The following is a 54,958-nucleotide window of genomic DNA, read 5'->3' as shown; positions in this document are numbered from 1 at the left end:
CGCAGCATGACCGGCGCCTCCGCCGTGCAGCTCGTCCTCGTCGCCTAGGCGGTCGCGGCCGGGCCGTCCTCGTCCTCGGACGGGGGCGCGGAGGAGGTGCGCGCCCGCTCCTCGGACGCGTGCGCGGTCTCGGGCCCGGTCGCGCGGGCCTGCTCGTCGGCGCGGGTGACCGCCTCCGCGAGCTCGTCGGCGACGAGGTACCCGGGAGAGACGGCCTCGGCCCGGTAGGCCGCCCGGCCGACCATGTGCGCCGAGACGGGCACGGTCAGCAGCTGGAAGCCGATCACCAGCACGATGGTCCCCGCGGCGGCGAAGCCGGGGTTCCGGATGGCGACCGCGAGCATCACGCAGATCAGTCCGAGCACCTGCGGCTTCGTGCCCGCGTGCATCCGGGAGAGCAGGTCGTCGAACCGCATCAGGCCGATCGCGGCCAGCAGCGAGAGCAGGGCGCCGACCAGCAGCAGCACAGCGGTGAGCACGTCGAAGAACAGGTCCATGTCAGTCCTCCTCGCGGTTGGCCATGAACTTGGCGACGCTGATCGATCCGAAGACGGCGAACAGCGCGAGCCCGAGCGCGACGGGCAGGGTCCGCGCGTGGTGGTTGACCGCCATCTCGGCGCCGATCCCGCAGATGATCGTCGCGACGAGCACGTCGGCCGCGACGACCCGATCGAGCACGGACGGACCGCGGAGGATCCGCACGAGCGCGAGCAGGCAGGCGGCGCCGAAGACCGGCACCAGGATCCAGATCAGCCAGTCGATCACCGGACCACCCCCGATCCGGCCTCGATCGGCCGATTCACGCGCTGCACGTCCTCGCGGGAGCCGATGGCCCGGACGATGCGCGCTTCCGTCCGGAGGACCGTCCGGCGCACCTCGTCGATCCGCTCGCCCTCGTCGTGGGTCACGCCGAGCACGTGCAGGTAGAGGACGTTCAGCTGCGGGTCCACGTCGATCACCAGGGAGCCGGGGACGAGCGAGACGGCCTCCGTCGTCCAGACGAGCATCCCCTCGGAGCGGCTGCGCAGGTGCACGGCGACGATGGCGTTGTGGACCGGGACGGGCAGGGTCAGGATCTGCCAGGACACCCGCACCGAGGCCACCGCGATGTCGGCCAGCAGGCGCAGGAGGAAGAGGAGCACGAACCACGGGTTGATGCGGTTCGAGAACTCGACCGGCGGCAGGTAGAACACCCGGGTGATCAGCAGGGCGACCAGGAAGCCGGTGACGATCGACAGCACCGAGACGTCGTCCCAGAGCAGCACCCAGATCCCGACGAGGGTCACGAACATCGCGACGCGGTTCCAGATGTCGACGCGGCGGCGGGGGCTCATCGCGGCCCCTCCTCTCCGAAGGACGAGTCGCGGTAGACGGTCGCGATGTAGGTCGCGGGGTCGGCGACCGCGCTCGCCGCTCGCTCGCTCGCGTCGTAGAGGGGACCGGCGCCGACGGTCAGCACGACGCCGACGACGACCATCCCCGCGGTGGCGAGCACCATCATCGGCGGCGAGTGGCGGGTGCGGATGCTGCCCGTGTCGTGGGGGTCCTCCTGCAGCTGGTCGATCAGGGGCGACTCGTAGCCGGGCACCTCCTCCTGCCGGCGCCAGAAGACCATGTTCCAGACGCGCGCGACGGCGTAGAGGGTCAGGAGCGAGGTGACGGCCCCGGCGGCGATGACGGCCCAGATCAGCCACGACGGCTGGTCGACGGCCGCCTCCGTGCCGGCGACGAAGAGCCCCACCTTGCCGAGGAAGCCGGTGAACGGCGGGATCCCGCCGAGGTTCATCGCGGGGATGAAGTAGAGCAGCGCCAGCAGCGGCGAGGCCTTGAGCAGCCCGCCGAGGCGCAGGATCGAGGTGGTACCGCCGACGCGCTCGATCAGGCCGGTCGCGAGGAAGAGCGTCGTCTGCACCGTGATGTGGTGGATGACGTAGAAGATCGTCGCCGCGTAGCCGGCCGGGGTGCCCACGGCGATCCCGAAGACCATGTAGCCGATGTGCGAGACCAGCGTGAAGGACAGCATCCGCTTGATGTCGGCCTGCGCGACCGCACCGAGGATGCCGACGATCAGCGTCAGCAGCGCCACCACCAGCAGCACTTCGCTCAGCCTCCCGCCGGGGAAGAGCAGGGTCTCGGTGCGGATCAGCGCGTACACGCCGACCTTGGTGAGGAGTCCGGCGAAGACGGCGGTGACCGGCGCCGGAGCCGTGGGGTACGAGTCCGGGAGCCAGAACGACAGGGGGAACACGGCCGCCTTGATGCCGAAACCGAGCAGCAGCACCACGTGGAGCACCAGCTGCACGTCGGCGGGGAGCTCGGCGATGCGGATCGAGAGCTGCGCCATGTTGACCGTGCCGGTGGCGCCGTAGAGCAGGCCGATGGCCGAGAGGAAGAACACGCTCGAGACCAGGCTGACGACCACGTAGGTCGTGCCGGCGCGGATCCGCGGCGCGGTGCCGCCCAGGGTGATCAGCACGTAGCTCGCGGCCAGCAGGATCTCGAAGCCGACGTAGAGGTTGAAGAGGTCGCCCGCGACGAAGGCGTTGAGGATGCCCGCCGAGAGGATCAGGTAGGTCGGGTGGAAGATCGTGACCGGCGTCTCGCGGTTGCCGTCGACGAGGCCCTGGCCGACCGAGAACAGCAGGACGCCCAGCAGGGTGATCGAGGTGATCACGAGCATCAGCGCGGCGAGCGGATCGACGACCAGCACGATGCCCCACGGCGGCTCCCAGCCGCCCACGTAGACGGCGCTGCCGCCTCCGTCGCCGGTGAGGACCAGCACGAGCATCACCGAGGAGATCACCAGAACGCTCGAGAGCGTCACGATGTTCACGGTGATCTGCGCGCGCCGGTGGCGTCCGAGGATCAGCGCGACGGCCGCTCCCAGGAGGGGCAGGGTGACGACGAGCGGGATCAGGGCGTTCATCGGTCCTCCTTCCTGTCGTCGGTCATGGCGCTCTCCCCGTGCTTGGCGGCGGTGCCCTCGTCGCTGGACTCGAGCAGGACGTCGAGCGCCCGGTCGTCGGCGGTGGTCTGGGCCGAGATGCCCGCCGCGTCCTCGCGGACGGAGGCGTCGGTCTCGTCGTCCTCCACCTGGTCGGCGTTGGCGAGGCGCCAGCGCCGGTAGATCATCGCGAGGAGGAAGGCGGACACCCCGAAGGTGATCACGATCGCGGTGAGGATCAGCGCCTGCGGCAGCGGGTCGGCCATCTCGGCGGCGATCTGCTCGTAGGAGCGCCCGTCGTCGGTGACGAACGGCGCGATGCCCGAGCGGCCGGCCATCAGCAGGATGAGGATGTTGGTCGCGTTCCCGACGAGCAGGAACCCGATCAGGATGCGGGTGAGGCTGCGCTCGAGCATCTGGTAGACGCCCGCCGCGTACATCACCGCCATCACGACGACGAGGACGAGGGTGATGCTCATGCGCCGTCCCCCCTGCCCGGTCCGCCGACGACCGTGGAGCCGGTGGGGAGCGAGGTCTCGAGCCCGTCGACCGTGCCCTGGCCGGGGCCGGGGGTGCTGTCCGTCGAGTGCGTGACGCCGTCGCCCGAGGGGGAGCCCTGCTCGGCCTCCTCGCCGTGGCGGTCGACCTCGCCGCCGAGGCTGCGGAGGATGTCGAGGGCGAGGCCGATCACGATCAGGTACACCCCGATGTCGAAGAGGGTGGACGTGCCCAGGTGGAGCTCGCCCAGCACCGGCACCTCGAGGTCGAGCCAGCTCGACTCGAGGACCTCGAGGCCGAAGGCGAGGGAGGAGACGGCGGTGCCGACGGCGAAGAAGAGGCCGAGTCCGAGGACCTTGCCCGCGTCGATCGGCGCGGCCTCGCCGAGCTCGAAGCGGCCGCCGGCGAGGTAGCGCGCGACGAGGGCGAGACCGGCGAGCAGGCCGCCCGCGAAGCCTCCGCCCGGGGTGTTGTGTCCGGTGAAGAGCAGGTAGACCGACACGATCATCGCGGGGTGGAAGAGCAGGCGCACCAGCACCTCGAGCACGATCGAGCGGTTCTCCGGCCGGAGCGTGCGCCCGGCGACGAGCCAGGAGCCGCGGTCGCCGTCGCGCTCGGCGTCGGCGGAGGAGGCGGTCAGGTCCATCGCGCGCTCGCGGCGGTCGTCGGCGCTCTGCGACTCGAGGCGGGGCGCGCCTCCGGCCCGGCTGGAGAGGAAGATCAGGCTCGCGACGCCGGTGGCGACCACGACGAGGACCGAGATCTCGCCCATCGTGTCCCAGGCGCGGATGTCGACGAGCAGGACGTTGACGATGTTGCGGCCCTTGCCCTCCTCGTAGGCGAGGCGGGGCAGCTCGGCCGAGATCGGCGTCGCGGTCCGGGCGCCGAGGGCGATGGTGGCGGCGAGGGCCATGACCGCTCCGACCGCGATGCCGATGACGGCGCGCAGGCGCTTGCGCATCGGCTGGTGCTTCGCGGCGATGCGGGTCGGGAGGCGGCGCAGCACCAGGACGAAGACCACGAGGGTCACCGTCTCGATCAGCGCCTGGGTGAGGGCGAGGTCCGGTGCGCCCTGCAGGGCGAAGAGGGCCACCATCCCGTAGCCGGTGGCGCCGGCCAGCAGCACGGCGGCGACGCGGTTGCGGGCGATCGCGCACAGCACCGCCGCGAGGATCATCACGGCCGCGACCGCGAGCTGGCCCGGGCTGTCCCAGAAGACGAGATCGCCCGGCCAGGTGCGGTTGAGGGCGGCCGCACCGCCGACGCCGAGGACGAAGACCGCGAAGATCACCGTCAGGTAGCGGGGGAGCGAGCCGCGCTGGACGGACTCGGTGACCGTGCTGGCGACTCGGTCGAGCCAGCGGACGGTGGCCCAGTAGCCCTCGGCCGAGTCGATCCGGTTGGGCAGCATCGACTGGGCGCGCGCGACGGCGACGCGCTTGGCGAAGAGCAGGAGTCCGACGGCGATCACGAGGGCGCTGAGTGCCAGCGCGGGCTCGAAGCCGTGCCAGAGCGCGAGGTGGTAGCCGCCGTGGTCGGAGGCCTCCGCGGCGGCGGCGAGCTCCGGGTCGGCGTCCGGGGCGGCGTAGGGGAGGGTGTCCGCGTAGACGGCGACGAGCGGGTCGAGCACGGAGGCGGCGATCCCGCCGATCATGCTGGCGGCGGCCAGCAGCACCGGGGCGGCGGTGAAGGTCCACGGCTCGGCGTGCAGGTGCGTGTCCTCGAGCCCCTTCTTCCGGGCGAAGGCGCCCCAGAAGAAGCGCGCGGAGTAGGCCACGGTGAGGATCGAGCCGAGGACGAGGCCGACCAGCGCGACCCAGGCCCAGAACGAGCCCTGCTCGATCGCCGAGATCAGGCTCGTGAACACGGCCTCCTTGGCGACGAAGCCCAGCAGCGGCGGGATGCCCGCCATCGACAGCACGCCGACGAGGGCGGCGCCCGCGAGCACCGGCGCCTGCCGTCCCAGGCCGCTGAGCTTGCGGAGGTCGCGCGTGCCGGCGCGGTGGTCGACGATGCCGACGGTGAGGAAGAGCAGCGCCTTGAAGAGGGCGTGGGCGACGAGCAGGGTCAGTCCGGCCAGCGCGGCGTCGCGCGAGCCGAAGCCGACGGCGACGGTCAGGAAGCCGAGCTGGCTGACGGTGCCGTAGGCCAGCACGAGCTTGAGGTCGTACTGCCGGAGCGAGCGCCAGCCGCCGACGAGCATGGTCCAGACTCCGACGCTCACCACCACGGGCAGCCAGACGGAGTCGTCGGCGAAGCCCGGCGCGAGGCGCGCGACGAGGTAGATGCCCGCCTTCACCATCGCGGCGGCGTGCAGGTAGGCGCTGACCGGCGTGGGAGCGGCCATCGCGGCCGGCAGCCAGAAGTGGAACGGCACCAGGGCCGACTTCGAGAACGCGCCGAGCAGTACGAGCACCAGCGCCGTCGACACGATCGGGCCGGAGGGGGCGGCGGCGACGATCCCGGAGAGGCTGGTGGTACCGGCCTGCACGATCAGGACGATGATCCCGACCAGCATCGCCAGCCCGCCGAGAGTCGTGACCAGGAGCGCCTGGAGCCCGGCACCCCGGCTCTCCTTGCGCCCGCTGTAGTGGCCGATGAGGAGGTAGGAGAGGACGCTCGTCGCCTCCCAGAAGACGAAGAGGATGATCACGTCGTCGGCCGTGACCAGCCCGTACATCACTCCGGCGAACGCGGACAGGAGCGCTGCGAACCGGCCCAGCGAGGGCTCGTCGCGGCTGAAGTACGTCGCGCAGTAGGCGAGGACCAGGGCGCCGACTCCGCTGACCACGAGGGCGAGGACGATCGAGAGCGCGTCCAGGCGGAAGGAGAGGGCGATGTCGAGCGCGGGGATCCACGGCACGGACTCGCGGATCTCGCCGCCGTCGAGGATCGTCGGCAGGGCGGTCGCGGTGGCGACGAAGCTCGCGGCCGGGATCAGCGCCAGCGCGTAGAACGTCTTCGGCCCGAACCGGTCCACCAGCCAGGGGGTCACCACGGCGATCGCGAACGAGATCACGAGGATGAGGAGCATCACATGTTCCTCCCAAGGTGTACCCAGCGCATAAGTCGGTCAAGAATATCGGAGCGCCCTCCCGCGGAACCTGAGTGCGGAGAGGCTTGACGGCCCCGTCGTGATCCGCCAGGGCCCTACCGTGGGGAGCATGGCCCGCTCGCTCCTCCCCGACCAGCTCTGCCGACTCCGCGTCCACGACCTCGCGACGGGGGAGTCGACGACCGTCTTCGAGTCCGACTCCGTCCTCGTGGAGGCGCCGAACTGGACTCCGGACGGCTCCGCCCTGATCGTGAACGGCGACGGCGGCCTCTTCCGGCTGCCGCTCGAGGGGGCGGCCGTGCTCGAGCCGATCCCGCTCGACGGGGTGCCGGCCGAGCTCAACAACGACCACGTGCTCGCCCCGTCCGGCGGGCTCGCCTACGTCTCGGCGCGCGACGGGCACCTCTACGCGGTCGAGCTCGACGGCTCCGCCCCCGCCCGCCGTCTGACCGCCGAGCGCGAGGGCGCGCGCTTCAAGCACTACCTGCACGGCGTCTCGCCCGACGGCGCGACCCTCGCGCTGATCGGCGGCGGCGACGCCTCCGGGCGGTGGCGGACCGACGTCTACACGATGCCGGCCGCAGGAGGCGCGCTCACCGCCCTGACCGACGACGAGCCGGCGGACGACGGCGTCGACGTCTCGGCCGACGGCCGCACCCTCGTCTTCAACTCCGAGCGGGCCGGAGGCGGGGCGCAGCTGTTCCGCATCGGTCTCGACGGCTCCGCGCTCTCCCGCCTGGTCGAGTCGGACACGGTCGACTGGTTCCCGCACGAGTCGCCCGACGGCGCGCACCTGCTCTACCTCGCCTATCCGGAGGGGACGGCCGGGCACCCCGAGAACGTCGACGTCGAGCTGCGGCTGCTCGACCTCCCCGGGCGCTCGACGCTCGAGCCCGGCCGTGTGCTGGAGCGCCTCCACGGCGGGCAGGGGACGATCAACGTCTCCGGCTGGGCGCCGGACTCGACGCGCTTCGCCTACGCCGACTACCCGCGGCGCTGACAGCCTGAGTCCTTGCCGCGCATGCGCGGGAGGGGGATCGATCACGGCGGGGAGCGGGTCTTGAATCGGGAGATGACCATCGACAGCGCAGCATCCTCCTCCGTCACCCGCTCGCCGCTCGGCGACTCCGGCATCGACGTCTTCCCGCTCTCGCTCGGCGGCAACGTCTTCGGCTGGACCGCGGGCCGGCAGACCTCCTTCGACGTCCTCGACGGCTACACGGCCGCGGGCGGCGACTTCATCGACACCGCCGACGCCTACTCCGCCTGGGTCCCGGGCAACACGGGCGGCGAGTCCGAGACGATCATCGGCGAGTGGCTCGCGCGGCGCTCGGGGGACCGGGACGACGTGGTGATCGCGACGAAGGCGGGCCGCCACCCGCAGTTCACCGGCCTCGCGCCCGACACCGTGCGCGCGGCCGCCCGCGCCTCCCTCGAGCGCCTCGCGACCGACCGGATCGACCTCTACTACGCCCACTTCGACGACGAGGCCGTGCCGATGGCCGACATCGCCGCCGTGTTCTCCGAGCTCGTGGACCAGGGCCTCGTCCGCGCGATCGGAGTGTCGAACTTCAGCGCCGAGCGCGTCGCGGAGTGGCTGCGCATCGCGGGCGAGGAGGGCCTGCACGCGCCCGTCGCGCTGCAGCCGCACTACAACCTCGTGGAGCGCGGGATCGAGGCCGACCTTCTGCCCCTCGCCCGCGAGGCGGGGCTGGCCGTCGTCCCCTACTCCGCCCTGGCGTCAGGATTCCTGACCGGCAAGTACCGCGACGGATCGACGCCCGAGGGTCCGCGCGCCGACGGCGCCTCCCGCTACCTCGACGGCCGCGGCCGCCGGGTGCTGGCGGCGCTCGATGCGGCGGCGGAGGCGCACGGCGCCGAGGTGGCGACGGTGGCGCTCGCCTGGCTCCGCTCGCAGCCCGGAGTGGTCGCGCCGATCGCCAGCGCCCGCGTGATGGAGCAGCTGCCGGCGCTGATCGCCTCGGCCTCCCTCGAGCTGAGCGCCGAGGAGCTCGCCGCGCTCGACGAGGCGAGCCGGGCGTAGCCGCAGACGGGCGGCCGCGGGGGCGCGTCCCCCGCGGTCATCGACGCTCCGCGGAGGTGCTATCGTCGAACGGTGCCAAATCGCGGGCACGCCCCGAGAGGGGCTGTCAGACCCGCAGGTGCGCCCCCTTAGCTCATTGGTAGAGCACTTCCTTGGTAAGGAAGAGGTAGTGGGTCCGATTCCCACAGGGGGCTCCGTTCCCCGCAGGCCAGACCTGCGAAGAACGCGCGGCGGGGTAGCTCAGGTGGTTAGAGCACACGGCTCATAATCGTGGTGTCGCGGGTTCAAGTCCCGCTCCCGCTACAGCGAGAAGGCCCCGGTTCGCGCGTCGAGCCGGGGCCTTCGGCGTTCCCGGGCGAGGTCCTGCCCGTGGGAGAGGTCTCAGACCGCGCAGCCCGCGAAGAGCACGTCGTCCGAGGAGACCAGGTCCTCCAGGGTCAGCAGGCGGTCGAGGTCGTGGCCGGCGGCCAGGGCGTTGGCGCGCTCCGGTGCGGTCTGGGGGGCGAGGCGCCCCTCCATGACCCCGCCGAGGGCGCGGACGGCGCAGGCGGCGACCACTCCCTCCGGGGTGCCGCCGATGCCGAGGACGAGGTCGACGCGGCCCGCGGGATCGGCCGCCTCGATCGCGACCGACACGTCGCCCTCGCCGCGCAGCTCGAGCGCGACCCCGGCCGCGCGCAGAGCCGCGATGAGCCCGGAGTGACGCGGCTTGTCGAGCACGACGACGACCAGCTCCGCGACGGGCTTCCCGAGCGCCGCCGCCAGCCGTGCGGCGTTCTCGGCGGGAGGGAGGTCGAGCGAGACGGCGCCCCGGCCCGCTCCGGAGCAGACCAGCTTGTCCATGTAGAAGACGTCACGCGGGTCGAACAGCGTGCCTCGCGGGGCCAGCGCGATCACGCTCACCGAGCCGGGGAGCCCCTCCGCCGTGAGCCGGGTCCCGTCGAGCGGATCGACCGCCACGTCGCAGGAGGGAGCGGAGGCGCGGCCGAGGCGCTCGCCGTTCGCGAGCATCGGGGCCTCGTCCTTCTCGCCCTCGCCGATCACGACGACGCCGTCGAACGGAGCGTCGGCCAGCACGGCGCGCATCGCCGCGACCGACGCCTCGTCCGCCGCGATCTTGTCGCCGCGCCCGTACCAGCCGCGCGCCGCCTCGGCCGCCGCGCGCACGGCGGCGGCCACCGCCTCCTGCAGCTCGGCCGGGTAGGCGGGCGACGCGATCAGCCGCAGGCTGCTCATGCGCGCGCGGGCTGAGCGGTCGCGGTGCGGACCAGCCGCTCCAGGGTGCGCAGGCCGTCGGAGGAGAGCACCGACTCCAGGTGCCCCTGCACCGACGCGACGTGCTCGCCGCGGAGGGCGTTGACCACTCCCGTCTCCGGGTCGACCGAGACCTCGAGCCCCAGCCGGGGCGTGCGCGCGACGCCGGGGGCGACGGAGGAGAAGGTGTTGTAGAAGCCGATCGCGGCGTCCTCGCCGAACACGTCCACCGCCAGGCGCACGCCCTGGCGGGGCGCGGGCAGCGGCTCGACCGGGAGGCCCGCCAGCAGTGAGAGCATCTGGTGGCTGAGGCAGACGGCGAGCATCGGCCGCTCCGCCTCGAGGCGGGTGGTCATCAGCGAGCGCAGGTGCGCGATCCGCGGGTCGGAGTCGTCGCGGGGGTCGCCCGGGCCGGGGCCGAAGACGACGAGGTCGTCGCTCAGCACGTCGGCGACCTCCGACCAGCGCTCGACCCGGGCGTCCATCCCGAGGTGGCGCAGCTGGTGGGCGAGCATCGTCGTGAACTGGTCCTCGTTGTCGACGATCAGCGCGGTGTGCCCGGCGAGGCCGGCGATGTGCTCGGGCGCCTGGGGCCGGAGCCAGAACGAGGCGAGCCGCTCGTTGCGCGCCTCGAGCGCCTCCTGCACGCCCGGCTGCGCGTTCAGGTCGAGGGCCGGCGGCACCTCGCGTTGCGGCAGCAGGCCGAGGGCGGAGAGGACGCCCGACGCCTTCGCCCGCGTCTCGGCGACCTCGCCCTCGGGGGTGGAGTGGCGCACGAGCGTCGCGCCGGCCGGCACGGTGAGGCGGCCGTCCGCGCGGAGGTAGGCGGTGCGGATGAGGATGGGGGCGTCGACCGTGTAGCCGTGCTCCTCCGGCTCGAAGAGGGCGAGCACGCCGGAGTAGTAGCCGCGCGGCTCCTTCTCGTACTCGGCGATCACGGCGCACGCGTTCTCCATCGGCGAGCCGGTGACCGTGGGCGCGAACATCGTCAGCCGCAGGACCTCGCGCACGTCGAGTCCGGTGCGGCCCTCGAGCAGGTACTCGGTGTGGCTGAGCCGCGACATCTGCTTGAGGAACGGCCCGAGGATGCGGCCGCCGTCCGGGCAGACCGCGCTCATCATCTTCATCTCCTCGTCCACGACCATGAAGAGCTCCTCGCTCTCCTTGACGTCGGCGAGGAACGCGAGCACCTCCTCCCCGGTGGGTCCGGCCGCGGGGTGGCGGAAGGTGCCGCTGATCGGGTTCATCATGGCGACGCCGTCGCGCACCGAGACGTGGCGCTCGGGGGTCGCGCCGACGGCGGTGACCGTCTGCGCGCCGTCGACGCCGGGGGTGTGGATCGCGAAGGTCCAGTACGCGCCGGACTCGTCGGTGAGCAGGCGGCGGAACCAGGCCAGGACCGCCTCGACGGGCGGCGCGTCGGTCTGCGCGACGAAGGCGCGGTTGATGACGAAGTTGGCGCCCTCGCCGCGGCCGATCTCGTCCTCGATCACCCGGCGGACGATGTCGGCGTACTCGTCGTCCGGCACGTCGAAGCCGCGCTCCTCGACCGGGATCTCCCGCTCGGGCAGGAGCCGCAGCACCTCCGCCAGGGGGACGCTCTCGCGCTCGCGCACCACGAGGTTGCGCAGCGGGGCTCCGTCGTCCTTCGCCGCGAAGCCGCGCTCGCGCACCTGCCGGTAGGGCACGAGGGTCAGCACGTCGTCGCCGTCGAGCGGGATGTCGGCCAGGCCCTCGACGTCGAGCACGTCGCCCGTGAACACGTCGACGGCGTCGCGGCCCTGGCGGAGGACCACCGCGAACGGCAGCGTCCCGTCGGAGGCGAGGATGCGGGAGAGGAGCGAGGTCATCGTGGTCCTTGAATCGGGTCGTGCCCCACCCGGGCCCTGACATGCAGAACGACCGCCCGGAGGAGGCGGTCGCGTGCGAGGGGTCTGCGCGTCGGTCCGCCTAGGAGGCGGGCCACCAGGGGCTTCGGATCGACGTGCGCACGCGGCGAGTCTAGGGGAGAGCCGGGCGGCGGCCAAGCGGTGTCAGGCGGCCGGCCGCTCGGTCGGCTCGCCCCGCAGGGTCCGGAGCAGGAGGGTCGCGCCGGCCGTGGCGGCGGGGGTGGCGACGACCGCGCCCCCGGGGACGAGGAACGCCAGGTAGACGGCGATGCCGAAGCCGAGCGAGACCGCGCGGTGCTCGCCGAGGAGGCGGCGGCGGTCGCGGAGGGAGAGCCCCCGGGCGTCGCCCGCGAACCCGGTCAGCTCGAGCGCGAGGGCCCTACCGCCGACCAGGGCGCCGGCGACGAGGCCGACGATCGAGCCGACCACCGGCACCAGGCCCAGCAGCACCAGGACCACGCCGATCCCGAGGGAGGTGACGACCAGCACGGCGGAGTCGCGGAGGCCGCGGCCGACCCCCTGCCAGAAGGTGCTCTCGCGCTCGTCGGGCACGCCGCCGAGGTCGTCCTCGACCCGCCGCCAGATCCGCTCGTAGAAGGGGTCGCCGACCAGCAGGGTCACCGCGGCGAAGAGGACCACGCCGAGGGCGAGCACGGCGCCGACCACCGCGATCGAGAGCACCAGGCGGACGGTGGCGGCCGTGCCCTCGTCCCAGCCGCCGGCGAACGGGGTGAGCGCGGTCACCGCGTCCTGCACCCGCGTGAGCACCAGGACCAGCACGCCGACGAAGACCAGGCCGACGATCAGGGGCGGGATCGCGCCGAGGAGCATCGCCCGCGGCGAGCGGACCCAGGTGCGGAAGCCGCGGAGGAAGAGCCGGGCACCGAGGCCGAGATCGCGGAGGACGCTCATCCCCCGATCCTCGCAGGTGGGTCCGGCCCGGCGGTCCGGTAGAACACCCGACCGTGCGGGGTGCGGAGCCTCAGACCCGCTCGAACGGAGCGAGCAGCCCCGCCATCGCCTTCGTCCGCGGCGCGGCGTACTCGTCGCGCCGCGAGGTGCTGACGCCCATCGCGACGAGCCCCTCCACCAGGCGCACCGCCGAGGCGACGCCGTCGATCACGGGCACGCCCAGCTCCCGTGAGAGGTCGCGGCACAGGTCGGCCATGCCCGCGCAGCCCAGCACGATCGAGTCGGACCCGTCGACGGCCAGCGCTTCGGCGCACTCCGCCAGGATCGCGCGGCGGGCGTCGGAGCGGGGGGCGTCGAGTTCGAGCACGGGGATGTCGCAGGCGCGCACCTGACGGCAGGCGTCGCCGAACCCGGCGCGGCGGGCGATGTCCCAGGCGCGGCCGCTCGTGCGCGAGAGCGTGGTGACCACGCTGAAGCCCCGGCCGACGAGCGCGGCCATGTGCATGGCGGCCTCGGCGATCCCCACGACCGGGCCGCTCGCGATCTCGCGCGCGGCATCGACACCCGGGTCGCCGAAGCACGCGACGACCGCGCCGTCGCTGCCGGCCGCCTCCGCCCGGGCGATCTCGTGCAGGACGCCGGGCACGGCGAGCGCCTCGTCGTAGTGGCTCTCGATCGATGCCGGACCCATCGGCGGGGTGACGGCCGTGATGTCGGTGCCGAGCGAGGCGACGGAGCGGGCGGCCCGGCCGATCGCCGCGGTCATCGCAGTGCTGGTGTTCGGGTTGACGACGGTGATGCGCATGGTGGTTCCTCGCTTCGGGTGCCGGGAGGGGGAGGGGCCCGCCCGGCCGCCGGTCCGCGGGATGCGGAGCGGCCGGGGCGGATCCCTCCTCCGTGCCGGCCGGATCAGACGGTCGAGCCGTCGCTGACGTTCTCGAGGTCCTCGTCGAGGCGCCCGATCCGCGGCGCGCGCCGCTCGAGCACAGCCATCGTGACGAACCCGAGCCCGCAGCCGAGGAACCAGCTGTAGTCGCCGAGCCAGGTGAACTCCGCGCCTCCCGCCTCCGCGATCCAGCGCGGCACGAGCACCGAGGCGACGGAGGGGACTCCGCCGATCACGGTCGCCCAGACGGCGTTGGGGTTGAAGCCGCGCGAGAACCAGTAGCGGCCCTTCTCGCTCATCGTGTAGAGGTCGTCCACCCAGACGCGCTGGCGGCTGATCAGGTAGTAGCCCGCGATGAGGACGCCGAACAGCGGTCCGATCAGCGCGCCGAGGATGCCGAGCGTGTAGTGGATGGCGGTGTCGTTCGAGTACCAGTTCCACGGGGTGAGCAGCACCGAGCCGACGGCGGCGATCATGCCGCCCATCCGCCAGCTGATCTTCTTCGGGTTGACGTTCGAGAAGTCGAACGCGGGGGAGATGAAGTTGGCGACGATGTTGATGCCGATCGTCGCGATGACGAACGTGAGCCCGCCCAAGAGCACGGCGAACCAGGTGTCGATCCGCTCGACGGTCTCGATCGGGTCGGTGATCAGCTCGCCGAAGACCGGCACGGTCGCCGACGCGGTGATCACGGTGAGGAGGGAGAAGAAGAGGAAGTTGATCGGGAGGCCGAGCAGGTTGCCGCGCTTCACGGCGCCGTAGCTGCGGGCGTACCGGGAGAAGTCGCCGAAGTTGAGCATCGGGCCCGAGAAGTAGGAGACGACCAGGGCGACGGCCGAGATCATCACCGGCACCGCGGCGGCGAGGTCGAGCGGCTCGCCGGAGCCGAGGGTGAGCGAGATGTTCTCCCAGCCCGCCTGCGACACCAGGTAGACGGCCAGCACGAGCATCACCACGTAGACCGCCGGTCCCGCCCAGTCGATGAAGCGGCGGATCGACTCCATGCCCCGCCAGAACAGCGCGGCCTGCGCGACCCAGAGGATCGCGTAGGAGAGGTAGCCCAGGGCCGAGAGGCCGAGGAACGACGCCTCGGGCGTGTTCAGGGCGGCCGTGCCCGGGAAGAACTTGAGGAAGACGATGTTCAGCGACTGCGCCGCCAGGTAGGTCTGCACGCCGTACCAGGCGATCGCGATCAGTCCGCGGATGATCGCCGGGATGTTCGCGCCGCGGATGCCGAAGATCGCCCGGTTGATGACGGGGTAGGGCACGCCGGTGACCTGGCTGGGCTTGGCGACGAGGTTGCAGAAGACCTGCACGATCACGATGCCCACCACCAGGGCGACGAGCACCTGCCAGCCGGCCAGGCCCAGTGCGAAGAGCGAGCCCGCGGTCACGTACCCGCCGACGCTGTGCACGTCCGACATCCAGAACGCGAAGATGTTGTAGCTCGACCAGCGCTGCTTCCGGAGCGGGGCGAGGTCCTCGTTGGAGAGGCGGTCGTCGTAGCCGGCGCTCGCCGCGGCGGCGGGATCCGGATCGACGGGGGGAGCGGTGACTCGGGGTGCGATGACGCGGTCGGACATGGGTGGATCCACCTCTCGGGCGGTCGTGCGCAGAGCGGCACGGAGCGGATGTGTCAGGGTGGTCGGGACGTCCGGCCGAGGAGGCGGGGCGTCGCGGAGAGCGTTCCGAGTGAAGTGATCACTTCACGCGGGCCACGCTACGAGTCGGGAGGCCGCCGCTCGTTTCGGCTCCGTTACGGCTGTGTGACGATCCGCGAGAGGGGACGGGCCATGCCCTCCGACGACACCGCGCCCGACGAGGCGGCCGCCCGGGCGATCGCGGACGGGGCCGGACTCGGCGCCCGGCTGCGGGAGCTGCGGCTCTCGGCGGGCCTGTCGCTGAAGGCACTCGCCGGGCGACTCGGCATCTCCGTGAGCGCCGTCTCGCAGATCGAGCGCGGAGCCATGCAGCCCTCGGTCGGCCGGCTGATCGCCCTCGTGGACGCGCTGGGGGTCCCGCTGTCCGCCGTGTTCGACCAGGGCGCGTCGGCGCCGGTCGAGACCGCGGTCGTCCGGGCGCGCGAGTCGGCGCCCGTGGCGCTCGAGGGCGGAGTGCTGTTCCGCCGTCTGGCGCCGCGTCCGCTGGACGCCGTCGACTTCTTCGAGTCGACCTACCCGCCGGGCTCGACCTCGACGGCGCACCGGCAGCTGCTCCGCCACGACGGGTTCGAGATGGGGACGGTGACGCTCGGAGAGCTGACGGTCGAGTTCGAGGACGAGTCGGTCGTCCTCGGGCCGGGCGACGCCATCACGTTCCCGTGCGAGCGGCCGCACCGCATGGTCAACACGGGCTCGACCACGGCGATCGCGACCTGGCTGATCGTCCACCGCTGACACCGCGCCGGTGCTTCGTGCCGGACCCCTGGCGGCACCACCTGCGTATGGGACCCTGGTCCTCGCTCCTCCACAACGGGCGGACGACCGTCTCCTGTCCACACCCCGGTCGGGATCGGGGCGCGGCGGGCCCTCGGTGTCGGTACCGCCTGGTGGGCTGGTCTCCTCGACCGAGGGGTGCGGAACGTGGAGGAGCGGATGGACGGCAGGAACGACGAGGGGTGCCCGCGCTGGTGCGCGGGCGAGCACGACGAGCTGGTCGCGGCGGGGGAGCGGCTGCACCGCTCCGCGGCGAGCTCGCTCCCGGTGGTGCTCTGGGCGGGCCGAGACGGGGCCGCGGGCGCGACGGTGCACGTCTCCCTATGCCGCCCGGGGGAGTCGGGGGAGGACAGGCTCCGCCTGGAGGCCGACGGGCTCGGCGAGGTCGACCTCGATCTCAGCTCGGGGTCGCGGCTGGCCGGCGCGGTGCTCCGGCTACTCGGCGCCTCGTGAGGTGCGCGGCGGATCGGGCGGCAGGAGGTCCGTCAGCTCGATCTCGAGCGCCTCGCAGAGCGCGAGGAGGGTGTGCAGCGTGGGGTTCGCAGGCGAGCCGGGCTTCGACTCGCCCTTCTCGAACTTCTGGTAGGTGTAGCCCGCGAGCCCGGCCGCGTGGGCGATCCGCTCCTGGCTGGCGCCCTTGGCGATGCGGGCCCGGTGCATGTTGGTGCCGAGCTCGCGGGCGTAGGTCGCCCAGTCGCGCTCGGGAGTGGGTGTCGACATGCCCGCCAGCTTCGGAGAAGTTCGGCCGCGGGTCAGCCATACACGGATGGGAAATTCCCGGTGGTCATACCCGGGTGACCACCGGCGGCGCCTCCGGAGCCCCGAGGGCCCCGCGACGGCAGCGCCTAGTATGGCCGGGTGCCAGTGAACCCCGAACTCGTCGGGCGCGTCTTCGCGCCCACGGAGCCCTATCAGGTGGGGCGCGAGAAGGTGCGCGAGTTCGCCCGCGCCGTCTCCGCGACCTCCCCCCTGCACCACGACGTCGAGGCCGCCCGCGCCGCCGGGCACCCCGACCTCGTCGCTCCGCCCACCTTCGCCGTCGTCGTGCAGGAGTTCACGCTCCAGCAGCTGCTCGCCGAGCCCGACGGCGGGATCGACTTCAGCCGCGTCGTGCACGGAGACCAGCGCTTCGTGCTGTCCCGTCCGGTCGTCGCCGGCGACGAGCTGACCGCGACCCTCTCGGTCGCCGCCATCAAGAAGCTCGGCGCCCACTCGATGGTCACCACCGAGTCCCGCATGGTCGACGCGAGCGGCGAGCACGTCGTCACCGCGATCTCGACCCTCGTGGTCAGGGGAGACGAATGAGCACCGCACTGCCCGCTCTCGCCGAGCTGAGCGTCGGCCAGGTCCTCGCCGAGAGCCGCTTCCCGATCGACCGCGGCACCCTGGTGCGCTACGCGGGCGCCTCGGGCGACTTCAACCCCATCCACTACCGCGACGACGTCGCCGCCGAGGTCGGCCTGCCCGGCGTGCTCGCGCACGGCATGCTCACGATGGGCACCGCGGTGCAGGTCGTCGTCGACTGGGTCGGCGACCCCGGACGCGTGGTCGACTACCAGGTGCGCTTCACCCGCCCCGTCGTGGTGGACCCGCGCGACGGCGCCGCCATCGACGTGGTCGCCAGGATCGGTGCTGTGAACGCCGAGGAGGGCTGGGTCCGCGTCGACCTCGCCGTCTCGGTCGAGGGCCAGTCCGTCCTCGGCAAGGCCCAGGCACGGGTCCGACTCGCGTGACCTCCGCGCCGCTGCTCTCCGCCCTGACCACCCTCCGCGTCGGCGGACCCGCCGAGCGCCTCGTCGAGCCCGCCACCGAGGCGGAGCTGGTCGAGACGCTCGTCGGCCTGTGGTCGGACGACGAGCCGTGGCTGCTGCTCGGCGGCGGCTCCAACCTCCTCGTGGGCGACGACGGGGTCGAGGGCACGGTCGTGCGCGTGCGCACCACCGGCGTCGAGCGGCTCCCCTCCGACGAGCCGGGGCGCGTGCTCCTGCGGGTCCAGGCGGGCGAGTCGTGGGACGGCCTCGTCGCGACGACCGTGGAGCGCGGCTGGGCGGGCCTCGAGGCCCTCAGCGGCATCCCCGGCACGGTCGGTGCGTCGCCCGTGCAGAACATCGGCGCCTACGGCCAGGAGCTCTCGGACACGCTGGTCGCGGTCGACTTCCTCGACGAGGGCGCCCGCGAGCCCGTCCGGCTGACGGCGGAGGAGCTGCAGTTCGCCTACCGCACCTCCGTGATCAAGCAGGGCCGCCGGGGCGCGGTGCTGGCCGTCGAGTTCGCGCTCGAGGAGGTCGGCGCCGAGGGCGACGGCACTCCCGTCGCCTACGGTCAGCTGGCGTCGGCGCTCGGAGTCGCGCTCGGCGACCGCGTGCCGCTCGCGCGGGTGCGCGAGACCGTGCTGGCGCTGCGTGCGGGCAAGGGCATGGTCCTCGATCCGGAGGACCCGGACACCGCGAGCGCCGGCTCCTTCTTCACCAACCCCCTCGTCACGAGCGCGTTCGCCGACTCCCTGCCGCCCGAGGCGCCGCGCTGGCCGGTCGAGCCGACGGCGGAGGCGCCCGTCATCAATCCGCTCGCCGCGGTCGAGGCCGGAGCGCCCGTCGGGCTGCCCGTGCCTCCCCGCGCCGACGGCCTGGTGAAGCTCAGCGCCGCGTGGCTGATCGAGCACGCCGGCGTCTCGCGCGGTTTCGCCCTGCCCGGCTCGCGGGCCGCCGTGTCGAGCAAGCACACCCTCGCCCTGACCAACCGCGGAGGAGCGACGGCCGAGCAGGTCGCCGAGCTCGCCCGGTACGTCCAGGGCCGCGTCCTGGCGGAGTTCGGCGTGCTGCTGCACCCCGAGCCCGTCGTGGTCGGCACCGCGGTCTGAGTCCGCGCGGTCTGCGTGCGCAGGCCCCGCGTTCCGGGGGACGCGCGCCCTCCGGGCGCGGCCTCCTCCGGCTCAGCTGTCGCGGCGGATCCAGCGGAAGCCGAAGCGGCAGGCGACGAGCCCCACGACGAGCCAGATCCCGAGCACCAGCGCGACGCCGCCGAGGTCCCACGACCCGTTCACCTCCGCCTCCTCGAATCCGCTCGGCAGGAACACGGCGCGCATGCCCTGCGCGATCCACTTGAGCGGGAAGACGCTCGCCGTGTTCTGCAGCCAGTCCGGCAGCGTCGTGAACGACAGGTACGACCCCGAGATGAACTGCAGCACGAGCAGCGGCGGCACGATCACGGCGGTCGCGCTCTTGCCCGAGCGGGGCAGCGCGGAGACGGCGATGCCGAGGATGGCCGACGTCGCGACTCCTGCCAGGTAGACCCAGGCGAAGGTCGCCCAGCGTCCGCTGTCGGTGGGCAGCTCGACCGAGAACACCGTCGCCGCGACGAGGAGCAGCAGGGCCGTCTGCGCGAGGCTCGTCACGAGCACCTGGCCGAACTTGCCGATGAAGTAGCTGAAGACCGGCAGCGGTGCTCCCGCGAGGCGCTTGAGCGTGCCGTCGCCGCGCTCGACCGCGATGTCGACGCCCAGGTTCTGGACGCCCGAGAGCAGGATCCCGGCCGCGGCCAGGCCCGGCACGTAGTACTCCGCCATCGGGATGCCCGGGTCCTGCGGGTTCGCCTGCATCACCGCGGTGTCGCCGAACGCGACCGAGAAGATCGTCAGGAGCAGCACCGGGAAGAGGAAGGTGAAGAACACCTGGTCCGGAGCGCGGAAGTACGAGCGGATCTCGTAGCGGGCCCGGGCGAGTCCGAGGCGGACGGTGCGTCCCGGGCCGGTGGAGAGAGTGCGGGGGCGGGTGGCGACGGCGGTCACGCGGGCTCTCCGATCAGGTCGACCGCGTCGCGGTCCTCGCGGATGAGGTCGAGGTAGATGTCCTCGAGGCTGGGGCGGACGACCTCGAGGGCCGTCGGCTCACCGATCCGGGAGTGCAGCTCGGCGACGGTCCGGGCGGGCTCGGTGGTGCGCAGCCGGTGCAGCACGCCGTCCTCGCGCCACTGCACGATCGGGACGCGCGCCTCGTCCCCTCCGATCGCGCTCATCGGGCCGATGGCCAGGAGCCGCCCGCCGGAGATCACGGCGGCGCGGTCGCCGAGGCGGGCGGCCTCGTCGAGGTAGTGGGTGGTGAGCAGGATGGTCGTGCCCTCGCTCTTGAGCAGAGCGATCAGGTCCCAGAAGGAGTGGCGGGCCTCGGGGTCGAATCCCGTGGTGGGCTCGTCGAGGAACACCAGCTCGGGACGGCCGATGATGCCGAGGGCGACGTCGACACGGCGGCGCTGGCCGCCGGAGAGGCGCCCGATGCGCGAGCGGGCCTTGGACGTCAGCCCGACGGCCTCGATGGTCTCGTCGACGTCGCGCGGTCGCGGATAGAGGCTGGCGAAGTGCGCGATCTGCTCGCGGACCGTCGCGTTGCCGGACTCGCCGCTGGACTGCAGGACGATCCCCAGACGCGCCTTCCACGCCAGGTCGCCGTGGCGCGGGTCGACCCCGAGCACCGACACCTCGCCGCCGGAGCGGTCGCGGTAGCCCTCGAGGATCTCGATGGTCGTCGACTTGCCGGCGCCGTTAGGGCCGAGGAGCGCGAAGGTCTCGCCCCGGTGGATGTCGAAGGAGACTCCCGCGACCGCCGGAGCGCCCCCGTAGTCCTTCCGCAGGTCGCGGACTCGGACGGCGTGGTCTTCGCTCATCGTCACAGCGTGCCCTGTCGCACCCCTCCGGCGACAGTGATCCCCGATTTCCGCCTCCCTCTTGCCCTCCCCGCCCCGAGATGCCAGGCAGCCCTCACCTGTCGGACAGGCCCGTCGCAGTACCCGCCGGTCACCGTGAGGCACGGTCGAGCGGCGACCGGCGATCCGCGTGTCGGCGGATCGTCGTCCGCGCTGCGCACCCCGCTCTCTGCGACGCACCCCCGTCGTCGAGCCGCCGCTGCCGATCGACGGCGCAGGCGGAGGAGGGCTAAACGGTGCCGAAGAGCCGCTGCAAGCGGCGCACGCCCTCGAGGAGCGCGTCGTCGCCGAGGGCGTAGGACAGGCGGAGGTAGCCGCTCGGACCGAAGGCCTCGCCGGGGACGGTGGCGACCTCGGCCTGCTCGAGGACGAGGTCGGCGAGCTCGAGGGAGGTCGTCGGGGTGGTGCCGTTCCACTCGCGGTTCAGCAGCCCGTTCACGTCGGGGTAGACGTAGAACGCGCCGCCGGGGGTGGGGCACTCGATCCCGTCGATCGCGTTCAGCTCGGCGACGATGGTGCGGCGGCGGCGGTCGAAGGCCAGGCGCATCTCCTCGGCCGGCTCCTGCGGGCCGGTGAGGGCGGCGATCGCGGCGCGCTGCGAGATGTTCGAGACGTTGCTCGAGAGGTGCGACTGGAGGTTCGAGGCGCCCTTGATCGCGTCGGCCGGGCCGACCATCCATCCGACGCGCCAGCCGGTCATCGCGTAGGTCTTCGCGACGCCGTTGACGAGGATCGTCCGGTCGCGCAGGGCCGGCACCGCCTCGACGATCGAGGTCGCGTGCTCGAGCGGGCTCGCGTCGTCCTGGTCGCCGGTGGAGTAGACGAGGTTCTGGTAGATCTCGTCGGCGATGATCCAGAGGCCGTGCTCCTCGGCCCACTCGCCGATCTCGCGGGTCTGCTCGGCCGAGTAGACGGCGCCGGTGGGGTTGGAGGGGGAGACGAACAGGAGCACCTTGGTGCGCTCGGTGCGCGCGGCCTCCAGCTGCTCGACCGTGACCAGGTAGCCCTGGTCGGCGCCCGCGAACACGTCCACCTGCACGCCGCCGGCGAGCTTGATCGCCTCGGGGTAGGTGGTCCAGTACGGGGTCGGCACCAGCACCTCGTCGCCGTCGTCGAGGAGGGTCTGGAAGGCCTGGTAGACGGCCTGCTTGCCGCCGTTGGTGACCACGACCTGCGAGGGGTCGACGGCCCATCCGGAGTCGCGCGCCGTCTTCTCCGCGATGGCCGCGCGGAGGTCGGGGAGGCCCGCCGCGGGGGTGTAGCGGTAGTTCCCCGGGTCGAGCACGGCGGCCGAGGCGGCCTCGACGATGTGCTCGGGAGTGAGGAAGTCGGGCTCGCCGGCGGCGTAGGAGACGACCGGGCGGCCCTGGGCCTGGAGGGCCTTCGCCTTGGCGTCGACCTTCAGAGTGGCGGACTCGGCGATGGCGGCGATGCGGGCGGAGATGCGCGTGGTGGAGGACACGACGGCCAGCGTATCCTGCGCGCGCACGGGGCTCCGAGGCCCCCCGCCGCTCGGCTGGACACGCCCAGCGGGTCCACGTACACTCGTCCGAGGTAGTCGATCTCTGCCCTCATCCACAGCGCCCGCGAGGGTCGTGGCGGTGGGGCGGCGGGTCGGTCTCCTCCTCGGATGCTCGCAACGGCATCCATAGGGCGGTGGCTCAATTGGTAGAGCAGCGGTCTCCAAAACCGCAGGTTGCAGGTTCGAGCCCTGTCCGCCCTGCACATCGATGCCCGTCGCACGCGGTCCCCGCGACGCTGCGGTCATCGGTCCAGGGCCGCCCATGACGGGCGGTCGGCCACACCGGAGGTTCCGGTGCGGGAAAGGTGCGTGCAGGTGGCCGGGAAAGCAGTCGACGAGCCGAGCGAGGACGTCGTCGCGATCGCCAATCAGCAGCGAGCCGCGCGGCGCAACCCGTTCGCGCGCATCGCCCTCTTCATCCGGCAGGTCATCGCCGAGCTGAAGAAGGTCGTGACGCCCACCCGCAAGGAGCTGGGCAATTACGTCGTGGTCGTGCTGATCTTCGTCGTCATCATGATGGCGCTGGTGTCCTTCCTCGACTGGGTGTTCGCCCTGGCCGTGACGTACGTGTTCGGCACACCCGCCGCCTGACCCGAGAGCATCCGGGCCGCGCGAGCGGAGGGTGCCGGCGACAGCGGGACGCGCCCCGAGGGGCGCGACCGATCGATCGAGAGAGAGTTGTGACGAGTGTCTGACAGAAACCGCGACGACGTCGACTGGGCGACGGCTGCCGAGCAGTCGTCGGAGGTCGAGGAGGAGCAGGAGGGCGACGTCCAGTCGCAGGCTGAGGACGCCGTCGAGCCCGCCGAGCAGGGTGCGCTGAGCATCATCGACGAGAACGAGTCCGAGGACGACCTCGCCTCCGACCTCGAGGCAGCGCTGGACGCCATCGGCTCGGTCGACGACCCCGAGGCCGACTCCGCGGTCGACGAGGCCGCGCACATCGACACCGTCGAGGAGGCCGAAGCGGCCCTCGAGGCCGTCGAGGACGAGGCCGAGGTCGCCGCCGAGGACGCCGAGTCCGCCGGTGAGGACCTCGCCGACATCGACCCGTACGAGGCCTTCCGCACCGAGCTGCGCGGCAAGCCGGGCAAGTGGTACGTCATCCACTCCTACGCCGGCTTCGAGAAGCGCGTGAAGTCGAACATCGAGAACCGCAAGGTCTCGCTCGAGGCCGAGGACTACATCTTCGAGGTCCAGGTCCCGATGGAGGACGTGGTCGAGATCAAGAACGGCCAGCGCAAGATGGTCACCCGCGTGCGCATCCCCGGCTACGTGCTGGTGCGCATGGACCTCAACGAGGACTCGTGGTCGGTCGTCCGCCACACGCCGGGCGTCACCGGCTTCGTGGGCAACGCCCACAACCCGACCCCGCTGCGCTTCGAGGAGGCCTTCACGATGCTGAAGAGCCTCGTCGAGATCAAGGACGTCGCCCCCTCGAAGACCTCCGGCGCCAAGGGCCAGAAGCAGGCCCAGCGCGTGCTGCCCGCCGAGGTCGACTTCGAGATCGGCGAGACCATCACCATCAAGGAGGGCTCGTTCGCGGGTCTTCCCGGCTCGATCAGCGAGATCAAGCCCGAGAGCGGCAAGCTCACCGTGCTCGTCTCGCTCTTCGAGCGCGAGACCCCGGTCGAGCTGTCGTTCGACCAGGTCACCAAGCTCTGACGCGTCGCCTCCGCGCCGCCTGAACGCCCCCTCCGCACGTCGGAGGGGGCGTTCGCCGTTCCGGGCGGCGCCCCCTCCGGCACCGCCCCACGCGCCCCCGGGCGTCGGCCCCTCCTCCGCCCTGTCGGGGGTGGCCCCGCTCGTGTAAGCTCGTACGGGTTTTCGTGTCGGCGCCCGCCTCTGTGCGCGCCGGACGACCCTCCTCCACCGCGATCCGGCACCGTCGGATGCGCGGGAGAGCGGCCGGGAGCCCCCGACCGCTCGAACCCTGAGAAAAGGAATCAGAATGGCCCCCAAGAAGAAGGTCACCGGCCTGATCAAGCTCCAGATCAAGGCCGGCGCGGCCAACCCCGCGCCCCCGATCGGTCCGGCGCTCGGTCAGCACGGCGTCAACATCATGGAGTTCTGCAAGGCGTACAACGCGCAGACCGAGTCGCAGCGCGGCAACGTCATCCCCGTCGAGATCACCGTCTACGAGGACCGCTCGTTCACCTTCGTGCTGAAGACCCCGCCCGCGGCGGAGCTCATCAAGAAGGCCGCCGGCGTCGCCAAGGGCTCCTCGACCCCGCACACCGTGAAGGTCGCGAAGCTCACCCAGGCGCAGGTCCGCGAGATCGCCGAGGCGAAGCAGGTCGACCTGAACGCCAACGACATCGACGCCGCCGCGAAGATCATCGCCGGCACCGCCCGCTCGATGGGCATCACGGTCGAGTAGCGCGACGCGCTGCTCGACGGCGGGAGCGACGCACCCACCGGCGCGGACCCACCGCGGAAGCCTCGAGAACCCGACGGCGGCCCCTCAGCGGGGTCGCACGCCCGGTCCGGATACGCTTCCGCGGGACCTCCCCGCCTCCCGCGAGCAGCAGTCACGGCCGCGATCGCGGCACCACCAGAACTCCATCACCCCCGTGGGAGAGCCCGCCAGGCTCTAGAACCACATTCTCGTTTCAAGGAGAAACAACATGGCACAGAAGTCGAAGGCCTACCGGGCCGCCGCGGCCAAGCTCGAAGAGGGCAAGTTCTACACGGCCGACGAGGCCGTCGCGCTCGCCCGCGAGACCGGTTCCGCCAAGTTCAACAGCACCGTCGAGGTCGCCCTCAAGCTCGGTGTCGACCCCCGCAAGGCCGACCAGATGGTCCGCGGCACGGTCATCCTGCCCCACGGCACGGGCAAGACCGCCCGCGTCATCGTGTTCGCGACCGGTCCGGCCGCCGAGGCCGCGCTGGCCGCCGGTGCCGACGAGGTCGGCGGCGCCGAGCTCATCGAGAAGGTCGCGGGCGGGTACACCTCGTTCGACTCCGCCGTCTCGACCCCGGAGCTCATGGGCCAGGTCGGCCGTCTCGGAAAGGTGCTCGGCCCCCGCGGCCTCATGCCCAACCCGAAGACCGGCACCGTGACCCCGGACGTGGCGAAGGCCGTGACCGAGATCAAGGGCGGAAAGATCGAGTTCCGCGTCGACAAGCACGCCAACGTGCACCTCGTCGTGGGCAAGGCCGCGTTCACCGAGGAGCAGCTCCAGGAGAACTTCAAGACCGCGCTCGACGAGATCCTCCGCCTCAAGCCGTCCTCCTCGAAGGGCCGCTACATCCAGAAGGCCGCCGTCTCGACGACCTTCGGCCCCGGCATCCCGCTGGACGTCAACGTCCTGGCCTGAGCCGAGCACGCACTGACGTGAGGAGGGGGTCCGCTTCGGCGGGCCCCCTCCTTCGTCGTCCCGGCATACTGGACCGGTGATCCGCCGCTCCGCTCCGCCACGCCTCCCGTGACCGTCCGCCGGGCGTCCCCCGCCGACGCCGAGGCCCTGGCCGAGCTGGCCGCCGCGACCTTCCCGCTGGCCTGCCCGCCGCACACCATCGCGGAGGCGAAGGCCGAGTTCGTGCGCACCGTGCTCTCGGTCGAGCGCTTCCGCGACCACCTCGCCGATCCGCTCCGCTCGCTCCTGGTCGACGACGACTCCGGCGCGCTGACCGGCTACGCGATGCTCGTGCGCGGGGAGCCCGCCGACGCCGACGTCGTCGCGGCGATCCGGCTGCGTCCGACCGTCGAGCTCAGCAAGTTCTACCTCCTGCCCGGCCGGCACGGCTCCGGAGCGGCGGCCGCGCTGATGGCCGCGACCCTCGAGGAGGCGCGGGCACACGGTGCCGCGGGCGTCTGGCTCGGCGTCAACGAGGAGAACGCGCGTGCTCAGCGGTTCTACTCCAAGCACGGCTTCGCGGTCGTCGGCCGCAAGCGCTTCCTTGTCGGCGACCGCTGGGAGGACGACTTCGTCCTCGAGCGCTCTCTCGCCTGACCCTCCCCGCGAGACGCCACCCGGGTACGCGGCACGCTCCGTGTGGCGTACCGGAGCGGCCTCTCGCGGAGATCAGCCCTCGGAGACGGTGAGGACGATCTTGCCGCGGGTGTGGCCCGTCTCGAGCTGCTCGTGCGCCTCGCAGGCGCGGGCGAGGGGGAAGATGCCGTCGATGAAGACGCGGACGTCGCCCGACTCGAGCAGGCGCGAGACCACGCCGAGGGTCGCCCCGTCGGGAGCGACGCGGTAGGTGGAGGCGCGGACGCCCGCAGCGGCCGCCTCCTCGAAGAACCCGGGCCAGCTCCCGGTGGGCGCGTTCACGATCAGGCCCCCGGGGCGGAGGACCCTCAGCGAGCGCGAGCCCGTGTCGTCGTGGACGTTGCCGACCAGATCGATGACCACGTCGACGCCCGACAGCAGCTCGTCGAAGCGCTCGGCGGTGTGGTCGATCACCTGCGCGGCGCCGAGCTCGTGCAGCCACTGCAGGTTGCGGGTCGAGCCGGTCGCGATCACCGAGGCGCCGAAGTAGGCGGCGAACTGCACCGCGAAGTGGCCGACTCCGCCCGACCCGGCGTGGATGAGGATCCGCTGACCCTCGTGCGCCTTGGCGAGCTCGACGACCATGCCCCAGGCGGTGAGCGCCGCGAGCGGGACGCCGGCCGCCTCCACGTGCGAGAGCGTCGACGGCTTCCGCGCGATGGAGACGCTCGGCACGCTGACGTACTCCGCGTAGGAGCCCGAGTAGCGCGGCACCATGACGAAGCCGTAGACCTCGTCGCCCGGCCGCAGCGGATGCGCCGGGTAGGGACTCGAGACGACGACGCCCGAGAAGTCGTGGCCGAGGACCGCCGGGTAGGAGGCGATCTGCGAGGCGACCCCCTGGCCCGCCCGCGTCTTCGCGTCGAGCGGATTCACGCCGGCCGCGACCACCTTCACCGTGAACTCGGCGTTGATGGCGGAGGGGGTCGGCACGGTCGCCAGGTGCAGGGCGGAGGCGTCGCCCGGCGCGTCGATCACCGCCGCCGTCATCGTGTCGGGGAGGACGACCTCCTCCGGGATCTCGCCGATCGCGAGGCCGTGCCCGAGCGCGCTGGTGTGCATCGTCGCCTTTCCTGTCGCTGAGGCGTGCGGGTGGAGCGTGCCGAGGACGTCGCCCCCGATCCCCGCATCCGACGCCGCGACCAGTCAATCGAGGCAATGAGTCGGCGCTGTTACGGGGGTGTCACCCTCGGGAGAAGATTGGCGCGCGGAGCCGCTGGCGCCCGGTCTGGCACGATGAGGGGATGCGACGCCGACGTACCCTGCTGGTCGGCGGTGCCCTCCTGGTCCTGGCCGGGCTCGTGGTCCTCCTGGCCGCCCGGATCAGCATCGGCACCAGCCGCTGGGTCTACGTCAGCGAGATGGGCGCGCCGGACCTGCCGACGGCGGGCGCCTTCGAGGCCGCCCTTCTGCTCGTGGCGGCCGGCGGCGCGCTGATCGCCGCGGGCGCCTGGCCGGTGCGCGCCCGCCTGCTGCCCGCCCTCCGCCCGGCGGGCGCCATCCTCCTGGCGGCCGCCTGCTTCGCGCTCGCCTCGCAGGTGACCTGCACGGCGGGCTGCCCGCTGCCGGTCGGGCCGGCCTTCCGCTGGCAGGACCTCATCCACACCTCGGCCGCCGTGCTCGGCTTCGGGGCCGCCTGCGCTGCGATGCTCCAGCTGGCGACCGTGCGGGGGCGCCCTGCGGTCGCGCGGCTCTCGCTCGCCGCCGGGATCTCGGTGGCGGTCGTCGCCGGAACGGGTGGGATCCTGTCGCTCCTGCGCGTGTGGCTGCGGCTCGGCGGCACGCTCGAGTTCGTGGCGACGGCGATCGCAGTGCTCTGGCTCGCGTTCGTCGGCCTGGTGCTCGCGCTCGAGGACCTCAGCGCCGAGCGAGCCAGCCGCGGACGTGCCCGCGGATCCGGTCCTGCTGAGCGGCGAAGCCCTCGTCCCGCGACGGCACCCGCTCGCAGTCCGCATCCGGAAGAGCCCTAGCCCACGCCTCCGCGACCTCGACCGGGTGCACGGGGTCGCGCTCGGCCGCGATCACCAGGGTGCGCGCGATGACCTCGCCCAGCTCTCCGGAGTCGCGGTAGGCGGCGTTCCGCGGGATCTGGGCGAGCCGGACGGCGCGCTCGGCCGCGCGCGGGGAGCGGAACTGCAGCGTCAGCGCCTCCGCCGACGCGGGGGACACCTCGGCGGCGCGCGCGAACAGGCCCGAGGCGCGGAATATCCGCTCGCCGCGCTTCGCGCCGCGGTCGTGCAGCAGCTGCGCGATGACGGGGAACACGGTGAGGTTCTCGGGCAGCGGCTCGGCGGTGAAGGCGGGACGCACGAAAACGGCGCGGTCGATCGGCAGCACGCGTCGGACCGCGAGGCGCAGGGCGATCGCGGCGCCCATCGAGATGCCGAGCACCGTGAGCGGCTTGTGCGCGGCTCCGGCGCGCACGACCTCCTCCGTCACCTCGTCGGCGAGCGCCTCGAGGGCGAAGTCGCCGGGCGCGCCGAGCAGCTCGGAGGCGCCGTGGGCGCGGACGTCCGGAGCGATGACCTCGCTGCCGGCGGGGAGGGCGGAGCGCAGCAGCCCCAGCGGCTGGGAGCGGTCGCCGCCCAGGCCGTGCAGGAGGAGGACCGTCACCGGGCGCGCGTCCGCTCGTGCAGCTCGGCCATCAGCATCCCCGCCAGCCGCACGAGGATGTGGATCTCGTCCTCGTCGCGGTCGACCCAGCGGGAGTTCGGCTCGCCCTCGATCGGCACGAAGTCGCGGTGCTGCTCCCAGACGACGAGCGTGCGCTCGGCGCCGAGGACGTACTGCTGCCAGAAGACCTGCCGCAGGTAGTGGCGCGGGATGCTCCGCCACGGCTTCGTCGTGGTCTTGATCTCGCAGAGCTCGAGCCGGCCGTCCTCGCGGAGGCCGATGCCGTCGGGCGTGGCGAGGTGGCGCCGCTCCTGGCTCGCGTGGAAGAGGGTGCTGCTGGGCTCGATCGCGTGCTCGCTCCGCACCCAGGCGGCGATCTCGGGCTCGCGGGCGCGGCCGTGGTCGGTGAAGGCGTTGCCGCCGAAGCCGGTGCCGTAGAGCTTGTCGAGCGCTGCCTTGCCGATCGCGGCGGGGGAGGAGAGGCGGGCGACGTCGGTCGCCGTGATGCCGCGCGAGCGGGCGCGGAGCCAGGCGACGCGGTCCGAGGAGTCGGCGACGACCCTCCGGAGGTGCGGGGGCTCGGCGTCCGTGAAGACGGGCTGCGTCTCCCAGGGGAAGGAGAGCTGCAGGTCGGGCACCGATTCATTCTCTGCCCCCTGCGGCGCCCGGTCGAATCGGCACGCCGACCCGCGGCGTCTCACCGGGGCGCGACGGCTCGCGCCGGCGGCTCAGGCGTCGAGGAAGGCGTCGACGTGCGCGGGGGAGAGGAGGTGGCGCCGGACCATCAGGGCGGCGCCGCGGACGCCTCCGCCCTGGGCCGCGGCCTGCACGATGTCGAGCGCGCGGGTCGCCAGGGGGAGGGAGCGGCGGTAGACGACCTCGCGGACCCCGGCGAGGACCTCGTGGCTGGCCTGGGCGATGCTGCCGCCGACGACGATGACGGACGGGTTCAGGAGGTTCACGCAGGTGGCGAGCACCTCGCCGATGTCGCGGCCCGCGGCGCGCGTGAGCTCGACGGTGGTGGGGTCCCCGCCGGTCAGCAGGGTGACGACGTCGGAGGTGCTGGCGGCGTCGATCCCGGACTCGGTCAGGCGGCGGGCGATCGCCGAGCCGCTCGCGATCGCCTCGAGGTCGGCCTCGCCGCGGTCGCCGGGGACCTGCACGTGGCCCAGGTCTCCCGCCGCTCCGAGGGCTCCGCGCTGCAGGGCCCCGCCGCTGACGATCCCGGCTCCGATGCCGGTGGAGACCTTCACGTAGAGGAGGTCGTCGACGTCGGCGTAGTGGTCGGCGTGCTCGCCGAGCGCCAGCAGGTTCACGTCGTTGTCGACGAGGACGGGCACGGGGAGGCGGCGGCCGACGAACTCCGGGATGTCGAAGCGGTCCCAGCCGGGCATGATCGGCGGCTTCACCGGGCGGCCCGTCGCGTGCTCGACGGGTCCGGGGACGCCGACGCCGACTCCCGCGAGCGGGCCGGCCGCCGGAGTCCGGCCGAGCAGGGCCGCGGCGACGTCGAGGGCGTGGCCGAGGACGGCGAGGGGGCCGTCGGCGATGGCGATGCTCTCGCGGCGGCGGGCGAGGACCGTGCCGTCGAGGTCGGTCAGGGCGACGACGGCGTGCGCGGCGCCCAGGTCGACGGCGAGGAGGCTGCGCGCCCGGGGGTCGAAGGCCACGCGGGCGGCGGGACGGCCGCCGGAGGAGGGGGCGTCGTCCTGCCGGGCGACCAGGCCGGAGGCGGTGAGGACGTCGAGCTGGGCGGAGACGGCCGCACGCGGCAGGCCCGTCTCGGCGACCACGTCGGCCCGCGTCCGGGGCGCCCCGTCGGCCAGCAGGAGCAGCAGCTCGCCGACCGCGCTGACGGTGATGCGGCGGCGCGGGGACATGGCCAGAGTCAACCACAGCGCCCGTGCTTCTGTGCGGCGGGTGCCCGACTTGGCGGGCGCGCAGGGCTAGTTTTGCTTGTCCGTGAGCAAAAGTCCGCGTAGGGTTCGAGGCACACCTTCCGATGCGATCAGGAGCCCCACCGGTGGCCACACCCCCAGACCTCTCTGTCCAGCTGTACTCGGTGCGCGAGCCGCTCGCGGCCGATCTGCCCGCCACCCTCGACCGCCTCGCGGCGATCGGCTTCACCACGGTCGAGCTCTTCGGGTTCGTCGACCTGGCCGACGCCTACCGCGCGGCGCTCCCGGCCAGCGGACTGCGCGCTCCCAGCGCCCACGCCCGCCTCCTCGGCCCGCAGGGCGACGCCACCGTCGACGAGATCCTCGACACGGCCGCCTCGCTCGGCGTCGAGACCGTGATCGACCCCTTCGTCGACCCGACCCGCTGGACCACCGCGGACGACGTCGCCCGCATCGCCGACGATCTGAACGCGCTGGTCGACTCCGCCGCCGCCCGCGGCCTGGTGCTCGGCTACCACAACCACGCCTTCGAGTTCGAGAACCGCGTCGACGGCCGCAGCGCCTTCGAGCACCTCGCGGGCCTGCTCGACCCGCGCATGGTCCTCGAGCTCGACACCTACTGGGCGGCCGTCGGCGGCGACGACCCGGTCGAGGTGCTCGGACGCCTCGGCGACCAGGTGCGCTTCCTGCACGTGAAGGACGGCCCGATCTCGGCCGACACCCAGGAGCAGCTGCCCGCGGGCGAGGGCGCGATGGACGTCCCGGCGATCCTCGTAGCCGCTCCGCAGGCCCTGCCCGTGCTGGAGTTCGACGCCTACGCCGGCGACATCTTCGAGGGCCTGGAGTCGGCCCACCGCTACGTCTCGGGGCTCGGCGCATGAGCGGCACCGGCCGCGTGGGCGTCGGCGTCATCGGCGCCGGCAACATCAGCACCCAGTACCTGACCAACCTCACCGTCTTCCCCGACCTCGAGGTGCTCTTCGTCGCCGACATCGACCTCGAGCGGGCGAGGACCCAGGCCGAGGCCTTCGGCGTCCCCGCCTCCGGCACCGTCGAGGAGCTCCTCGCGCACGAGGGCATCGAGATCGTCGTGAACCTCACGATCCCGGCCGCGCACGTCGAGGTCGCGCGCCGCGCGGTCGAGGCGGGCAAGCACGTGTGGACCGAGAAGCCCTTCTCGCTCGACCGCGACAGCGGGATCGAGCTGCTCGCGCTGGCGAAGGACAAGGGGCTGCGCGTCGCGACCGCTCCCGACACCTTCCTGGGCGCGGGCCTCCAGACGGCGCAGCGCGTGATCGAGAGCGGAGCCATCGGCACGCCGCTCTCCGCCCTCACCCTCTTCCAGGGCCCCGGCCCCGAGTCGTGGCACCCGAACCCGGAGTTCTTCTTCGCCGAGGGCGGCGGACCGCTGCTGGACATGGGCCCGTACTACATCACCACGCTCGTGCAGAACCTCGGCCCCGTCGAGAGCGTCACCGCCGTCTCGTCCCAGGCCCGCGCCACCCGCGTGGTGGGCTCCGGCCCGAAGGAGGGCACCGAGTTCCCGGTGACCATCCCGACGCACATCGGCGGGCTGCTCCGCTTCGAGTCCGGGGCCTCGGCCCAGGGCGTGTGGAGCTTCGAGTCGAGCCTGCCGCGCACCGGCTTCGTCGAGATCAACGGCTCCGAGGGCACCCTCGTCCTCCCCGACCCGAACCAGCACGACGGAGAGATCACCCTGCACCGCCGCGGGTCCGCCGAGCCGGAGGTCATCGCGGCGACCGGCTCGACCGCCTCCCGCGGCACCGGCGTGCTCGAGCTCGCCCGTGCGATCCGGGCCGACCGCCCCGAGGCCGCCTCCGGAGACCTCGCGTACCACGTCACCGACGTGATGCTCTCGCTCCTCGAGGCCGCCGAGACCGGCGAGAAGGTCCTCGTCACCAGCTCCGCGACGCCCCGCCCCGCACTGCCCGAGAGCTGGGACCCGACCGAAGCGACCCTCTCCTGATGCCCGCGCCCCTGCGCGTCGGCGTGCTCGGCGGCGGCTTCATGGCGGCCGTGCACAGCCGCGCGGCCCGCAGCGCCGGAGCGGTGCTCGCCGGAGTCGCCTCCTCCACCCCGGAGAAGGGCGAGCGGGCGGCGGCCGAGCTCGGCGTCGAGCGCGCCTACCCGGACGCCCGGGCCCTGATCGAGGACGAGAGCATCGACCTCGTGCACGTCTGCACCCCGAACGCCACGCACGCCGCACTCGCGCTCGCGGCGATCGAGGCGGGCAAGCACGTGGTGTGCGAGAAGCCGCTCGCCGCGACGCTGCGGGAGGCGGAGTCGCTCGCTGCGGCCGCGTCCTCCGCCGGCGTGGTGGCGACCGTCCCGTTCGCCTACCGCTTCCACCCGATGGTGCGCGAGGCCCGTGCCCGCGTCGCCTCCGGCGAGACCGGCCGCCTGGTCACCGTCCGCGGGAGCTACCTCCAGGACTGGCTGCTGGGCGCCTCCGACGACAACTGGCGCGTCGACCCGGCCGCCGGCGGCCGCTCGCGCGCCTTCGGCGACATCGGCTCGCACCTGGTCGACCTGCTGGAGTTCGTCACCGGCGACCGGATCGACTCGCTCGCCGCGATCACGAGCACCGTCCACGCCGAGCGCGGCGGCCGCCCGGTGAGCACCGAGGACGTGGCCGGCCTGATCGTCCGGCTCGAGGGCGGCGCCGTCGGCACGCTCCTCGTCTCGCAGGTCACCGCGGGCCACCGCAACGAGCTGGTGCTCGAGGTCTCCGGGCTGGAGGAGTCGCTGCGCTTCGAGCAGGAGCTCCCCGAGACGCTGTGGGTCGGCCGGCGCGACAGCGCCCTGCTGGTGCCGCGCGACGCCTCGATCCTCGCGCCCGATGCGGCCCGGCTCTCGATCGTGCCGAGCGGTCATCCGATGGGCTATCAGGACGCCTTCACGGCGTTCGCCCGCGACACCTACGCCGCCGTGGCGGGCGCCGACGTGGAGGGTCTGCCGACCTTCGCCGACGGCCTCCGCGCGGCGCGCATCACCGAGGCCGTGCTCGACGCGGCCGAGACAGGCGCCTGGGTGACCGTGCCCGCCGCCGACGACCGGACGGAGATCGCCGCATGAGCGACGAGAAGACCTACCCCGCCACCCACCCCGTGACGCTGTTCACCGGGCAGTGGGCCGATCTGCCCTTCGAGGAGGTCGCCCGACTCGCCGCCGAGTGGGGCTACGACGGACTCGAGATCGCGGCCTCGGGCGACCACCTCGACCTCAAGCGCGCGGACGAGGACGACGCCTACGCCGCCTCGCGTCTGGAGATCCTCGACCGCTACGGCCTCGAGGTCTTCGCCATCTCGAACCACCTCACCGGCCAGGCCGTCTGCGACGACCCGATCGACTTCCGCCACAAGGCACTCGTGCGCGACTACACCTGGGGCGACGGCGACGCGGAGGGGGTGCGGCAGCGCGCCGCCGAGGACATGAAGCGCTCGGCGCGGGTCGCCCGCAAGCTCGGCGTGGACGTGGTCGTCGGCTTCACCGGCTCGAAGATCTGGCCCTACGTGGCGCAGTTCCCGCCGGTCCCGGCCTCCGTCATCGACGAGGGGTACGAGGACTTCGCGACCCGCTGGAACCCGATCCTCGACGAGTTCGACGCGAACGGCGTGGTCTACGCGCACGAGGTGCACCCGTCCGAGATCGCCTACGACTACTGGTCGAGCGTGCGCACCCTCGAGGCGATCGGGCACCGCCCGGCCTTCGGCTTCAACTGGGACCCGTCGCACATGATGTGGCAGGACATCGACCCGGTCGGCTTCATCGTCGACTTCAAGGACCGGATCTACCACGTCGACTGCAAGGACACCCGCCTGCGCCCGAAGAACGGCCGCGCCGGCGTGCTCGGCTCGCACCTGCCGTGGGGCGACCCGCGCCGCGGCTGGGACTTCGTCTCGACGGGGCACGGCGACGTCCCGTGGGAGGACGCGTTCCGCGCGCTGGAGTCGATCGGCTACTCCGGCCCGATCTCCATCGAGTGGGAGGACGCCGGGATGGACCGCCTCCACGGCGCGAAGGAGGCCGTCGGCTTCATCCGCTCGCTGCTCTGGAGGACCCCGACCGCGTCGTTCGACGCCGCGTTCTCGAACCAGTAGCCGCGCGGCTCCCCTCGGCGGGATCCCGCTCCGGCCCGCAGCGCACGTCGCGCGCGCCGGGTCGGGGTCCCGCAGGCGGGGGTGGGGTCAGTCGGCGGCCTTGGCGGCGCGCTCGGACTTGATTCGGGCCTGCTCGCGGCGGACCTCCGCGTAGCGGTTCTGCTCGACGCGCAGCCACTCGGGGACCTCGTCGAGCAGGGCCTGGATCTCGGGAGTGGTCAGCGCCTCGGTGACGCCGCCGCGGGCGAGCCCCGAGATGGAGACGTTCAGCCGGGAGGCGATGACGGAGCGGGGGTGCGGCCCCTCCTCGCGCAGCTGCACGAGCCAGGCGGGCGGGTTCGCGGCGAGCTCGTCGTACTGCTCGCGCGTGATCGCCGACTCCTGGAACTCCTCCGGGGTCGCGGGCAGGTAGACCTGCAGCTTCTTCGCCGCGGTCGCAGCCTTCATCGTCTGTGTCGCCTTGGCCATGCGGCAACCCTACCGGCGCGGCGCGGACCACCTACCCTGAGGGGATGAGCGAGCAGCCCGAGACCGTCGACCCGCAGGCCGCTCCCGAGGCGGAGGGGCGTCCGGAGGGCGGGGCGGACGCGACGGCGGACGACGCGTCGGCCGGATCGGGTGCGGTCGGCGCCGGAGCCGGAACCGAGTCGGACGACACGGACGGCGCCTCCGAGGACGGCGACTCCGACGACCTCGACTCCGACGACCTCGACTCCGACGATCTCGACTCCGACGATCTCGACGCCGAGGACAGCGACTCCGACGCCGCCGACTCCGACGCCGGGGACGCCGTCCCCGCCGGCCCCGTGCTCGCCGTCGCCCTCGTGCCCGGCGTCACCCCCACCAAGTGGACCCGCGTCTGGGGCCAGCGCCGCTCCGATCTCCCGCTGCGCATCACCGTCGTCGCCGAGCGCGATCAGGAGCAGGCGCTGCTCGACGGCCGCGCGCAGCTGTCGTTCGTCCGCGGCGACGTCTCCTCCTCCGCCCTCAGCTCCATCCATCTCTACGACGAGCAGCCCGTCGCCGTCGTCGGCCGCGAGCACGCCCTGGCCGCCGCGGACGAGCTCGAGGTCGCCGAGCTGGCCGGCGAGCACCTCCTCCAGGATCCGGAGGACGTGCCGGAGTGGGCCGCGGTCGCCGAGGAGCTCGCGGACGGCTCGCGGCGCCCGCTGCCGCGCATGGCCGGCCTCGACGACGCGGTCGAGCAGGTCGCGGCCGGCGTGGGCGTGCTGATCGTGCCGCAGTCGGTGGCGCGCGTGCACAGCCGCAAGGACGTCACCGCGGTGCCGGTGACCGGCGTCGCTCCCTCCTCCGTCCGCCTCGCCTGGGTGACGGACGACAAGGGCGACGACGTCGAGGACTTCATCGGAGTCGTCCGCGGCCGCAGCGCGAACACCACGCGCGGAACCGCCGCGACGCCGAAGGTCGAGTCGCGGGCGAAGGCCGCCAAGGCGAAGGCGCGGGAGGCGCGCGAGAAGACGGAGAGGGCCGGCGGCGGCAAGAAGAAGCCGGCCCGCGCCAAGGCGTCCGCGGCGGCGGTGCGGCGCACCCGCAAGCCCCGCGGCCGCTGACCGTGGCCGACGACGCCGGCTGGTCGCTCCGCCCCGCGACCGCGGAGGACGCCGCGGCGATCGCCGAGCTGCGCGCGGTCGTCATGCGCCCGTCGCTCGAGACGCTCGACCGCTACGACGAGCACCGCGTGCGGCACCGCTTCCTCGACGGCTACCGGCCCGAGCTCACCCGGGTGATCGAGCTCGACGGCGCCTTCGCCGGGAGCATCGCCGCGCGGGTCGAGCCGGACGCGGTCTGGATCGAGCACTTCTACCTGGCGCCGCACGCACAGGGACGCGGAGTCGGCGGCGCCGTCCTGCGCCGGGTGATGGCGGAGGAGGCGCGGCCGGGTCTGCCCTTCCGGCTCGACGTGCTGAAGCGCAGCGACGCCCGCCGCCTCTACGAGCGGCACGGCTTCCGGTTCGAGCGCGCTCTGGAGTGGGACGACATCCTCGTCGCGCCGCCTGTCTCCTGACCCCTGATCGGGGAGGACGACGGGGCGCGGGCCGCCGCTAGCATGAGCGCGATCCCCTCCGCCGGGTCGGCCGCAGGGCGACCTCCTCCTGGAAGCAGGCACTCCGCCGTGTCCCCGCTCGTTCTGAGGTCCGCCGCCTCCGCGGTCCTCGTCGCCGCCCTGGCGATCACCTCCAGCCCGCTCGCCTCCGCCGCATCGGCGGCCGCGCCGTCGGCCGCCCCCGTCGCCGCATTCGGCGCCGCCTCCGATGCGCCCCGCTCGATCGTGCTCCCCGAGGGGCAGCCTCTCTGGCAGCCCAGCGCCGAGTCCCCCCTGCCCGCCGTGCCGGACGAGGCGCCGAGCGCCGCCCGTGCGAGCGCTGCGGCGTCGATCAGCGGCCGTGTCGTGGTCGAGGAGGCCGACGGCTCGATCGCGACCACCACTCCCCGCGGCGCCCTCCTGAACGTCGAGGTCTGGTCGAGCGAGGCGGGGCTCCTCGGGAACCACTCCGTCGCCGGCGACCTCACCTTCAGCATCGACGGGCTCACCGCCGGGCAGACCTACTACCTGCTGATCAAGGACAACGCCGACCTGTACGCCGACCTCTGGTTCGGCGGCAGCGCCGTCGCCCGCAGCGCCGAGCCGCTTCAGGCCCCGGCGGCCGGCGTGCAGCTGCGCACCGCACGGCTGGGGTCGCTCGAGGGACGCCTGAGCGGCGTCGCGGGCGACCAGCGCGTCGACATCTGGTACCGCGACCCGGGAACCGACGGCTACTTCCGCACCGGCGAGCTCGACCTGATCACGGGCGGCGACAACCCGTACTCGTTCCAGCAGGTCGTCCCCGGCGACTACCTCGTCCGGGCGTCGAGCCGCGACGACGTGATCGACGACAGCTACTGGGACCACGTCCTCCGCTCGGGCGACGCGGGCGACGTGCGCGTCCCGGTGGGCGGATCGGCCGCCGGGATCGACCTCTCGCTGAGCAGCGACTACCAGCAGTACACCGGCCGCCTCGCCGGATCGGACCGCTACGCGACCTCGGTGGAGGCGACGGGCTACTTCTCCCCGGGCATCCCGGTGCTCTACGTGGCCAGCGGGGCGAACTGGCCGGATGCGCTGAGCGCCGGCCCGGCCGCCGCCGCCCTCGGAGGCGCGCTCCTGCTCACCGATCCCGACCGCCTGCCTCGGGTCGTCTCCGACGAGATCCGCCGCCTCCGCCCGGAGCGGGTCGTGGTCGTCGGCAGCGAGCTGAGCGTGAGCCCCGGGGTTCTCTCCGCGATCCGCTCGATCGTCGGCGGCACCGAGCGCATCGGCGGGACGGACCGCTACGACACCTCCCGCCGGATCGTCGCGGACGCCTTCGGCGCCGGCCCCTACTCGAACATGTTCGTCGCGACCGGCACGAACTTCCCCGACGCCCTGTCGGCCGCGCCGATCGCCGGCTGGCGTGCGCAGCCCGTGCTGCTGGTCGACGGTGCGACCTCGGGCGCCGACTCCGCGACCGAGACCGCAGTGCGCGACCTGGCGCCGGAGCACGTGGAGTTCCTCGGCGGCGACCCCTCGATCCGGGACGCGTACGTGGCGGACTTCGCGCGTCGCGGCCTCGCCCCCTCGGTCTCGAGGATCGCCGGCCGCGACCGCTACGAGACCAGCGTCGAGCTGAACAGCGCCTACCCCCAGTCGCTGCTGCAGGACAGCGTCTTCCTCGCCGCGGGGTCCTCCTTCGCCGACGCCCTCTCGGGAGCGACGACGGCGGCGGCCCTGGGCTCGTCCGTGCTGCTGACCGAGCGCGACTGCGTGCACGACTCGACGCTGCGCTTCCTGGCCTCCAACTCGAAGAACTACGCGTTCCTGCTCGGCGGGGAGCCGACGCTCACCGAGGACGTGGCGAACCTCCGCAACTGCGAGTACGACTTCTGACGACGCGTGCTCCCGGGGTCCGGGGCTAGGGTGCGAGCATGCCCACGAGCGATGAGACCTGGACCCTGGCCGAGCACGACGTACCGGTGTACCGCAGCGGTGAGGGCGGCCGCGCGCTGATCCTGATCCACGAGGTCTGGGGGGTCGACGGGCACATCCGCTCGGTCGCCGACCGCTACGCGGCCGAGGGCTACAGCGTCGTCGCCCCCGAGCTCCTGGCCGACAGCGGCCTGCTCGAGCAGCTCGACGAGGAGCAGCGCGCCGACTACGACCACCCGGTGCGGCGCCTGCCGCGCCAGGTCGAGCTGCGCACCTTCTTCGCCCCCGTCTTCACTCCGGAGCACGCGACGCGCACCGTCGCGATCCTCCGCGCCCTCGTCGAGCGGCTCCTGCGCCAGGAGGGCGCGACCAGCGTCTCCGTCACCGGGTTCTGCTACGGCGGCACCTTCTCGTGGGCGCTCGCGCTGGCCGAGCCGCGGCTGGCGGCGGCCGTGCCGTTCTACGGGCACGTCACCGCGTCCGCCGAGGAGCTCGGCGCGCTGCAGGTGCCGGTGCTGGCGTTCCTGGGCGATCAGGACGCTCCCCTCGTCGAGCAGGTGCCGCGCATCCGCGAGGCGACCGAGGGCAAGGACGTCGAGGTCGTCGTCTACCCGGGAGCGGGCCACGCCTTCTTCAACGACGCGAACGAGCAGACCTACCAGGCCGAGGCGGCGACCGACGCCTGGCCGCGGGCGCTCGCGTTCCTCGGAGCGCACGCGGGCTGAGCGGGCTGTGCGGGATCAGCGGGTGAGGATCCACGCCACCAGGTAGCTGCGCGAGTCGGCGCTGTCGATCGAGGAGTCCGGCAGGCGCTCCGCCCGCGCGAGAGCCGCGGCCGGGTCGCTGGTCGCCTGCAGCATCAGCACGTAGTCGGCGAGCGGCGCGCCTGGGGCTCCGGCCACGAGCTCGTCGACCCGCGAGGGGTCGGGGAGGAACGCGGTCGACGGCGGCATCGGGATCAGCTCGATCCCCAGCAGCGCCGAGGGTGTCGCGTCGAAGAAGGTGGCGTAGTCGCGCTTGCCGCCCCAGTTGATCGCGACGAACGGCGCTTCGAAGCCGACCGGCGTCTCCGGGCTCAGCCAGAGGTCTGCGGCCGCCTGCGTCTCGAGGGAGAGCAGCCAGCGCGCCTCCTCGAGCAGCGGCGCGTTCCCGGAGGCGGCGGCCCAGAGGGCGAGGCCGTTCCAGGCGTTGACCGCCTCGGACACCGACTCCTGGTCGTTGCCGTCCCGGGCCGGCGCGAGCCCCGAGGCCCAGGAGTGGCCGCGGTACGCGTCGAACACGCGCAGCCGCGGGAACTCGGCGGTGTCGACGGGAGAGGCGAGATCCAGGGCGAGCAGGTCCGCGACGGTCCGGTACCGCTCGAGGAGGGACGGGTCCTCGGCGGCCAGCATCCCGACGGCGGAGAGCAGGTAGCCGTAGTGGAAGTGGTGGTCGTTGAACGCGTCGGACCCGAACGACGGCGCGGAGCCGACGACGCCTCCGAGCACGGGGTCGTAGACGACGCACTTCACGGCACCCGGTGCGCAGCCGCGCGGGTCGAGCCACTGGTCGAGCTCGGCGGCGATCCGGTCGTGCAGGTCGGCCGCCACCTCCTCCAGGCCGAGGTCGACGGCGAGACGGTGCAGAGCAGCGGCGCGGTAGAGCTCCTTGCCGGCTCCGTAGGTGTCGGGCGCGGCGAAGCGGGTGGCCGCGGCGTCGAGTGGCACCTGCGTCCGGAGCGTCGTCTTCTCCTCGGCCGTGAGGGAGCCGAGATCGAGCGCCCCCGACTCGACGATAGTGGGGGCGGCGCGGGAGAACGACGTTCCCGCACGGAGCCCCACCCGGCCGTAGAGCGTGTCGTAGCCGATCGCCCCCTCGGCCCCGAGGCCGAAGAACGTCTCGGCGCCGCCCTCGGTCCGCAGCGCGTAGGTCGTGGTGGTGGTGCTCGCCGTGACGTCGTGGGAGACGCTCGCGCCCTCGAGGGGCACTGCACGACGCCGAAGCTCGTCGATCCGCGCCCTGCTCGCTCCCGGAGGCACCGCGAAGAGGAGCAGCGTGCCGTCCAGCGTCATCCGGGGGAACGCATCGAGGGCGGCGGCGGGCGCCACCAGCCCGTACCGCTGTCCGCCCGCGGTGACCAGGAGCAGGCCGCCGGCCGCGCGCTCGGGAGCGGTGGCGCCTCCGATCAGCACCGTCTGGGCGCTCTCGGTCCGGTAGGAGGCGTAGGGCCAGCCCTCGGCTGCGACGAGCTCACCGGCACCCGCGAGGCTCCAGTGCGCGACGAGGTCGTCGAACGCGGAGAGCGCCACCGCGCTCGAGGGGACCGTCACGGTGAGATCGTCCCGGGCGAGGGCGTAGACGGTCCGCGGAGCCGCCTCCACGATCGGGAGGCCCACGGTGAAGCCGTCGGCGCGCGGCGTGACGGTGAGGATCCCTGAGTAGAGCGGGAGATCCTCCCCGAACACCGGTCCGGACACCCACGAGTTCGTGGGCGGCCGCACCCCTTCGGCAAGCCGCGCCGTCCCCGCGTAGGGGCCGGGGACCTGCGGCAGCTCCCGCGCGTGCACGGACGCTGCCACGGCCCAGTCGGACGCGGAGCCGTCGGACGTGCATCCGGTGAGGCCTGCGATCGCGAGGGCGAGAGCGAGGGCCGCCCCCGCCCCGCGCCTCACCGCGCGAACCCGCCCGGCGTGAAGAGCCTGCCGAGCTGGGCGACCAGCCAGCCGCCGAAGCCGTCGCCGTCGTCGCGGAGCCGCACCTCCGCCGCGACGGGAGCTCCGACCACGGTGTAGTCCTGCGTCGTGATCTCGTCGGTGCGCGCGCGGATGACGGTCGTCGCCCGCCCCTCGTGGAACCGCTCCACCTCGACGTCGTAGATCTCGGCGTCGACGGTCGTCCCGTCCGGCATCGCCACGGCGACGGTGCCGCCGATCGGGACCCGCGAGTAGTCCCGGGCGCCGAGCACGAACTCGCTCTCGAGGTGGATCGAGTCCGAGATCGCGACGACCGCGATCATCTGGTCCTCCTCGACGAAGGAGCCGATCTCGGCGTCGACCGACGTGACCACGCCGTCCAGCGCCGCCGTGAAGACCATCAGGCCGCCCTCCTCGATCCGGTAGCCGACATCGGCGCTGGTGAACGTCTTCGTCTGCATGTCGGACTCGAGGACGGTGCTCTGCAGGCTGAAGAGCACGTCGCCCTTCTCCACCGCGTCGCCGCGGGAGATCGTGAGGTCCTGGATCGTGCCCGCGTAGGGCGTCCCCAGCGAGTACTCGTCGGTGACGAGCTGAGCGCTCGCCGCCCGCACGGTGAGCGAGGAGTTGTTCGCGTAGACCAGGCCGGCGGCGGCGACGCCGAGCGCGAGGGCGCACGAGGCGAGGAAGCCGAGCCAGCGCAGCGCGGTCATGCCGCACCCACGGCGAGTCCGTGGCGTCCCGCGGCGGCGGGGCCGCTCGGAGCGACCACCTCGGCCCGGGCGGCGCGCTTCAGGAGGACGTGCTCGCGCGCCGCGATCACCGCGAACGCTCCGAGCGTGAGGGTGTTCAGGACGTTCCAGGCGAGCGCCACCGAGTACTCCGCGGTCCACTCCGCCTTGAGGAAGCCGACGACGGAGGTCGCGGCCAGGAACACCAGGAAGACCATCTGCACCTTGATGAAGTTGAAGGGCGAGGCGGCCTGCCCGGTCGCGCCCGTCGAGGTCCAGGCCGGCTTCCGGCCCGCGAGAGCGAGGAAGAACGCCTTCGTGTACATCGGGAAGGTGACGGTCGACAGCAGCAGCGTCTCCCACCGGAACGAGCCGATGATGAACAGCGCGAGCCCGATCTGCAGCACGTAGAACCCGCAGTAGAAGAGGATCCACTCGACGAGCGGCACCTCGAGGCTGACCGGCGTGATGTTCAGGTAGATCTGCAGCGGGGGCAGCACGATCAGGCCCAGCGGCACGATCCCGGTGAAGTAGAACGTGACGGTCATGAAGTACTGCACGCGCTGGTCGGTCGTGAGCCGGCGCTTCGGCGAGAACGGGTTGTGCTTGAGCAGGATCTCGAACCCGCCGACGGCCCAGCGGACCTGCTGGCGGACGAAGGCCTCGATCGTCTCGGGCGTGCGCCCGACCGCGAGGGTCATCGGCACGAAGATCGAGCGCCAGCCGCGCTCGTGCACGAAGATCGACGTCCAGATGTCCTCGGACTGCGAGCCCTCGTACATCCCGCCGATGTCGTCGAGGGCCTTGCGGCGGAAGACGGCGTTGGTGCCCACGCAGAAGGCGGAGTTGTACTTGTTCTTGCCCGGCTGGGTGAGGGCGTAGAAGACGATCTGCATGTAGGCGGAGCCGCGCGAGATGAAGTTGTGCGCGTTCCCGTAGACCTGCGGGGCCTGCACGAAGGCGACGTCGTCGTGGGCGAAGAAGGGGAGAGTCTCCTCCAGGAACTCCGGCACGGTCACGAAGTCGGCGTCGATCATCACGGCGAAGTCCGAGTCTGTCAGACGGAGCGCGTGGTTCACGTTGCCGGCCTTGGCACCCGCGCGGTCCTCGCGCACCACGTACCGGACGCCCAGGCGCTCGGCGATCGCGGCGACCTGCGGGTCGTCCCCGTCGTCGAGGAGCCACGTCACGTGGGTGCCGCGCATGTCGCGGGCCGCACGGGCCGTCTCCTCGATGATCGCGGGGTCCTCCCTGTAGGTCGTGATGAAGACGTCGACGGTGATGCGGCGGCGGCCGAGGTAGAGGTCCTCGCCGATCGGGATGCCGTCGACCGGGCTCCCGTAGAGCGTCGCTCGGGCGGAGTGGAAGGCGGAGTCGCGCGGGTCGTACGTGCTCGACAGGGCGGTCCACATCGTGAGCGCGGCCTGGCCGATCAGGTAGAGCTCGCAGATGATGACGATGGCGAACGGGAGGGGGTCGCCGATGTTGCGCGGGTTGAGCAGGAAGGCGCCGTAGAGCAGCGCGCCGGCGCCGGAGAGCAGCACGATCATGATGAGCGAGGGCGACTGCTGCTTGGCGCGGCTGGTGACGGCACGGGGGCTGGCGACGCGCTGCTGGCGCGTCAGGAGCGGGCGGATCTCGGGTGGAGAGGGAGGAACAGGGCGGGCGGGGGTGCTGGGGTTCACGGGTGAGCTCTTCGGGTAGGTGGAAGCGGGGGCCCGGAGCGTCGTCGGTCGGGGGTGCCGGACGGCGCGCCGGAGGAGCGCCTGTGCGCGCGTTCGGCTCAGGTCGCTGATGCGCCGCGGTCCGTCGGGTACGGCGCGGGCGTCGGGGCCGCGGTCCCGTCGGGTACGGTGTCGCGGTGCGGAGGCCGCCCGTCATCGGGGATGTCGGCGGCGGTCCCCATGTTCGACCTGGGAGAGTGCCGGGACAAGAGCCGGAAGAGGACGTGTCCGCTAGCGGACACCCCGTTCCGACACCGCGGCTCCGCGGCGCTGAGCTCGCCGACGGCCGGCGTCAGCGCGGTCGGACCGGCAGCCAGCCCCGCCGAGACGCGAGCACGCCCGCCTGGAAGCGGCTCTCGGCGCCGAGCAGCTCGAAGAGACCGGCGATGTGCCGACGGCAGGTGCGCACGCTGAGGTCCAGCCGTGCCGCGAGCGCCTCGTCGGTGAGCCCGGCGGCGAGGCCCTGCAGGATCGACCGCTGCACCGCGGAGAGGGAGGGCTCCTCCTCGGCACCTGCCGCGTGCAGGGGCGCTGCGAACTCCCACGCCGCGTCGAAGACGCGCGCCAGGGTCGCCGCGAGCTCGGAGGAGCGGACGACCAGGGCGGCGCGGTCGTCCTCGTCCCGGGAGCGGGCGACGATCGCGAGGGAGCGGTCGAAGACCACCAGCCGGAAGGGCAGCACCGGGAGGGTCCGGAACCTCGCGCCCAGCGGCTCGAGCTCCGCGACCGAGCGCCGGAGGGCCGCGTTGTCGCGGCGGCGGTCGTGGTACAGCGTCCGTCTCGCGATACCGCGCCCGAGCAGCTCGCGGTCGACGGCGTCGCTCGCCTCGTGCCGCTCCACGCTGCTGGTGCCGGGAGCGGCGATCAGCACCTCCTCCGAGGCTCCGCGCTGCAGGTCGAGGAGCAGCCGGAGGACGGTCGCCGGGTCCTCGATCACCTCCACCTGCTCCGCGGCGGCAAGGGCGCTGCGGGCGCTCCGGTAGGCGGGGACGAGGGCCATCAGCTCGCTGCGGCGGCGGGTGATCCCGGTCTGCAGCTCGAGGAGGCGCCGCTCGTCGTCGGCGATCAGCTCGGCCAGGGCGATGTCCGGCGCGGCCGTGGCGAGCGACTCCGCCCCCGCGTGCAGCGGAGCGAGCAGCCGGAGCCCGATCAGCTCGTCGCGCGCCTCGCGGAGGCCGTCGACGGTGACGCCGAGCTCGTCCGACGCGCTCTCGAGCGACCAGTCTCCGCGCACGGACGCGTGCAGGTACAGCGCGATCGCGTTCTCGCTCAGCACCGGCGGCCCCCCGTTCTCCCGACCCTCCCGAGTGTAGGAGGCGCGCACTCAGCGCCGCCGCGCGAGAACCGCGACGACGGCGAGCTCACCGGCGAGGACCAGCGCCACCGCTCCGAACACGGCCGGGCCGACCAGCGCGGCGAGCGGAGTGAGACCGGCGTTCGCGAGGAGGGGGGCGAGGAGACCGATCACGACGCCGGTGCGGCGGGCGGGGGGCTGCCGGCGGGCGACGGCGACGACGCTCAGCGAGGTCGCGGCGGCGGCCGCGAGCACGAGCACGAGGACAGCCGCGGGGTGCGGCTCCCCGAGCAGGAGCAGCGCGGCCAGCGCGGCCCAGGCGAGGGCGCCTCCGGCGGCGACGGGGCCGAGGTGCGGGGTGGCGGCGGGTGCAGTGGCGGTCATGGTGCGTCCTCTCGTCGTGGTCCTCAGAGCCTCGCGGAGGCCCGTCGGCGGAACCAGATCAGCATCCGGGCACGGCAGCATCCGGACATGCGGCGGACCCCCGGCTCCGCGCGGGGCGGAGGGTCGGGGGACCACCGGACGCCCGGGCAGGCTCCGGCCGTGGCAGCATCCGGTCAGCCGGCCTCGCGCAGCCTCCCGCCGGCGAGGTGGAGGCTGCGCTGCGCACGGCGCGACGGCGGAGTCGTGGGTGACGTCGACTCCTGCTCCCCGGGCGCCCGCTCTTCCCGGGGCGGTGCCCGCGGTCGTAGGCTCGCGCTCATCCGCAACGGGAGGGGCCGACGATGACCGCCACGAGAGAGACGTCCGCCCCGCCCGAGCTCAAGCGCGTGCTCGGCCCCAAGCTGCTGCTGCTGTTCGTGGTCGGCGACATCCTCGGCACCGGGATCTACGCGCTCACCGGGCAGGTCGCGGCCGAGGTGGGCGGGGCCGCGTGGCTCCCCTTCGTGATCGCGTTCGTCGTCGCCACGCTCACCGCCTGCTCCTACCTGGAGCTGGTGACGAAGTACCCGCAGGCGGCGGGCGCCGCGCTCTACGCGCACAAGGCGTTCGGGATCCACTTCGTCACGTTCCTCGTCTGCTTCACCGTGATGGCGAGCGGGATCACCTCGGCCTCCGCCGCCTCGGGCGCCTTCGCGAGCAACTTCGCGATCGGCTTCGGGCTCGGGGACGGCGCGGGGACGCGGCTGAGCATCGCGCTGGTGTTCATGGTCTGCATCGCCCTGGTGAACCTGCGCGGTGTCGCCGAGAGCGTCGGGCTGAACGTGGTGCTCACCCTGATCGAGCTCTCGGGCCTGCTGCTGGTGATCTTCGTGTGCTTCTTCGCGGTGTTCGGCGGGCAGGCCGACTTCTCGCGGGTGGTCGCGTTCGAGGCGCCGGAGGACAAGTCGCTGCTGCTCGCGGTGAGCACCGCGACCTCGCTGGCGTTCTTCGCGATGGTCGGATTCGAGGACTCCGTGAACATGGCGGAGGAGACGAAGGAGCCCAGCCGCATCTTCCCGCGCGTGATGCTCACGGGTCTCGGCATCACCGCCGTGGTCTACGTGCTCGTGTCCACGCTCGCCGTCGCGATCGTCCCCGTGGGGGAGCTGGCCGGCAACGACACTCCGCTCGTCACGGTCGTCGAGGCCGCGGCGCCCGACTTCCCGATCTCGACGCTGCTGCCCTTCATCTCGCTCTTCGCCGTGGCCAACAGCGCGCTGATCAACATGATGATGGCCAGCCGCCTGCTCTACGGGATGAGCCGCCAGGGCGTGCTGCCGCCGTTCCTGCAGAACGTGCTGCGCGGACGGCGCACGCCGTGGGCCGCGATCCTCTTCACGACGGTGATCGCCCTGCTCCTCACCGCCTACGTGTCGCGCGACCCCTCCGACCCCATCGCGGTGCTGCTGGGCGGGACCACGTCGCTCCTCCTGCTGGCGGTCTTCGCCGTCGTCAACGTCTCCGTGCTGGTGCTGCGGCGGCAGCCGGTCGAGCACCGTCACTTCCGGACCCCCACCGTGCTGCCGGTGCTGGGCACGATCGCCTGCGTCTACCTGGTGCTGCCGATCACCTCGGGACGCGACACGGCCCAGTACGGGATCGCGGGGGTGCTGCTCGTGATCGGCGTCCTGCTCTGGGCGGCGACCTTCATCGACCGGCGGGTCCGCGGCTATGCGCGCACCGCGGCGATCGCTCCGGAGGAGCTCGACGCCGATCCCGCGGAGGACGCATCGGGAGCGCACAGCGACGGCATCGGCCGGTCATAGCCGATCCATAGGGAACTCCCGATACTGGAGTCATGAGCACCCCGGTCCCCTCGAAGCACCTCGCCCCCGCGCAGCGCACCCGCCTGAAGCGGGCCGACGGGACGCCGATCCGCGTCCTCGTCGTCGACGACGAGAGCACCCTCACCGACCTGCTCCAGATGGCTCTGCGCTACGAGGGCTGGGAGGTGCGCACCGCCGCCGAGGGCCGCGCCGCGATCACGATCACCCGCGAGTTCCGGCCCGACGTGATCGTGCTCGACGTGATGCTCCCCGACATCGACGGCCTCCAGGTCCTGCAGCGGGTCCGCGCGGACGGCAGCGAGACCCCGGTCCTCTTCCTCACCGCGAAGGACGCGCTCGACGACCGGATCGCCGGGCTCACCGCCGGCGGCGACGACTACGTCACCAAGCCCTTCTCCCTCGAGGAGCTGGTCGCCCGGATGCGCGGACTCATCCGCCGCAGCACCCTGCTCGCCAACGACGCGGACGACCCCGAGGTCGTCGTGGGGGACCTGGTGCTGAACGAGGACAGCCACGAGGTCCGCCGGGGCGGCGACGAGATCGAGCTGACCGCCACCGAGTTCGAGCTGCTGCGCTTCCTGATGCGCAATCCGCGCCGCGTGCTCAGCAAGGCCCAGATCCTCGACCGGGTCTGGTCGTACGACTTCGGCGGCAAGTCGAGCGTGGTCGAGATCTACATCTCGTACCTGCGCAAGAAGATCGACGCCGGCCGCTCGCCGATGATCCACACCGTGCGCGGCGCCGGCTACCTCCTGAAGCCCGCCGACCAGTGAGCCGCACCGGCCGCCCGTCGCTCGGCGACTTCGCGACCCGCTCCGCCCTCCGCAGCTCCCGCCGCGGCCGGCGCGCGCCGTGGACTCTGCGGCGGCGGATGGTCGTCGCCGTGGTCGCGCTCGTCGCGGTGACGGCGGGCGTCGTGGGAGCGGTCAGCGTGCTCTCCGCCCGCTCGATCCTCTACGGCAGCACGGACGCGTCGCTCAGCCAGTCGGTCACGCGCCTCCAGGACTTCGACGGGCCGAGCCGCTTCGGCGGGTCGAGCGCGATCGAGCAGGCCACGACCTGCCCGAGCGGATCCTTCGGCGGCGGCCCGAGCCAGAACCTCAGCACCATCACCGCCGTCCAGGGCTCGGACGGCTCCTTCATCGGCGCCTACGTCGACGCCGACGGGGTCTGCCGGCAGTTCTCGGACCCGGCCGACTCGGTGCTCGCGGCGGCCGTCGCCGCGGGGGGCGAGGAGGCGACCATCGAGTTGCCCGGGAGCCTCGGGACCTACCGCGTGCGCGCGGCGGCGGTCGAGGGCTCCGTCGTCGTCGTCGGCGTCCCCCTGGGCGAGGTCGCCGAGACGCTCGCCTCCCTCACCTGGGTGGTCGTCGTGGTGGTGCTGCTGGCGATGCTGCTGGTCGCCCTCGTCGCCACCGCGATCATCCGCGTGGCACTGCGGCCCTTGGAGCGGGTGGAGGCGACGGCGACCCGCGTGGCCGAGCTGCCGCTGGACCGCGGCGCCGTCGAGCTGGTCGAGCGGGTCCCGGAGGAGGACGCCGACACCCGCACCGAGGTCGGGCGCGTCGGCGCCGCCTTCAACCGCATGCTCGACCACGTCACCGGTGCTCTGGAGTCGCGGCAGGCGAGCGAGGACAAGGTGCGGCAGTTCGTCGCCGACGCCTCGCACGAGCTGCGCACTCCCCTCGCGGCGATCCGCGGCTACGCGGAGCTGCCCCGGCGCGGCGGGACCGAGCTGCCGGAGTCGGCGGCCTACTCCCTCGACCGGATCGAGTCCGCCGCCACCCGGATGACCTCGCTGGTCGAGGACCTCCTCCTGCTCGCCCGCCTCGACGAGGGCCGCGACCTCGAGAAGGAGCCCGTCGACCTGACGCTGCTCGTGATCGAGGCGCTGTCGGACGCGCACGCCGCGGGCCCCGACCACGAGTGGGACCTCGAGCTCCCCGAGGAGCCGATCGAGATCCGCGGCGACGGCTTCCGGCTGCACCAGGTGGTCGCCAATCTGCTGCGGAACGCGACCGTGCACACGCCCCCCGGCACCCGGGTCGTGGCGGCGCTCGCCGAGGAGGTGTCGGAGGGGCGGCCGATCGCAGTCGTGACGGTCACCGATTCCGGCCCGGGCATCGCGCCGGAGCTGGTGCCGGTGCTGTTCGAGCGCTTCGCCCGCGGCGACTCCTCCCGAGCGCGCACGACCGGATCGACGGGGCTGGGCCTGGCGATCGTGGCGGCGGTCGTCGACGCCCACGGCGGGCGCGTCATCGTCGCGTCCGAGCCGGGGCGCACGAGCTTCCGCGTCGAGCTGCCGGCGGGCTGAGGGCCGGGACGGCGGTCTCCCGCCGCCCGCCCTACACCGAGACGCCCAGCCGGCGGCGCGCGTCGTCGAGGGTCCGCACCACGGCGACCACCTCGTCGAGCGGGTGCAGCGGCGACTCGGTGCGCCCCTCCGTCACGTACTGCGCGACGTGCAGCGCCTCCCAGGCGAGGCCCTCGCCGCCCTGGAGCGGCGTCTCGTCGATCCACGACCCGTTCTCGGAGCCGCGGGTGAGCGTCACGCCGCCCGGCGTCCAGAACGACGGGTGCACGTCGATCCGCCCCGCCCGCCCCGCGACGCTCGCCGCGTGGCGGGTGTCGGCCAGCACGGTCGAGGTGGCGACCGACTGCACCCCGTGCGCGTGGCTGCCGACGATCGTCGCGGTCGCGTCGACGCCGGTCGAGGTCATGCTGCCGGCGACGACGGTGCTCTGCGGGGTGCCCGCCACCATCGAGACGAAGGAGGAGGCGTAGACGCCGACGTCCAGCAGGCCGCCGCCCGCGAGCGCCGGGTCGAAGATGCGGCTGGAGGGGTCGAAGTCGAAGGCGGCGCCGAAGTCGGCCGAGACGACGGCGGGCGCGCCGACCGCCCCGTCGGCGAGCAGCTGCCGCACGACGTCCATGTGCGGCAGGTAGCGCATCCACATCGCCTCCATCGCGAAGACTCCGGCGTCGCGCGCGGCGTGCACGATCATCTCGGCCTCGCCCGGGGTCGGCGCGAACGGCTTCTCGACCAGGATGTGCTTGCCCGCGGCGATGGCGAGCAGCGCCTGGCGGGCGTGCTCCGAGTGCGGGGACGCGATGTAGACCACGTCGACCTCCGGATCCTCGACCACGGCCTCGTAGCCGGCCGAGGCCCGCTCGATCCCGAACCGGCTCGCGAACCGCTCCGCGCGCTCCAGCGAGCGGGAGCCCACCGAGACCACGCGCTGCCGGGTGTGCTTCTGCAGCGCCTCGACGAACGAGCCGGCGATCGAGCCGGGCGCGATCACCCCCCAGCGCAGGACGGGGGAGTCGAGGAGGGAGGGGAGTCGGGGCTCGGGGAGCGTCAGTGCCATGCGTCCACGCTAGGGCCCCGTGCCGGCGGGGGCGAGGGGGTGCGCGGCGGTCCCCTAGGGTGTGACGGCACGCGCAGTCGCGGGCGGAGGAGGACGTCATGCCCGAGTGGTACACCCTGGGCGTCGTCGCCCTCGTGATCGTCGCGGTCGTCGTCGCGATCGTGCGCTTCCGGTTCAACCCGGTGCTGGCGCTGGCCGTCGGAGCCGCCGCGATCGGCCTGCTCACCGGGCTCGGCCCCGTCGACACCGTCTCCACGATGACCACCGGCTTCGGCGAGGTGATGATGGAGGCGGGCCTCCTGATCGGCTGGGGCGTGCTCATCGGCGCGATGCTCAACGAGATGGGCGCCGTCGTCCGGCTCGTCGAGGGCCTGCTGCGCGTCTTCGGCCGCCGAGGGATCCCCTACGCGCTGGGCCTCTCCTTCGCCACCTACCTGCAGACGATCTTCGTCGACGCGCTGATCGTGATCGCGGCCCCGCTCGCCCGCCGGATCGCGCCGCGGCTGGGGCGCGCGGGCACCGGCATCGTCGCCGTGACCTTCGCCGTCGGGCTCGAGACGGGCATCGTGATGATGGTGCCCGGCTTCGCCGCGGTCGCGCTCGCGGGGCTGCTCGGCGTGCCGCTGGGCGTGATGATGCTCGGCGGATTCGCGGTGGTGGCGCCGACGGTCGTGGTCACGATCCTGCTGATGTCGCTCGCGTTCCGCCTCGGCTTCTGGGACCCGGCGCGCGACGAGCAGCTGGTCGTGCGCGACGACACGACCGGGCTCGCGACGGTGGGGGCGTCGCCCGCCGCGGACGTCGGACGGCTGCCGTCGTTCGGAGCGCGGGGGAGCGGCGGGGCGTCCTCGAGCGGAGCCGGAGCGGCATCGGGCGGCTCGTCCGGCTCGTCCGTCGAGGACGCGGCGGGTCCCGCCGGAGCGCAGGACGCCCACGCCGCCCGCGAGCGCCCGCTCCTGCTCCTCTTCGCGCCCATGCTCCTCGCCCTCCTGCTCATCGCCGCGCAGGCGGTGCTCACCGTCTCCGGGATCGAGCTGCCGGTGCTGCAGTTCCTCGGGAACCCCGTCATCGCGCTCCTCCTCGCCGTGATCGGCACCGGAGTGGTCGGCCGGTCCACCGTGGGAACCGCGCGGATGGAGAAGGCGGTCGCCAAGGGCTTCCAGGACGGCGGGCAGATCTTCCTGCTCACCGGCGTCGGCGGGGCGCTCGCCGCGGTGATCGCGCAGGGCGACCTCGGCGAGATCCTGAAGGGCTACTTCTCGACCTCGGCGACCGCGCCGCTGCTGCTCGTCTGGGTGATGGCGGCCGTGCTGCACATCGCGGTCGGCTCGGTCACCCTCTCGGCGATCACGGCGGCCGGAGTCGTCGCGCCGGTCGCCGCGACACTCGGCCTCGACCCTCTGCTGATCGCGCTCGCCGCGGGCTCCGGCGCGCTGTTCTGCATCCACGTCACCTCGAACACCTTCTGGCTGCTGCAGAGCTTCCTCGGCCAGTCGGTCCGCGGCGCCCTCAAGTCGGTGACCGTCGGCGTCTCCCTCGCCTCCGTCCTCGCGCTCGGCGCCACGCTCGTCCTCTCCCTCTTCCTCTGACCGGGACCTGCTTCCTCCTCTCGCCGGATGCCACTCGGGCACCCGAGTCGCCGGGCGAGGCGTTCAGAACAGGCATCTCGCGGAGGTGACCCGGCCGACACGTGACGGAAACATGGAGCCTCTATCTTCCTGAGAGGGTTCACATCCGATTCGGAGATCCAGACGCCGACGGGGGCCCGATCCGTTCCGTCACGCCTCGACAAGGGAAGAACTCCGCTTGAGATCTCGAACCGCCCTCGCCTCCGGATGCGCCGCGCTCGCGCTCGCCGCCGGCGGCCTCCTGGTCGCCCCACCGGCGACCGCCACGACGACAGCACCCGCCGACTACACCCGCGTGGACATCGTGCGTCCGCCGTCCGCTCCGATCGCGGTGCCGACCAGCTACCCGCAGCAGACCCCGCTGACCGAGGTGCCCGTCGACCCGACCGACGCCTCGCTCCTGCGCGGAGTCACCCCCTACGACGCCATCGCGCCGCAGCTGAACGCGCTCGCCGCCCGCTCCGACCGGGTCTCGACCCAGGTGGTCGGGAAGTCCGGCCTCGGCCGCGACATCTACCTGGTCACCGTCACCGCCCCCGAGACCGAGGCCGAGACGGCGCAGCAGGCCGAGTGGCGCGACCGGCTCAAGTACGAGCCCGCCGCCGCGGCCGCCGACGCCGACCTGATGGACGGCTACAAGGTGCCGGTCTGGTTCAACGGCAACATGCACGGCAACGAGTGGGAGGGCAGCGACGCGATCCTCGAGTACATCGAGGGCGTCGCCACCGCCGAGGACGCGGAGACCGAGGCGCTGCTCGAGGGCAACCGCCTCTACTTCACCGTCACCAACAACCCCGACGGCCGCGCCCTCGGCCAGCGCGCCGTCGCCGCGGGCTACGACCCGAACCGCGACATGATCACCGGAGCCACCAGCGAGGCGGCCGTGATCCGCGACCTCTCGAGCGTGCTCCAGCCCACGTACTTCATCGACATCCACGGCTACACCGGGATCCTCCAGGTCGAGCCCTGCGGCCCGCCGCACGGCGAGAACTACGAGTACGACCTCTTCCTCCCGCACGCCTACGCGACCGCGCTCGAGATCGAGCGCCGCGTCGTCGAGGCCGACGTGCCCGGCAACACCTACCTCGCCGAGGACGGCAGCGCCACCACGGACAACACCGGGAAGATCCTCATCCCCTACCGCGACATCCGCGCGGGCTGGGACGACTGGCCCCCCATCTTCGCCCCGCAGTACGTCGCCTTCCAGGGCGCGATCACCAACACGGTGGAGCTTCCGCTCGGCCGCACGGCCAACAGCACTCCGGAGGAGATCGCCCAGGGCCAGGCCAACGCGGACATCGACGTCGAGGTCGCCGGGATCGTCATGGACGCCTCCGTCGACTACATCGAGGCCAACCGCGACGCGCTCCTGAGCAACCAGGTCGCCATCTTCGAGCGCGGCGTCACCGGCGCCCCCGCCATCGAGATCCCCGCCGACGTCTCCGCGGCCGACCTGCCCGCGGGCGTGCCGACCGAGTGGACCGAGATATGGGACGAGACCGACGTCTACACGACCGAGTACCCGCGCGCCTACGTCATCCCCGTCGACGGCACGCAGCGCTCCGTCTCGGACGCCGAGACCCTCGTCGCGCAGCTGCTCGCCCACGGCGTCGAGGTGTCGCGGACCACGGCCGCCACGAGCGTCGGAGGAGTCTCCTACCCCGCGGGCACCTACCTGGTCGACATGCACCAGTCGGTCCGCGGCCTCGCCAACGTCCTCCTCGCCGACGGCAGCGACATCTCGAGCCGCGTGCCCGAGATGTACGACGTCTCGGCCTGGAGCCTATCGCTCCTCTGGGGCGCCGACGTGCAGGCGATCGGCTCCACCACCGACGCCCTCCCGGCTGTCGGCCTGGAGCCGGTGACCGCCGTGGCTCCGGTCGGCTCCGTCCCGGCAGGCGCCGATTACCTCGCCTTCGAGCCGCGCGGCGTCCTGGAGTACCAGGCCGTCAACGCGCTGCTGGCCGACGGCGTCGCCCTCGAGCAGTTCGAGGACGGCACGATCGCCCTCCGTGCAGACGCCGCCGGGCTCGCGGCCGCCGAGGGAGCCGCCGCCGCCTTCGGCGTCGACTTCACGGCGACCACCGCCGACCGCGTGCGCGCCGAGGACGGGAAGGCGCTCGACGCCCTCCGCGTCGCCTACTCCGGCACGAACGAGGACCGCGACGCGCTGGCCAAGCTCGGCTTCGCCGACGCGGTCGCCGTCGACGCGGCCGCGCTCACCGCGGGCACCGCGACCCTCGAGAGCGCCGACGTGCTCTACGTGGGACGCGCCCTCTCCTTCACCCCGGAGCAGGCCGCAGGCCGCACCGTGGTCGAGGAGTTCCTCGCGGCGGGCGGCGACGTCGTCGGCCGCGGTGGCGCTGGAGCGGCCTTCGTGTCCGACTTCGGCCTGGCCGAGCTGACTGCGCAGACCGGCACGAGCGGCTCCAACGGCATCGTCTCGGTCGAGACGCCCGGCGGCGGAGTCCTCGGCGACTACCCGCAGGACACCGCGTTCGTCTCGCCGGCACTGTGGTTCGCCGGCTTCGACGAGTCGGTCGCGGTCGAGCAGAGCTACTCGGAGGACGGCACGTTCGTCGCCGGGCACTGGGTCGACTCCG

Annotated in this window: 53 protein-coding genes and 3 tRNA genes (1 of these 56 cut by a window edge); 30 read left to right on the top strand and 26 right to left on the bottom strand. The window is 72.9% G+C overall.

What is annotated here, in order from left to right; all coding sequences use genetic code 11:
- Positions 1-48: the 3' portion of a hypothetical protein gene (locus C5B98_RS17000; protein ID WP_159939698.1), read on the top strand. The gene continues 129 nt to the left of window position 1, outside the view; the window shows 48 of its 177 coding nt (coding positions 130-177); its start codon lies off the left edge, out of view; it ends in the stop codon at positions 46-48.
- Here the strand turns inward: C5B98_RS17000 and mnhG are convergent.
- The 6 genes from mnhG to C5B98_RS10660 are packed head-to-tail and all read right to left on the bottom strand — an operon-like array spanning position 45 to position 6,476.
- Positions 45-497: a monovalent cation/H(+) antiporter subunit G gene (mnhG, locus tag C5B98_RS10685; protein WP_104327772.1), complete on the bottom strand. Its 453-nt coding sequence runs from the start codon at positions 495-497 to the stop codon at positions 45-47. The two genes, C5B98_RS17000 and mnhG, sit on opposite strands and share 4 nt — an antisense overlap.
- Before the next feature lies 1 nt (position 498).
- The gene (locus C5B98_RS10680) at positions 499-765 is read right to left on the bottom strand and encodes a monovalent cation/H+ antiporter complex subunit F (protein WP_308470711.1); all 267 of its coding nucleotides are present in this window, start codon (positions 763-765) and stop codon (positions 499-501) included.
- Positions 762-1,334 (bottom strand): Na+/H+ antiporter subunit E, encoded by a 573-nt coding sequence (locus tag C5B98_RS10675; RefSeq protein ID WP_104234245.1) that lies wholly within the window; start codon positions 1,332-1,334, stop codon positions 762-764. Before C5B98_RS10675 ends, C5B98_RS10680 begins: the two co-directional genes overlap by 4 nt.
- Entirely contained in the window at positions 1,331-2,926 is a 1,596-nt protein-coding gene (locus C5B98_RS10670) for a Na+/H+ antiporter subunit D (RefSeq protein WP_104319315.1), read from the bottom strand. Before C5B98_RS10670 ends, C5B98_RS10675 begins: the two co-directional genes overlap by 4 nt.
- The gene (locus tag C5B98_RS10665; RefSeq protein ID WP_104223614.1) at positions 2,923-3,423 is read right to left on the bottom strand and encodes a Na(+)/H(+) antiporter subunit C; all 501 of its coding nucleotides are present in this window, start codon (positions 3,421-3,423) and stop codon (positions 2,923-2,925) included. The genes C5B98_RS10670 and C5B98_RS10665 overlap by 4 nt, the downstream gene beginning before the upstream one ends.
- Positions 3,420-6,476: a Na+/H+ antiporter subunit A gene (locus C5B98_RS10660; protein ID WP_104254839.1), complete on the bottom strand. Its 3,057-nt coding sequence runs from the start codon at positions 6,474-6,476 to the stop codon at positions 3,420-3,422. The genes C5B98_RS10665 and C5B98_RS10660 overlap by 4 nt, the downstream gene beginning before the upstream one ends.
- A 130-nt stretch (positions 6,477-6,606) precedes the next feature.
- Here C5B98_RS10660 and C5B98_RS10655 point away from each other — a divergent pair, with 130 nt between their 5' ends.
- From C5B98_RS10655 to C5B98_RS10640, 4 genes are all read left to right on the top strand, one after another.
- Complete coding sequence (locus C5B98_RS10655; protein WP_104227036.1) at positions 6,607-7,497, top strand: PD40 domain-containing protein; 891 nt, start codon at positions 6,607-6,609, stop codon at positions 7,495-7,497.
- 72 nt (positions 7,498-7,569) lie between these two features.
- Positions 7,570-8,541: an aldo/keto reductase gene (locus C5B98_RS10650; protein WP_104227037.1), complete on the top strand. Its 972-nt coding sequence runs from the start codon at positions 7,570-7,572 to the stop codon at positions 8,539-8,541.
- Between the two features lie 122 nt (positions 8,542-8,663).
- Positions 8,664-8,735: transfer RNA gene (locus C5B98_RS10645), tRNA-Thr, on the top strand.
- Between the two features lie 35 nt (positions 8,736-8,770).
- Positions 8,771-8,844: transfer RNA gene (locus C5B98_RS10640), tRNA-Met, on the top strand.
- A 78-nt stretch (positions 8,845-8,922) separates the two neighbouring features.
- On the opposite strand, the gene C5B98_RS10635 is transcribed toward C5B98_RS10640, so the two are convergent.
- The 5 genes from C5B98_RS10635 to C5B98_RS10615 form a co-directional block, all read right to left on the bottom strand.
- Positions 8,923-9,777, bottom strand: coding sequence for a fructose-bisphosphatase class II family protein (locus tag C5B98_RS10635; RefSeq protein WP_104327771.1), 855 nt, complete (start codon positions 9,775-9,777; stop codon positions 8,923-8,925).
- Positions 9,774-11,645: an anthranilate synthase family protein gene (locus tag C5B98_RS10630; protein WP_104327770.1), complete on the bottom strand. Its 1,872-nt coding sequence runs from the start codon at positions 11,643-11,645 to the stop codon at positions 9,774-9,776. Before C5B98_RS10630 ends, C5B98_RS10635 begins: the two co-directional genes overlap by 4 nt.
- Positions 11,646-11,828: 183 nt before the next feature.
- Positions 11,829-12,596: an EI24 domain-containing protein gene (locus C5B98_RS10625; RefSeq protein WP_104268593.1), complete on the bottom strand. Its 768-nt coding sequence runs from the start codon at positions 12,594-12,596 to the stop codon at positions 11,829-11,831.
- Between the two features lie 70 nt (positions 12,597-12,666).
- The gene (locus C5B98_RS10620) at positions 12,667-13,401 is read right to left on the bottom strand and encodes an aspartate/glutamate racemase family protein (protein WP_104223621.1); all 735 of its coding nucleotides are present in this window, start codon (positions 13,399-13,401) and stop codon (positions 12,667-12,669) included.
- 104 nt (positions 13,402-13,505) lie between these two features.
- Positions 13,506-15,065, bottom strand: coding sequence for an NCS1 family nucleobase:cation symporter-1 (locus tag C5B98_RS10615; RefSeq protein ID WP_104223622.1), 1,560 nt, complete (start codon positions 15,063-15,065; stop codon positions 13,506-13,508).
- 210 nt (positions 15,066-15,275) lie between these two features.
- Between C5B98_RS10615 and C5B98_RS10610 the strand changes: the two genes are divergently transcribed.
- Together C5B98_RS10610 and C5B98_RS10605 are read left to right on the top strand one after the other, a co-directional pair.
- Entirely contained in the window at positions 15,276-15,878 is a 603-nt protein-coding gene (locus C5B98_RS10610; protein ID WP_104227043.1) for a helix-turn-helix domain-containing protein, read from the top strand.
- Positions 15,879-16,076: 198 nt separating this feature from the next.
- Complete coding sequence (locus tag C5B98_RS10605; RefSeq protein ID WP_104227044.1) at positions 16,077-16,370, top strand: DUF6907 domain-containing protein; 294 nt, start codon at positions 16,077-16,079, stop codon at positions 16,368-16,370.
- On the opposite strand, the gene C5B98_RS10600 is transcribed toward C5B98_RS10605, so the two are convergent.
- Positions 16,353-16,637: a helix-turn-helix domain-containing protein gene (locus C5B98_RS10600; RefSeq protein WP_104223625.1), complete on the bottom strand. Its 285-nt coding sequence runs from the start codon at positions 16,635-16,637 to the stop codon at positions 16,353-16,355. The two genes, C5B98_RS10605 and C5B98_RS10600, sit on opposite strands and share 18 nt — an antisense overlap.
- Positions 16,638-16,775: 138 nt before the next feature.
- Here C5B98_RS10600 and C5B98_RS10595 point away from each other — a divergent pair, with 138 nt between their 5' ends.
- The 3 genes from C5B98_RS10595 to C5B98_RS10585 are packed head-to-tail and all read left to right on the top strand — an operon-like array spanning position 16,776 to position 18,777.
- Positions 16,776-17,222: a MaoC family dehydratase N-terminal domain-containing protein gene (locus C5B98_RS10595; RefSeq protein WP_104227045.1), complete on the top strand. Its 447-nt coding sequence runs from the start codon at positions 16,776-16,778 to the stop codon at positions 17,220-17,222.
- Positions 17,219-17,650 (top strand): MaoC family dehydratase, encoded by a 432-nt coding sequence (locus C5B98_RS10590; protein WP_104327769.1) that lies wholly within the window; start codon positions 17,219-17,221, stop codon positions 17,648-17,650. Before C5B98_RS10595 ends, C5B98_RS10590 begins: the two co-directional genes overlap by 4 nt.
- On the top strand, positions 17,647-18,777 hold the full coding sequence (locus tag C5B98_RS10585; RefSeq protein WP_104327768.1) for a UDP-N-acetylmuramate dehydrogenase: 1,131 nt from the start codon (positions 17,647-17,649) through the stop codon (positions 18,775-18,777). The genes C5B98_RS10590 and C5B98_RS10585 overlap by 4 nt, the downstream gene beginning before the upstream one ends.
- Before the next feature lie 72 nt (positions 18,778-18,849).
- Here C5B98_RS10585 and C5B98_RS10580 read toward each other — a convergent pair whose 3' ends face one another.
- The 3 genes from C5B98_RS10580 to C5B98_RS10570 form a co-directional block, all read right to left on the bottom strand.
- Entirely contained in the window at positions 18,850-19,704 is an 855-nt protein-coding gene (locus tag C5B98_RS10580) for an ABC transporter permease (protein ID WP_104223629.1), read from the bottom strand.
- A complete protein-coding gene (locus tag C5B98_RS10575; protein WP_104254889.1) occupies positions 19,701-20,576 on the bottom strand; it encodes an ABC transporter ATP-binding protein in 876 nt (291 codons plus the stop codon). The genes C5B98_RS10580 and C5B98_RS10575 overlap by 4 nt, the downstream gene beginning before the upstream one ends.
- 268 nt (positions 20,577-20,844) lie before the next feature.
- Positions 20,845-22,086, bottom strand: a complete 1,242-nt coding sequence (locus C5B98_RS10570; RefSeq protein WP_374953058.1) for a pyridoxal phosphate-dependent aminotransferase — start codon at positions 22,084-22,086, stop codon at positions 20,845-20,847.
- Between the two features lie 179 nt (positions 22,087-22,265).
- Between C5B98_RS10570 and C5B98_RS10565 the strand changes: the two genes are divergently transcribed.
- From C5B98_RS10565 to C5B98_RS10540, 6 genes are all read left to right on the top strand, one after another.
- Positions 22,266-22,338, top strand: a tRNA-Trp gene (locus C5B98_RS10565).
- 114 nt (positions 22,339-22,452) lie between these two features.
- Positions 22,453-22,728, top strand: a complete 276-nt coding sequence (secE, locus tag C5B98_RS10560) for a preprotein translocase subunit SecE (protein WP_068208793.1) — start codon at positions 22,453-22,455, stop codon at positions 22,726-22,728.
- A 96-nt stretch (positions 22,729-22,824) separates the two neighbouring features.
- A complete protein-coding gene (gene nusG, locus C5B98_RS10555; RefSeq protein WP_104223631.1) occupies positions 22,825-23,802 on the top strand; it encodes a transcription termination/antitermination protein NusG in 978 nt (325 codons plus the stop codon).
- Between the two features lie 286 nt (positions 23,803-24,088).
- The gene (gene rplK, locus C5B98_RS10550; RefSeq protein ID WP_104223632.1) at positions 24,089-24,517 is read left to right on the top strand and encodes a 50S ribosomal protein L11; all 429 of its coding nucleotides are present in this window, start codon (positions 24,089-24,091) and stop codon (positions 24,515-24,517) included.
- A gap of 247 nt (positions 24,518-24,764) precedes the next feature.
- Entirely contained in the window at positions 24,765-25,457 is a 693-nt protein-coding gene (gene rplA, locus C5B98_RS10545) for a 50S ribosomal protein L1 (protein ID WP_104223633.1), read from the top strand.
- A 108-nt stretch (positions 25,458-25,565) separates the two neighbouring features.
- A complete protein-coding gene (locus C5B98_RS10540) occupies positions 25,566-26,093 on the top strand; it encodes a GNAT family N-acetyltransferase (RefSeq protein ID WP_104223634.1) in 528 nt (175 codons plus the stop codon).
- Between the two features lie 72 nt (positions 26,094-26,165).
- Here the strand turns inward: C5B98_RS10540 and C5B98_RS10535 are convergent, their stop codons facing one another.
- Entirely contained in the window at positions 26,166-27,194 is a 1,029-nt protein-coding gene (locus C5B98_RS10535) for an NADP-dependent oxidoreductase (protein ID WP_374952914.1), read from the bottom strand.
- A gap of 182 nt (positions 27,195-27,376) precedes the next feature.
- On the opposite strand from C5B98_RS10535, the gene C5B98_RS10530 reads away from it, so the two are divergent.
- Positions 27,377-28,102: a DUF998 domain-containing protein gene (locus C5B98_RS10530; protein WP_104223635.1), complete on the top strand. Its 726-nt coding sequence runs from the start codon at positions 27,377-27,379 to the stop codon at positions 28,100-28,102.
- Here the strand turns inward: C5B98_RS10530 and C5B98_RS10525 are convergent.
- The 3 genes from C5B98_RS10525 to C5B98_RS10515 all read right to left on the bottom strand — a co-directional run bounded on the left by C5B98_RS10525 (position 27,990) and on the right by C5B98_RS10515 (position 30,625).
- Positions 27,990-28,745, bottom strand: coding sequence for an alpha/beta fold hydrolase (locus C5B98_RS10525; RefSeq protein ID WP_181065521.1), 756 nt, complete (start codon positions 28,743-28,745; stop codon positions 27,990-27,992). The two genes, C5B98_RS10530 and C5B98_RS10525, sit on opposite strands and share 113 nt — an antisense overlap.
- Positions 28,742-29,374 carry a YqaJ viral recombinase family protein gene (locus C5B98_RS10520; RefSeq protein WP_104223661.1) on the bottom strand — a complete coding sequence of 211 codons (633 nt, stop codon included), beginning with the start codon at positions 29,372-29,374 and terminating at the stop codon, positions 28,742-28,744. The genes C5B98_RS10525 and C5B98_RS10520 overlap by 4 nt, the downstream gene beginning before the upstream one ends.
- Positions 29,375-29,473: 99 nt before the next feature.
- Positions 29,474-30,625, bottom strand: coding sequence for an ROK family transcriptional regulator (locus C5B98_RS10515; protein ID WP_104223637.1), 1,152 nt, complete (start codon positions 30,623-30,625; stop codon positions 29,474-29,476).
- Positions 30,626-30,768: 143 nt separating this feature from the next.
- Here C5B98_RS10515 and C5B98_RS10510 point away from each other — a divergent pair, with 143 nt between their 5' ends.
- The 4 genes from C5B98_RS10510 to C5B98_RS10495 are packed head-to-tail and all read left to right on the top strand — an operon-like array spanning position 30,769 to position 34,764.
- Complete coding sequence (locus tag C5B98_RS10510; RefSeq protein WP_258063498.1) at positions 30,769-31,524, top strand: sugar phosphate isomerase/epimerase; 756 nt, start codon at positions 30,769-30,771, stop codon at positions 31,522-31,524.
- Positions 31,521-32,630, top strand: a complete 1,110-nt coding sequence (locus tag C5B98_RS10505; protein WP_104327766.1) for a Gfo/Idh/MocA family protein — start codon at positions 31,521-31,523, stop codon at positions 32,628-32,630. Before C5B98_RS10510 ends, C5B98_RS10505 begins: the two co-directional genes overlap by 4 nt.
- Positions 32,630-33,739 (top strand): Gfo/Idh/MocA family protein, encoded by a 1,110-nt coding sequence (locus C5B98_RS10500; protein ID WP_104223640.1) that lies wholly within the window; start codon positions 32,630-32,632, stop codon positions 33,737-33,739. The genes C5B98_RS10505 and C5B98_RS10500 overlap by 1 nt, the downstream gene beginning before the upstream one ends.
- Positions 33,736-34,764, top strand: coding sequence for a sugar phosphate isomerase/epimerase (locus tag C5B98_RS10495; RefSeq protein WP_167299019.1), 1,029 nt, complete (start codon positions 33,736-33,738; stop codon positions 34,762-34,764). Before C5B98_RS10500 ends, C5B98_RS10495 begins: the two co-directional genes overlap by 4 nt.
- An 87-nt stretch (positions 34,765-34,851) precedes the next feature.
- Here C5B98_RS10495 and C5B98_RS10490 read toward each other — a convergent pair whose 3' ends face one another.
- Entirely contained in the window at positions 34,852-35,232 is a 381-nt protein-coding gene (locus C5B98_RS10490; RefSeq protein ID WP_104223641.1) for a DUF5997 family protein, read from the bottom strand.
- 44 nt (positions 35,233-35,276) lie between these two features.
- On the opposite strand from C5B98_RS10490, the gene C5B98_RS10485 reads away from it, so the two are divergent.
- The 4 genes from C5B98_RS10485 to C5B98_RS10470 all read left to right on the top strand — a co-directional run bounded on the left by C5B98_RS10485 (position 35,277) and on the right by C5B98_RS10470 (position 39,453).
- Positions 35,277-36,335 (top strand): LysR substrate-binding domain-containing protein, encoded by a 1,059-nt coding sequence (locus tag C5B98_RS10485; protein WP_104327765.1) that lies wholly within the window; start codon positions 35,277-35,279, stop codon positions 36,333-36,335.
- A 2-nt stretch (positions 36,336-36,337) separates the two neighbouring features.
- Positions 36,338-36,790: a GNAT family N-acetyltransferase gene (locus tag C5B98_RS10480; protein ID WP_258061255.1), complete on the top strand. Its 453-nt coding sequence runs from the start codon at positions 36,338-36,340 to the stop codon at positions 36,788-36,790.
- Positions 36,791-36,898: 108 nt separating this feature from the next.
- Positions 36,899-38,689 carry a cell wall-binding repeat-containing protein gene (locus C5B98_RS10475; protein WP_104327764.1) on the top strand — a complete coding sequence of 597 codons (1,791 nt, stop codon included), beginning with the start codon at positions 36,899-36,901 and terminating at the stop codon, positions 38,687-38,689.
- 38 nt (positions 38,690-38,727) lie between these two features.
- Positions 38,728-39,453 carry a dienelactone hydrolase family protein gene (locus tag C5B98_RS10470; RefSeq protein WP_104223644.1) on the top strand — a complete coding sequence of 242 codons (726 nt, stop codon included), beginning with the start codon at positions 38,728-38,730 and terminating at the stop codon, positions 39,451-39,453.
- A 15-nt stretch (positions 39,454-39,468) separates the two neighbouring features.
- On the opposite strand, the gene C5B98_RS10465 is transcribed toward C5B98_RS10470, so the two are convergent.
- From C5B98_RS10465 to C5B98_RS10445, 5 genes are all read right to left on the bottom strand, one after another.
- Positions 39,469-41,286: a glycosyl hydrolase gene (locus C5B98_RS10465; protein ID WP_181065520.1), complete on the bottom strand. Its 1,818-nt coding sequence runs from the start codon at positions 41,284-41,286 to the stop codon at positions 39,469-39,471.
- An 89-nt stretch (positions 41,287-41,375) separates the two neighbouring features.
- Positions 41,376-42,113: a biotin/lipoyl-binding protein gene (locus C5B98_RS16995; RefSeq protein ID WP_104247768.1), complete on the bottom strand. Its 738-nt coding sequence runs from the start codon at positions 42,111-42,113 to the stop codon at positions 41,376-41,378.
- On the bottom strand, positions 42,110-43,816 hold the full coding sequence (locus C5B98_RS10455) for a glycosyltransferase family 2 protein (RefSeq protein ID WP_104266760.1): 1,707 nt from the start codon (positions 43,814-43,816) through the stop codon (positions 42,110-42,112). The genes C5B98_RS16995 and C5B98_RS10455 overlap by 4 nt, the downstream gene beginning before the upstream one ends.
- Positions 43,817-44,147: 331 nt before the next feature.
- On the bottom strand, positions 44,148-45,131 hold the full coding sequence (locus C5B98_RS10450) for a helix-turn-helix transcriptional regulator (RefSeq protein ID WP_104324518.1): 984 nt from the start codon (positions 45,129-45,131) through the stop codon (positions 44,148-44,150).
- A 48-nt stretch (positions 45,132-45,179) separates the two neighbouring features.
- Entirely contained in the window at positions 45,180-45,533 is a 354-nt protein-coding gene (locus tag C5B98_RS10445; RefSeq protein WP_104247765.1) for a hypothetical protein, read from the bottom strand.
- A 341-nt stretch (positions 45,534-45,874) separates the two neighbouring features.
- On the opposite strand from C5B98_RS10445, the gene C5B98_RS10440 reads away from it, so the two are divergent.
- From C5B98_RS10440 to C5B98_RS10430, 3 genes are read left to right on the top strand one after another with little or no spacing between them, the layout of a single operon-like run.
- The gene (locus C5B98_RS10440) at positions 45,875-47,338 is read left to right on the top strand and encodes an APC family permease (protein WP_104247764.1); all 1,464 of its coding nucleotides are present in this window, start codon (positions 45,875-45,877) and stop codon (positions 47,336-47,338) included.
- Positions 47,339-47,370: 32 nt separating this feature from the next.
- Complete coding sequence (locus C5B98_RS10435; protein WP_104249813.1) at positions 47,371-48,132, top strand: response regulator transcription factor; 762 nt, start codon at positions 47,371-47,373, stop codon at positions 48,130-48,132.
- Entirely contained in the window at positions 48,129-49,673 is a 1,545-nt protein-coding gene (locus C5B98_RS10430) for a cell wall metabolism sensor histidine kinase WalK (protein ID WP_219814375.1), read from the top strand. Before C5B98_RS10435 ends, C5B98_RS10430 begins: the two co-directional genes overlap by 4 nt.
- Positions 49,674-49,704: 31 nt before the next feature.
- On the opposite strand, the gene C5B98_RS10425 is transcribed toward C5B98_RS10430, so the two are convergent.
- The gene (locus C5B98_RS10425; RefSeq protein ID WP_104249814.1) at positions 49,705-50,727 is read right to left on the bottom strand and encodes a Gfo/Idh/MocA family protein; all 1,023 of its coding nucleotides are present in this window, start codon (positions 50,725-50,727) and stop codon (positions 49,705-49,707) included.
- Positions 50,728-50,825: 98 nt separating this feature from the next.
- Here C5B98_RS10425 and C5B98_RS10420 point away from each other — a divergent pair, with 98 nt between their 5' ends.
- Complete coding sequence (locus tag C5B98_RS10420) at positions 50,826-52,316, top strand: GntP family permease (RefSeq protein ID WP_104249815.1); 1,491 nt, start codon at positions 50,826-50,828, stop codon at positions 52,314-52,316.
- Positions 52,317-52,533: 217 nt separating this feature from the next.
- Positions 52,534-54,958: M14 family zinc carboxypeptidase (locus C5B98_RS10415; protein WP_104327763.1), on the top strand; the 2,425-nt coding region annotated here is incomplete at its 3' end.

The organism is Rathayibacter sp. AY1A5, assembly GCF_002930875.1.
Taxonomy (GTDB): domain Bacteria; phylum Actinomycetota; class Actinomycetes; order Actinomycetales; family Microbacteriaceae; genus Rathayibacter.
Note: the sequence above shows the minus strand (reverse complement) of the source record. Positions and strands in the feature narration are given on the sequence as shown.

What these genes read in the sequence shown, in the direction of transcription:
- C5B98_RS10635 (WP_104327771.1), bottom strand. Translation starts at nt 9,777, where the DNA reads ATGAGCAGCCTGCGGCTGATCGCGTCGCCCGCCTACCCGGCCGAGCTG.
- C5B98_RS10490 (WP_104223641.1), bottom strand. Translation starts at nt 35,232, where the DNA reads ATGGCCAAGGCGACACAGACGATGAAGGCTGCGACCGCGGCGAAGAAG.
- C5B98_RS10530 (WP_104223635.1), top strand. Translation starts at nt 27,377, where the DNA reads ATGCGACGCCGACGTACCCTGCTGGTCGGCGGTGCCCTCCTGGTCCTG.
- C5B98_RS10420 (WP_104249815.1), top strand. Translation starts at nt 50,826, where the DNA reads ATGCCCGAGTGGTACACCCTGGGCGTCGTCGCCCTCGTGATCGTCGCG.
- C5B98_RS10590 (WP_104327769.1), top strand. Translation starts at nt 17,219, where the DNA reads ATGAGCACCGCACTGCCCGCTCTCGCCGAGCTGAGCGTCGGCCAGGTC.
- C5B98_RS10670 (WP_104319315.1), bottom strand. Translation starts at nt 2,926, where the DNA reads ATGAACGCCCTGATCCCGCTCGTCGTCACCCTGCCCCTCCTGGGAGCG.
- rplK (WP_104223632.1), top strand. Translation starts at nt 24,089, where the DNA reads ATGGCCCCCAAGAAGAAGGTCACCGGCCTGATCAAGCTCCAGATCAAG.
- C5B98_RS10515 (WP_104223637.1), bottom strand. Translation starts at nt 30,625, where the DNA reads ATGTCCCCGCGCCGCCGCATCACCGTCAGCGCGGTCGGCGAGCTGCTG.
- C5B98_RS10625 (WP_104268593.1), bottom strand. Translation starts at nt 12,596, where the DNA reads ATGAGCGTCCTCCGCGATCTCGGCCTCGGTGCCCGGCTCTTCCTCCGC.
- C5B98_RS10655 (WP_104227036.1), top strand. Translation starts at nt 6,607, where the DNA reads ATGGCCCGCTCGCTCCTCCCCGACCAGCTCTGCCGACTCCGCGTCCAC.
- mnhG (WP_104327772.1), bottom strand. Translation starts at nt 497, where the DNA reads ATGGACCTGTTCTTCGACGTGCTCACCGCTGTGCTGCTGCTGGTCGGC.
- C5B98_RS10615 (WP_104223622.1), bottom strand. Translation starts at nt 15,065, where the DNA reads ATGTCCGACCGCGTCATCGCACCCCGAGTCACCGCTCCCCCCGTCGAT.
- C5B98_RS10435 (WP_104249813.1), top strand. Translation starts at nt 47,371, where the DNA reads ATGAGCACCCCGGTCCCCTCGAAGCACCTCGCCCCCGCGCAGCGCACC.
- C5B98_RS10500 (WP_104223640.1), top strand. Translation starts at nt 32,630, where the DNA reads ATGCCCGCGCCCCTGCGCGTCGGCGTGCTCGGCGGCGGCTTCATGGCG.
- C5B98_RS10650 (WP_104227037.1), top strand. Translation starts at nt 7,570, where the DNA reads ATGACCATCGACAGCGCAGCATCCTCCTCCGTCACCCGCTCGCCGCTC.
- C5B98_RS10660 (WP_104254839.1), bottom strand. Translation starts at nt 6,476, where the DNA reads ATGCTCCTCATCCTCGTGATCTCGTTCGCGATCGCCGTGGTGACCCCC.
- C5B98_RS10575 (WP_104254889.1), bottom strand. Translation starts at nt 20,576, where the DNA reads ATGAGCGAAGACCACGCCGTCCGAGTCCGCGACCTGCGGAAGGACTAC.
- C5B98_RS10425 (WP_104249814.1), bottom strand. Translation starts at nt 50,727, where the DNA reads ATGGCACTGACGCTCCCCGAGCCCCGACTCCCCTCCCTCCTCGACTCC.
- C5B98_RS10445 (WP_104247765.1), bottom strand. Translation starts at nt 45,533, where the DNA reads ATGACCGCCACTGCACCCGCCGCCACCCCGCACCTCGGCCCCGTCGCC.
- C5B98_RS10675 (WP_104234245.1), bottom strand. Translation starts at nt 1,334, where the DNA reads ATGAGCCCCCGCCGCCGCGTCGACATCTGGAACCGCGTCGCGATGTTC.
- C5B98_RS10600 (WP_104223625.1), bottom strand. Translation starts at nt 16,637, where the DNA reads ATGTCGACACCCACTCCCGAGCGCGACTGGGCGACCTACGCCCGCGAG.
- C5B98_RS10665 (WP_104223614.1), bottom strand. Translation starts at nt 3,423, where the DNA reads ATGAGCATCACCCTCGTCCTCGTCGTCGTGATGGCGGTGATGTACGCG.
- C5B98_RS10535 (WP_374952914.1), bottom strand. Translation starts at nt 27,194, where the DNA reads ATGCACACCAGCGCGCTCGGGCACGGCCTCGCGATCGGCGAGATCCCG.
- C5B98_RS10630 (WP_104327770.1), bottom strand. Translation starts at nt 11,645, where the DNA reads ATGACCTCGCTCCTCTCCCGCATCCTCGCCTCCGACGGGACGCTGCCG.
- C5B98_RS16995 (WP_104247768.1), bottom strand. Translation starts at nt 42,113, where the DNA reads ATGACCGCGCTGCGCTGGCTCGGCTTCCTCGCCTCGTGCGCCCTCGCG.
- C5B98_RS10605 (WP_104227044.1), top strand. Translation starts at nt 16,077, where the DNA reads ATGGACGGCAGGAACGACGAGGGGTGCCCGCGCTGGTGCGCGGGCGAG.
- C5B98_RS10495 (WP_167299019.1), top strand. Translation starts at nt 33,736, where the DNA reads ATGAGCGACGAGAAGACCTACCCCGCCACCCACCCCGTGACGCTGTTC.
- C5B98_RS10440 (WP_104247764.1), top strand. Translation starts at nt 45,875, where the DNA reads ATGACCGCCACGAGAGAGACGTCCGCCCCGCCCGAGCTCAAGCGCGTG.
- rplA (WP_104223633.1), top strand. Translation starts at nt 24,765, where the DNA reads ATGGCACAGAAGTCGAAGGCCTACCGGGCCGCCGCGGCCAAGCTCGAA.
- C5B98_RS10470 (WP_104223644.1), top strand. Translation starts at nt 38,728, where the DNA reads ATGCCCACGAGCGATGAGACCTGGACCCTGGCCGAGCACGACGTACCG.
- C5B98_RS10485 (WP_104327765.1), top strand. Translation starts at nt 35,277, where the DNA reads ATGAGCGAGCAGCCCGAGACCGTCGACCCGCAGGCCGCTCCCGAGGCG.
- C5B98_RS10620 (WP_104223621.1), bottom strand. Translation starts at nt 13,401, where the DNA reads ATGCGCATCACCGTCGTCAACCCGAACACCAGCACTGCGATGACCGCG.
- C5B98_RS10610 (WP_104227043.1), top strand. Translation starts at nt 15,276, where the DNA reads ATGCCCTCCGACGACACCGCGCCCGACGAGGCGGCCGCCCGGGCGATC.
- C5B98_RS10505 (WP_104327766.1), top strand. Translation starts at nt 31,521, where the DNA reads ATGAGCGGCACCGGCCGCGTGGGCGTCGGCGTCATCGGCGCCGGCAAC.